The organism is Mycobacterium deserti (assembly GCF_025345615.1).
Classification (GTDB): Bacteria; Actinomycetota; Actinomycetes; order Mycobacteriales; family Mycobacteriaceae; genus Mycobacterium; species Mycobacterium deserti.
Genome location: NZ_JAODWD010000002.1, coordinates 114830 through 171963 on the forward strand (window position 1 = coordinate 114830; position 57134 = coordinate 171963).

The following is a 57134-nucleotide window of genomic DNA, read 5'->3' on the forward strand; positions in this document are numbered from 1 at the left end:
CCGCACTGGGACCGAAGAACGTCGAACTCACCGCCGAGATCGCCGAGGGCTGGCAGCCGGTGTTCTTCTATCCGGAGAAGGCCGACAATGCGTGGGGTGAGGCACTTCGGGCGGGCTTCGCGAAGCGGGACCCTGCCTTGGGCGAGCTGGACATCATGGTGAGCGCCCCCCTTGCCATCGGCGACGATGTCGACGACCGACTGTCCTGGGCAAAGCCACAATTGGCGCTCTACATCGGCGGTATGGGTGCGCGGGGCCGCAATTTCTACCACAACCTGGCCACTCGATACGGATTCGGCGAGGTGGCCGATCACATTCAGAACCTGTACCTCAGCGGCAAGAAGACCGAGGCCATCAACGCCGTGCCCGACGAATTGGTGCGCGCCGTATCACTGGTGGGCCCGCGCGGCTATGTGCAGGAACGTCTCGCGGCGTTCGCGGAGGCCGGAGCGACGACGCTGCTGCTGCAACCACTCTCCGGCGACCGTCACGAATCCGTTCGGTACGTCGAGGAACTACAGGGCCTGCTGCCGTAGCCGTTACGTCATTTCGCTGACGGACCTGTAGAGTGTGGTGCAGCGGCATCGTCTGTTCTGCCTCTTGCCGCTTCTCGATCGTCATACCGAGCGCCGCGGACCGATCCGCGCCGGGCAGGACGACCACTTCCAACTTTCGGAGCTCTAACCTTGTCTGTTCAAATCCCAAGTGGGACAACCATGCCCACTTTCGCCGACCTCGGCCTGCCTCAGGCTGTCGTCGGTGTCCTTGCCGGCAACGGCATCGACACACCTTTTCCCATCCAGGCGGCGACGCTTCCGGACTCCCTCGCAGGTCGAGATGTCCTGGGCCGCGGCCGGACCGGATCCGGTAAGACTTTCGCCTTCCTGCTGCCGATGGTGACGCGACTCACAGCCAGCAAGACCACCCGGTCACCGGGACGGCCGCGCGCCCTCATTCTTGCGCCGACCCGCGAGTTGGTCGCACAGATCGACGCGTCCCTCGCGCCCCTGGCGACCGCCACCGGCCTGCGTTCGGTCACCATCTTCGGCGGTGTCTCTCCTGCGCCGCAGATTCAGAAGCTCCGGCAGGGCGTTGACATCGTCATCGCGTGCCCGGGTCGCCTGGAAGACCACGTGAAGTCGCGCCATGCGGACCTGTCCGCCATCGAGATCACCGTGCTCGACGAGGCCGACCACATGGCCGACCTCGGCTTCCTGCCTCCGGTCAAGCGGCTGCTGGACAAGACGCCACGTGACGGTCAGCGGATGCTGTTCTCGGCGACGCTCGACGGCGGCGTCGACGTTCTCGTCAAGCGCTACCTGACCAACCCCGTTGTGCACAGCGTCGACTCCGAACAGTCGCCGGTGGCCGCAATGGAACATCACGTACTGCACGTCGACAAGGCGTCCCGCATTCACGTGCTGGCCGACCTCGCCGCATCACCCGGCCGGACGATCGTCTTCGCCCGCACCAAGCACGGTGCCAAGAACCTTGCCCGTCAGCTGAACTCGCGAGGCGTGCCGGCAGTCGAGTTGCACGGCAACCTCTCTCAGAATGCACGTACGCGCAATCTCACCGCCTTCTCCGACGGGACGGCCGCGGTGATGGTCGCGACCGACATCGCCGCGCGCGGGATCCACGTCGACGACGTGAGCCTGGTGGTACACGCGGATCCGCCGGTCGAACACAAGGCCTATCTGCACCGGTCCGGGCGCACGGCCCGCGCCGGAGCCGACGGCACCGTGGTGACGCTGATGATCGACGAGCAGGTCTCCGACGTGCGTCAGCTGACCCGTAAGGCGGGCGTGAAGCCGACGGTCACTCGATTCAGCGGATCGTCGCACCCGGTCCTTACCCAGATCGCACCGGGTGAACGCGAATTCGGCAAGCCGATCATCGCGAGCCGTCCCGAGCCGACAAAGCCACAGCAGCCCAGATCGCATCAGCCGCGTCGACGTCGTCCGGCTCGCGGTAGGCGCCCCGCGAACGTCTAGACGTTCGGGGGTTGTCGGCGGCTCCACGTATATTCGAACTTATGTTCGATATGGCGGAGCTTACGTCGGTTGATGCCGACGCCGACGAAGCTGCGCTGATCCAGCAGATCGCTTGGCTGGAGCGGGTCAAGTCGGCAGCCGCGGCGGGGCAGGCCCGCGCGGCGGTGCTGTTGGATCAACACCGCCGCGCCGCTGAGGCCGCAGCCGACGTACCCGCGGCCAAGCGGGGCAGGGGCGTGGCCAGTGAGGTGGCGTTGGCGCGGCGAGATTCGCCGTCGCGCGGAAGTCGACACTTGGGTTTCGCTAAAGCGTTGATGTATGAGATGCCGTGCACAATGTCGGCTTTGGAGCATGGCGCTCTGTCGGAATGGCGCGCCACACTGATCGTGCGTGAATCAGCGTGTCTATCCGTTGAAGACCGGCGCGTTCTGGACGCGGAACTGTGCGGTGATCCGTCGAATCTTGACGGGATGGGCGATGCCCGAGTGGCCGCGGCGGCCAAGCAGGTCGCGTGCCGATTGGATGCACAGGCGGTCGTGGACCGAGCCGCCAGAGCTGCCCAGGATCGCACCGTCACCATCCGGCCGGCACCCGACACCATGACGTATGTGACTGCGCTGCTGCCGGTCCAGCAAGGCGTCGGCCTGTACGCGGCGTTGAAGCGCGCCGCCGACACCACGTTCGACGACCGGTCGCGCGGCCAAATTATGGCCGACACCCTGGTCGAGCGCGTGACTGGCAGACCAGCCGAGATTCCCGAGCCAGTCGCGGTCAACCTGGTGATGTCGGATCAGACGTTGTTCGGCGATGACGACAGCTCCGCAATCGTCGACGGATACGGCCCGATTCCCGCATCGGTCGCCCGCCACCTGGTCAGAGTCGCGGCAGACGATACGCGGTCAAAAGCCTTGCTCCGGCGGTTGTACCGGCATCCGAGAAGTGGTGCGCTGGTAGCGATGGAGTCGCGGTCGCGGCGTTTCCCGAAAGGGCTGGCGACATTCATCCGGTTGCGTGATCAAACCTGCCGCACTCCGTATTGCGATGCGCCGATCCGCCATCACGACCATGCCGTGCCCCGAAACCGCGGAGGCCCTACCCATGCGGTGAACGGCCTCGGCCTCTGCGAGCGGTGCAATTACGACAAAGAAGCGCCGGGCTGGCGGGTGTATACCGACGAAGTCGAAGGCGTGCACACAGCAGAATTCGTCACGCCCACCGGGGCTTGTCACCGCTCGACCGCACCACCGCCACCGGGCAGACCGGTAATCGAGCTCAGCGAACTCGAAACGAGAATCGTTGTGGGGCTTACCGATTTGCATGCGGCATAGAGCGAGTCACGACTGGCTGCCGCTTCATGGCCGCATATTCGCCCAGCAGCGCGACCACCACACCGAAGGCGAAATACAGCGGGACCAGCCACGGCCCCACTCCAAATAATCCGTCGCAGTCGGCGTTGTAAGCGAACACGCCGACCTCGACGAGCACGATCTCGACGATCGGTCCGATGACGGCGGCGAGTGCGCCACATAAGGCACCGGGCCCGTCACCCAACACACACCAGATGATGATCGCCACGGCGGCGATGAGCGCACTGCTCGGAACGACCGGTGCGCTATGCACCAGTGCAGTGGTGACATAAGCGCCCATCACGACGGCGACTCCGGCGACTACCTGTCGTGCGGTCACGGTCGTGCGCGGATCGGGTAGGTGCAATCGCAATTCAGCAAGCGACGCCGTCGCGGCGCCGACCATGACGGGGAACCAGAGGGGGCTGCTCCATACGAACGGCACCGCGTCGGTGAAGTACTCAGTGGTGCCGGTGACGACGTGGCTGTGGTCGCCGATGAGAGCGACCGCGGCCCCCAGTAGGAACAGCGCGACGATCTCGGGAACACGCAGTTTCACCCGAGGGACGGTACCTCGCGAGTCTCGGACTTACTCCCCTACTTGTGGAAGTTCGTCGGCGGCAATCTCACACGGCGTCTCGGTGGCCATCGGGCTCGGGGGCGGGAGTTCCGCGGGGGGCAGCGGAGCGGGCGGGGGCGGCAGAGGCGCGACCGTGGCGGCGGGCTCCCCTTCCGGTGTCGGTGAATCGACCGGTGCCGGTGCGGGAGCCACCTCGGCCAGCGGTTCGGCAGGCGGCTCGCAGGTCGATTCCGGTTCGGCGGCCATGTCATCTACCGCTCCGGCCTCGGCGAGGTCTTCGTTCTCGTCCTTCTCGAGGCCGTCCTCCCCTAGCTCGTCCTCCTCGAGGGCCTCCTCGTCCTTGTCGTCCTTGTCGTCCTTGTCGTCCTTGTCGTCCTCCTCGGCTGGATCGTCCTCGCCGAGATCATCGATCTCGTCCGGCTTTTGCAGCTCCGAAGGTTCGTCGATGCCGGGCGGGTCCGACAGTGCATCGCCGGGCGAACCGAGGAGCCCGCTTAGCGCGTCGGCGAGTTGCTGACCAAGCCCGGAGATCCCGCCACCGATGTCGGGCATCCCTCCGCCCATGCCGCCCATGCTCCCCAGTGGCGCCGGCGGTGCTGAAGACGGCGGCGCAACCGCGGCGGGATCGACGGCCGGCGGTACGGCGGGTGACGCCGCCGGAGCAGTCATGGGCATCCCGGGCGGTGCGGTCATGGGCACGCCGGGCGCCACACTGGCCGCAGGCACTGTGGTCACCGCGGGCGCAGGAGAACTCGTGACCGGTGCCACCGAGACATCGTCGCGCGGCACCGCGTCCGGCGTCGGCGCCACCGCCGGCGGTGTCCACGAGGGTCCGAGGTCTCCAGGAACGTCGAATACTGCGTCGGACAACGACGACAACTCGGCCGTCGCGGAGTCGTAGGCATCCACGACTGCGGTCATGGCCGTGCGCATCGCCGTCACCCAGTCACCGCGAACGTCGCTTTCGACGAACGGCTTGACCTGCTGATCGATCAGCTCGCTGGCGACCGCCCGGTCGCCCGCACCTGTCATAACCGTCTGCGCGGCGGCCAGCCAATCGGCACGCTGTGCTGCGGTGCGGTCATCGATCGCTTGCACAGCAACTACTTTCGCGTCGATCGCCTGCCACAGCCTGTCGCGCAGGTCAGCGAGCGACTCAGCCGCGGTCCGGACGGCCGCGGCGGCGCGCACCGCCGCGTCGCCGTGGTCGCGCAGGAATATCCGGGCGGCCTCGGCACCTCCACCGTGCCACGCGAATGAGAGCACACCGAGCTGCTCGACGTGTCGCGTCAGCGCATCCTGGGTCGCGGCCGCCGCGGTGTTCAGCGCCACGCAATCGCCGTCGAGGGACCTCAGATCCAGCCCATCTTCGGTCGCATACCAGTCGCGTATCTGCCCGGGGTGCGTCGTCAGATCCGGATTCTCGTAACCCACTGCGCGGCAAGCCCACACATAGTCTTGAATGTTGCCGACCGACGGCAGGCCCTCGCTCAAACGCGATGCGGCATCGAGTTTCTCGTCCATGCCTCAGCCCAGCCGCTCGCCGCCGCGCATGTCGGCGTCGGCGTATCGCTCAGCCGACGCACGCAACGCAGCCGCAATCTCCGAAGATGCGCGTGACCACAGCCTGAGCTGCTCCGCGACGCGGTCGAGACACTCGCGCACCGCGTCGCCGTGCGCGGTGTAAGCCCGCCCTGCGGCGGCACCGTCGAAGGTCAACGAGTTCAGATGTGTCCGCACCGCTTGATCGACGATATCGGCGATCACTTGGTACTGGCGTGCGACGTCCAATAGCACCGGCACGTCGACCCGTGCGACGTCTGCTTGTCCCATGTTGGGTTTGGACGCCGCGAGCGGCCGGCTGGTTCCCTCTCAGCGCTGAGCGCTGACCGACTCCGCGACGCGCGCTGCAAGCTGGCGGGCGGTGTCTTCGTCAGCCGCCTCGACCATCACCCGCACGACCTGTTCAGTTCCCGACGGGCGCAACAGGATTCGGCCCGTGTCACCCAATTCCGCCTCGGCCTCGGCGACCGCACTACGCACAGACGGTGCGTCGGCGACCGTCGCCTTGTCGGCAACCGCGACGTTGATCAGAACCTGAGGCAGCGTCTGCATCGGTTGGGCGAGCGCGGCCAGCGATTTGCGCGTCTGCGCCATCCGCGACATCAGTCGCAAGCCCGTGACAATGCCGTCCCCCGTGGTGCCATGCGCCGGCATCACGATGTGACCGGACTGCTCGCCGCCCAGTGAGAACTCGCCCGCGCGCAACTCTTCGAGCACGTAGCGGTCGCCGACACCCGTCGTGCGCACCTCGATGGAAGCCGCCCGCATCGCCAAGTGCAGGCCGAGGTTGCTCATGACTGTCGCGACAAGGGTGTTGGACGCCAGCTCACCGGCTTCCTGCATCGCGAGGGCCAGGATCACCATGATCGCGTCACCGTCGATGGTTCGCCCCGAGGCGTCGACCGCCAGACAGCGGTCGGCGTCCCCGTCGTGCGCCAGCCCGAGGTCGGCGCCGTGGGACACCACCGCAGACCGCAGTGTGTCCATGTGAGTGGACCCGCAGCCCTCATTGATGTTCAGGCCGTTGGGCTCGGCGTTGATCGCGATGACGTTGGCACCCGCCGCGCGGTAGGCCCGCGGGGCCGCCGCCGACGCGGCACCGTGCGCGCAGTCGACGACCACGGTCAGCTCGTCGAGCCGGGTGGTGACTGCCTTGCCGGCGTGCCGCAGGTAGCGATCCAAGGCATCCTCGGCGTCGACGACCCGACCGATACCCGCACCGGTCGGCCGGCTGCCCGGCCCCTGATTGACGAGATCTTCAATGCGATCCTCGGTGGCGTCGTCGAGCTTGTGTCCGCCGGGGCCGAAGATCTTGATGCCGTTGTCGGGCATCGGGTTGTGCGATGCGCTGATCATCACGCCGAAGTCGGCGTCGTAGGCACTGGTCAGATAGGCCACCGCGGGGGTCGGGAGGATCCCGACTCGCAGTGCGTCGACGCCTTCACTGGTGATTCCTGCGATCACCGCGGCTTCCAGCATCTCGCCGCTGGCCCTCGGGTCGCGGCCGACGACCGCGACGCGCCGCCTCAGCGCCCCGATCGCGCCCAGCCGTCGCGCCGCCGCGGACCCGAGCGCCAACGCGAGTTCGGCAGTCAGATCCTGGTTGGCGACGCCGCGCACTCCATCGGTGCCGAAGAGCCGAGCCATGCGGACAAACTTCTCACAGGTACCGGCTCACCGCCTAAGCGACGAGGTCAACGGCCATCTCGCAGCCAACCCGGTACCGAAAAGTGATCACCGCCCGTACGCACGAGGCGCACGGGCGGTGTCTGGCTAGTTGTTAGCGAGCGGGACGATTCGCCGCCCCGGGAGCATTCTCGGCGTTGCCGGGCCCGTTCTGGGTGACGGTGATGGGGCCGAGTCCGTCGATGGTGCAGACGGTGTTCTCGTCACCGGTCTGGTCAACCGCGCCGAGCACGGCGGCCGTCACGTCGACGTCACAGACTTGGGCAACGACCTGCGCCACAACAGCCACATTCACGTCTTCGAGCACGGTCACGTCGCCGATGTTGAGATTCACCAGGCCGTCTTGAGCGATGATCGGCGGCTGGGCGCTTGCGAGGCCCATTCCGCCGGTGAACAGCAGTGCCCCACCCATTACGGCGCCGGCGGACAGTTTCTTGACGATGCTTTGCATTTGAATACTCCTTTTCAGTCGAGAAGCTCGGGTCCGGTCCCCCGACGAGGTGACTGACTTGCACTCGCCCACCGGTGGTGGATGTGGCCCACCCATACGCTTGGTATGCCTGCTTCCGACTACAGGACTTCCTTGATCACAGAGTGTTCAAACCAAAACCGAAGGAACTCAAGGGTTTTGAGGGCTAAAACAGCCCACGATCTAATTAACTGACGGGTAAATTGATGCGGTGTTGCCGCGCAGGTCAGCCCGCAATTTGCTGATTCGTTGTAGGCCCTCGCATGCGTTACTGCGCGGCGAAAACTTTTCTGGCATCCCTATCCCACAAACGAAACCGCCGGGCTCGCGATGTGCGAACCCGGCGGTGTCGTGGTGAAGATCAGCGCTTGCTGTACTGAGGCGCCTTGCGGGCCTTCTTGAGGCCGTACTTCTTGCGCTCGATGGCCCGCGGGTCGCGGGTCAGGAAGCCGGCCTTCTTCAGTGCGGGCCGGTCCTCGGGCTGCACGATGATCAGCGCACGCGCGATGGCCAGGCGCAGCGCACCGGCCTGGCCGGACGGGCCGCCTCCATCGAGGTGTGCGTAGATGTCGAAGCTGTCGACGCGGTCGACGGTCACCAGCGGGGCCTTGATGAGCTGCTGGTGCACCTTGTTCGGGAAGTACGCCTCCAGGGTGCGGCCGTCCAGGTTGAACTGGCCGGTGCCTGGCACCAGGCGCACCCGCACCACGGCCTCTTTGCGGCGACCCACGGTCTGGATGGGACGGTCGATGTAGACCGGCTCGCGCGGAGCCGCCTCGGTCTCGACCACGTTCTCGGTCGTCTCGGTCGTCTCGGTCACTGGGCCACCTGCTTGATCTCGTACGTCACGGGCTTCTGAGCAGCGTGCGGATGATCCGGTCCGGCGTACACCTTCAGCTTCTTCTGGATCTGACGGCCGAGCTTGGTGTGCGGGATCATCCCGAGGATCGCGTTCTCGACGACCCGAGTGGGATGCTTCTCCAGCAGCTCGCCGATCGACCGCTTACGCAGGCCGCCGGGGTAACCCGAGTGGCGGTAGGCGAATTTCTTCTGCAGCTTGTCGCCGCCGATGGCGATCTTCTCTGCGTTGATGACGATGACGAAATCGCCACCGTCGACATTGGGTGTGAATGTCGGCTTGTGCTTGCCTCGCAGCAGGGTTGCTGCCGCGACGGCGAGCCGGCCGAGCACCACGTCGGTGGCGTCGATGACGTACCACTCACGTGTGGTGTCACCCGCCTTCGGCGTGTATGTAGGCACAGCGCTACCTCTCCATATCGGGTGGATCCCGGTGACCCGGGTGTCGGTCAGGCGTTGAAGCGGCTAGGTTGACCTCGGCGACCGACGTTGACCCGAGGACCGTGCATACCGCACGCCAACGAGGCAGCTTACCTTCGAGCGTCGTCGCAGGTCAAAACGCCCCTCGCGCCCCGGGGATAGGCTCGGGTGCAGTTGCCCTCGTGGGCGCGGGTCACCGCGCCGAAATCACAGGGAATTTCCTCGCGCTCCCCTCCCGCCATACCTTTTCGGACGGCAGTCAATCGGGGCTTTGCCGCGAGCGCACCCACATATCGCGATCACAATGGAGTCAGGAAGATTCGTTCCTTTTCGCTGCTGCGCTGATTGCTGCTGCGGCTGCGAGTAAGTGAAACTGTGCGGTCCCGCCGGCCTTCGTCGGCTCTCCTCCGACGCCGGCCCCCCTCCAGGCGGGACCGCACAGGGTCCATGAGGGCTACGTGCCCCAGGCGCTCGCGGCGCGGCGATCGGTGGCGGCGACGTCGTCCGCGCCGTCGCGAACCGCATTGCCCAGTCCGAAGAGGATCTCGTTGAGCGCACCCGCCGCCTGTTGCCACCGGGCCTGCTCCACTCGGTAGGCGTCGGCCGCTTCGCGTGTCCAGATCTCCTGCAGAGGGGCGATCTGCGCGCGCAACTCGTCGAGCGCGTTGTTCAGTCGCGCGGACGTCGTGTGGATCTCCTGACGGACCGTGTGCTCGATCTCATCGAAGTTGTACGAAAGAACGTTATCCACGGCCCTCTCCTCAGATCTGGTTGGCGACCGCACCGATCTGGTGCGAATGGGTTTCGGCGGCCTCGCGCAGCGTTACGTGGTTCCGCCGGATGTTCTCGGCGATCCGCTCGAGTGCCGCATGCAGTTTCAGCGACTCGGCGTTCCACCGGTCGACGACGTCGCGGAACCGCGTGGCGGCGACGCCTCCCCACACCGAGGGCGGCACGCTACTCATCCGCCCGATGAACGCCTGCAGCATCGCGCGGATCTCCTCATTGCGGGCATCAGTCTTTGCGGCGATGGCCGTCATCAGGTCGAAGTCGGTGTTGAGCGAGGCACCTGCGGGTGTCGTCATGGGCGTCCTTCCAAGTCGTCGTTATCTTGATTCGACGCTGCGGCCGTCGATTCGGTTCCGCCGATCCGACCAAAGTCAGCGCAGCACACGCGAAGACCTGATCGCTTCGTCGCAGATCTCGCGCATCCGGCCCTCACGCCCCGGCGCGCTCTGACATCCGACGGCGATGCGCACCGTGTCCTCGGTCAACACCGTCCAGTCGACCTGACGGTCATTGCGGACTTCCCGGTACGTGACCGCGTCCCTGCCGGCTCGGCGATCCGACGGATTGAAGTCGACGAATACCCCCTCGGGCTCGTCGTCCAACGACGCGCGCAACGACTGTGCCGTCGTCGTGCCGTCGATCTGCGTCACGCCGTTCGCGTGCGTGATGTGCAGGGCGAGCTCGGGATCGTTCGGTGAAACCAGTTGTATGCGCGCTGATCCCGGTCCCGAGGTGATGCGTTCGACAGTCCACTCGGCAGGCACCATCACTCCGATCCGACCCTCGGCCAGAAGGGCCATCGGCGTGCCGAGTGAAGGTGCCTCACCGCTGCGAACGGCGAACCCGCCGCACAGCGCCGCCGCCGACACCAGTCCCGCGAGCACCGCGGTGTGGCGAGTCGTCCGTGAACGGCGGGCTGCGACCGCCCAGTCGCAGTGGTGATGTGTCCGTACTGTTTGCGCCGCCCTCTGTACCGAAGCCGTGTCGGCGAGTGTGACGTTGATACCGGCCGAGCGCAGTCGATCACCGACCGCAGCGCTCAACGCTTCGGCGGCAACGACGCAGTCCGGTGCGTCGAGCACCACTGCTCGTGCCGCACCCACGGCCGCCACCACCGCGTCGGGCCCTTCGGAATGTGCGATGAAGGACGACACCGAATACCTTGTCACGGCGGTGAACTCCGGTGCGATCTCGACGATTGCCGCCTGATGGGCCGCCAGGCCCATGCGAAGAACCTGCGCGCGCTTCAACACCACGACGCTCTGCGCCACCGCCCCGGCCGCAGCCTGTACACGCTCGGTCCGCGATGACGACCACCACGCCGGACACACGAGCACAAGCGTGTCGACACCGCCGCCCGCGACCGCGCCCAGAACCTTCTGCCACACCTCGTCGATAGCGACAGGCCGATCGTCCAGCAGCGCGAGGTCATCGTCGATGCAGGCGAGGGCGACCGAAACCATCACGGGGTCAGCTGAATCCGGTCCCGCGATGGTCCAAGGGCCCACCGTGACGACGGCCTCCGTCACGGTGGGTCACTCCACGCCACCTGTATCAGCTGGTCGGCCTCACCGCGAACGATCAGCGTTCCGCGACCGGGCGGCAGGGCCGAGGGACGCACAGATCCGAGAAGCACACCCTCGTCCGGACTCGCGCTCATCATCAGACCCATGCAGCCCAGCTCGCGCAGCCGAGTCAGTACCGGGTCGAACATCGCGCGGGCCGCGCCACCCGAGCGACGTGCGACGATCACGTGCAATCCGAGATCTCTGGCATACGGGAGGAAATCGGAAAGCGGTGTCAGAGGGCTGCCCGTCGCCGCGGCGACCAGGTCGTAGTCGTCGATCACGAGGTAGATCTCCGGACCTGACCACCACGACCGACTACGCAACTGCTGCTGTGTGACGTTCTCGTCGGGCATCCGGGACTGCAGCCGGTCGATCAGGGACCCGATCCGTGTCACCAGCGCCGCGGGCGAAACCGTATATCCGCTGAGGTGTTCGGATTCCACCACACCGAGCAGCGTCCGGCGAAAGTCGACTATTTCGACCCGTGCGGCGTCGGCATCATTGCCCTGGATGATCTCGCGGCACAGAAGCCTCAGCAGCGACGTCTTGCCGCAGGAACCCTCGCCGAGAACGAGAAGGTGCGGGTGATCTCCGAAATCGACGACCGTTGGCGTCAACTCGCGTTCGCCGAGTCCGAGCAAAAGTTGGGTCCCGGAGCGTGGTACGTCGCTTCGCTCGATCACGTGGCTGTGTGCAACCCGTTGCGGGAGCAGTTCGACGGGCGGGGTGCGTTGGTCACCCCACCGTCCGCGCAACCGGGCGGCGTGCGCCGCGGGCGCCTCGGCGACAGCGATGGCCAGCTGCCTGCCGTCGGCAGTCAGCCCGCGTCCTGGCGGGCACTGAGCCAACTGCCGCGCCCGTTTGCGGTCCATTTCCGACTCCGCCGGATCACCGAGGCGCAGCTCGATGCGGGTCGCGATCTGGTCCTTCAACGCCGGCCGCAACTCCGCCCATCGCGACGCCGTCACCACGACGTGAACCCCGAACGACAGACCCTGGGCTGCGATCGCCGTGATCGGGCCCTCGAGCGCGTCGTACTCGCCGCGAAGCGTTGCCCAGCCGTCGACCACGAGGAACACGTCGCCGTAAGATTCGCCGGATCGGGCCACTCCGGCTGCGGCCCGGCCTTCCCGGCCGCGCATCACCGACTCCACCACGGCCACGGTCCGACGGCACAGGTCCACGTCGTGTCGGCCGGCCACAGCGCCTACATGAGGTAGATCCCGCAACGACGACAGCGACCCGCCGCCGAAATCGAGACAATAGAACCCGACCTCGGCGGGACTGTGCGCTTCCGCCAGAGCCTGAATCAGGGTGCGCACAGCTGTCGACTTCCCCGACCGCGGTGCGCCGATGATCGCGACATTGCCTGCCGGACCGCATAATTCGGCGGTCATCACGTCGCGACGCTGCTGGTACGGATTGTCCACCAATCCGATGGGCACGGTCAGACCGGCGCGTCTGCGCCCTGACATCAGTGCATCGAGCGTCGGCGACGTGGTCAACGGTGGAAGCCACACGCGGTGGGCGAAAGATCCCCGGTCCGCTACCCGGTCGACGACCGCATCGAAAAGCGTGCGCACCGAGGCTTCCGTAAGGTCGGTCGGCTTGACGCGATCAATGATCGCGCCGACCGGCGCGGCGGTGAAGAGCAACGGCATCGACGTCTGCCGCGCCGTCGCCGGAGGGTCACCGGTGCGTCCGAGGTAGGGAGCAGACACGTACGCCGTCTGGAACCGCACGAGGTCGCCCGACGCCGTCTTCAGGTAAGCCGCTCCGGGCGTGCCGGGAAGGTGATGGGCATCAGTCGTTCCGAGAACGGCCCGGGATTCGCTGGCCGAGAACGTCTTCAGGCAGATCCGGTAGGACAGATGGGTTTCGAGACCTCTCAGCCGACCTTCGTCGAGCCGCTGGCTGGCCAACAGCAGGTGCACTCCCAAAGACCGGCCCAACCGGCCGATCGCCACGAACAGTTCCGCGAATTCGGGGTGCTGGCTCAGCAGTTCGGAGAACTCGTCGACGACGATGAACAATGCGGGTAACGACGTCAGCGGCGCTCCCTGCGCGCGGGCGCGCGCGTAGTCGGCGAGGTTCGCCGAGCCGGCGGCACGGAGCAGCTCCTGGCGGCGATTGATTTCCCCGGCCAGCGCGTCGCTCATCCGGGCGACCAGATGCGCCTCGTCGGCGAGGTTCGTGATCACGGCGGCCACATGCCGCGTCCGCTCCAGCCCCGCGAATGTCGCACCACCCTTGAAGTCGACCAGGATGAGGTTGAGCGCATCTGGTGGGTGAACGGCGATCATGCCAAGGGCCAGGGTGCGGAGGAACTCCGACTTTCCGGAGCCCGTCGCGCCCACGCACAGACCGTGCGGGCCCATGCCGTCGCGCGATGCCTCGTTGATGTCGAGCATCACAGGCGTCCCGTGCTCATCGACACCGATGGGCACCGGCAGGACACGGTCATGCGTCCTCCAGAGCCGAGCCGGGTCGATGTCGCCGGGGTCGTCGAAGCCCATCGACTGCAGCCAGCCGTTCGCAGCGGGTGACAGACGCGCAGCGCCCGTCGTTGCCGACGCCGGGCGGTACGGCGCCAACCGCCGGGCGCACGTGACCGCTTGCGCACGAGTCAACGAATCAGGCCGAGCCACAGCCACGTCTCGATCGGCGATCCGTAGCCGAAGCGGCGTGGTGCCGCTGGCCGGGTTACCGACCCGAAGCAATGTCACGCCCTCGTGAGGCAGATCCGAGTCGATCCCGTCGACGATCACGACCACGTGCCGCATGGATTCGTCGACCGAAGTCGCGAGGTTGCCGGACACGAGCCTCGATGAGCCGACGGCGTCGACCAATCGCGGGTGCTGGTGATGCGGAAGCCACTTGAGCCAGTCCCATTCGCCCCGAGCCGATTCGTCGGCCGCCGCGGCGATCGCGATGTCGTCGGGGCCGTGAAGCACCGCTAGTTGGCACACCATCGCGCGCAGCAGCCCCCGCACGGACTCGGAGTCACCCTCGATCGTCACCGAAGCGTTGGGCGTCAGCGCCACTGCGACCGGTGCACCGGCGACCAAAGATCGCTGGCGCACCCAACGCCGCATCGCCCCCACGGTGACCGGGTCGAGCTCGTCGGCGGAACTGAGTTCGGGCGCTTTCAATACCGTGGATAATCGTCGGTCGCCCAATCCCAGTCGGACAGAACCGAAGTCGTCGTCGACGGGTACACGTTCCCACATCCGCCGGGTGCCGATCAGTTCCCACAGGGTGTCGGGATCGGGATGGCTCCACTGCAGAGAGCGACGCTCCTGCGCCGTGGTCTCGACGATGGCCGAATCGACGGTGTCGAGGTAGCGCAGGTAGGTCTGTCGTCCCTGATTGACCTCGGCGGTCCGGTTTCCACCGCGGGCACTGTAGGCGACCGTCCCGAGGACCGACACCAGCATCATCACCGGGAAGAACATGAACATCGGGCTGCGCGCGGACCCAGCCCCCGAGGTGAAGTAGAACGCCATCATCCCGACGGCGGCGACGAGCATCGCCACGGGCAGTAGGCGGGCGATCGGGTTCACCGGCGGCGATTTCGGCAGGGCAGGCGGTGCCTCTACGGCGATTTCACCACGCGCCAACGGCGGTACGGACAGGCGTGATTCACGAACAAACTCCATCGGGGAGTTGGACGTAGTCATGCCCTTTCCGGTTCCCTCTCGACGAGCGAAATTGCCGCGCGTCCGGGCAGCTCGTTCGGGTTACCGTGAGACGGCCGATGCCAACCGGGGGGTGATGCGGGTGCCAGACGCTTCGTGTCGATTGACTGTTCAGCACTGTGTGGGCGACGACCTCACCGCGGTCGACCTCGCATTGCCGCGCGCGATGCAGGTCGGCCAACTGCTGCCGGCGATTGTGGACATCGTCAGCGGCGCAACCGTCTTGCCGCTGACACCTCACCGGTGGCGCCTGTCGCGGCTCGGCGGCCCGCGTCTCGACGAGACAAAGACGCTCGCCGAGAACGACATTCGTGACGGTGACCTGCTCCTGCTGACGGCCACCGACCCGCCCCCTCCGGTGTGGGTAGCGGCCGACCCGTGTCACACTGTCGCGAACATCGCCGACACCGGTACCGAACATGACTCGCGGATTGTTGCCATCATCGGGTGTCTGGTATCGAACTGTTGCGCAGCGGCGGCACTCGCGTGGTCCTCGGCCGCACCCGTCGCTCACCTCACCGGCGCAGCCTGCCTCGCTCTAGGTGCCGCGGCGGGCGCGGTGACGATGCGCCGTGCGCGCAACGACGAGTCGCTGGCGACGACGCTGAGTGTGGTCGCTGTCGTCTTCGCGGCAGTCACCGGCGCTCTGGCCGTGCCCGCCGGCCCGGCCGCCGCACACGCCCTTCTCGCCGCGTCCGCGGCGTTCTCGGTATCGACCCTGCTGGCCCGTTTGGCTCAGGCCGGCAGAACATGGTTGACAGCGACAGCGACCGTGGCGCTGGCATCCGCAGCGGTGGCCCTAGCCACCCTCAACTGGAATCTCTCCAGTGCCGCCACAGGCGCCGTGCTCGCGACGCTGGCGCTGGCTGTACTGAGCGTCGCGCCGAGATTCTCCATCGCGGTGACAGGAATCGGCCCTCCTCCGCCGAGCATCGACCCGACTGCGGACACGGCTCCTGAGGTCGATACCCATTCGGGAATCGCTGCTCACCGGATGCTGACCGGGCTGGTGATCGGCTCGTCACTGACGGCGACACTCGGCACGGTCCTCGTTGCGTCAGCGGGCCCGTTCTTCCCCGCTGCTACGTTCAGCGCGATCATCGGCTTCGTGTTGCTCCTGCGTGCGCGCTCACACATCGACGCGATGCGCCGCGTCGCACTGTCAATAGGCGGATTCCTCTGCGTCGCAGCCTGCTTAGCGGTCTGCGCGGTCGCATTCAGGGCTCAGGCGCACATCGTCGCGGTGGTGGCCGCCGCTGCGGGTGCTGCCGCTCTGGCTCCAGCATGCGGCGTGGCAATCACTCCCCTGATGCGTCGCGCCGCCGACGTGACCGAGTACTTCGTGCTGGCCGCAGTGGTGCCAACCGCGTGCTGGGTCGGTGGACTCTTTGCTTGGGTTCGCGGCCTGGGGTTGCTGTGACAGCCGCCGCACTGGGACGTCTCGTCGGTGTGGCGGCGCTGGCCGGGCTGCCGCTGCTCTCATCGCCTGCCGCGTCAGCAGCTCCGCCGCCCGCGGTCGACGGAGCACGGCTCCCGCCTCCGGCATCCCCCGCGCCGCCGCAACGCACCGAACGGCAAGAACCGTGCGTCACCTCGGACGTGGTCGCCGGTCGCAGCGAAGGGCAGATCAAAGACGCCGATTTACAACGTCTTTGGCAATTGACTCGCGGTGCAGGTCAAACCGTCGCAGTAATCGACACCGGGGTGACTCGACACCGGTTGCTCCCGCACCTCCTTTCCGGCGGCGACTACGTCTCGACGAGCGACGGCACCGAGGACTGCGACGGCCACGGCACGATCGTGGCAGGCATCATCGGTGCTGCGCCGGATGCTGACGACGCGTACGCATTCAGCGGCATCGCCCCGCACGCGACCCTCATCGCGATCCGCCAGTCCAGCACCAAATTTCGGGCGGTGGATGATCTTGGCGGCTCGGGATACGGTGACGTCGAGACGCTTGCTATGGCGGTGCGCACCGCGGCCGACATGGGAGCCACCGTCATCAATGTCTCGTCGGTGGCATGTGTGCCCGCGCGGGACGAACTCGACGACCGGCCGTTGGGTGCCGCGCTCGCGTATGCGGTGGACGTCAAGAACGTTGTCGTCGTGACCGCGGCGGGAAATGTCGGCACCGATGGGCAGTGCCCCGAACAGAATCCGGCTGCCGATCCCACGGAACCCGGCAGGCCGAACTGGACCGATGTCAACACGGTGGTGAGTCCTGCATGGTACGACGATTACGTCTTGACGGTCGGCTCCATCGGCTCGGACGGCAAGCCGTCGAAGTTCAGCTTGGGCGGCCCGTGGGTCGACGTCGCCGCACCGGGTGAGAATGTCGTCTCGCTGGACCCCGACGGGGAAGGTCTCGTCGACACCTTGCCCACCGCCGGCGGTGAAAAGGCCATCTCGGGCACGAGTTACGCCGCGCCCGTCGTGACGGGAGTTGTCGCCCTCGTGCGGGCGCGGTCCCCGGAGCTGACAGCGCGACAAGTCATGCAGCTCATCGAGGACACCGCGCGCCGACCTCCGGACAACTGGAACCCGTTTGTCGGCCACGGCGTCGTCGATGCGCTGGCCGCGGTGAGTGCCGGACGGCATACCCACAGTGCTGACGTCGAACCGATTCGCATGGCGTCGATTCCGGCGACCGCCGAGCCCGACGACCGATCCGGGCACATCGCGATTCGCGGCGCCGCGATCTGCCTTGCGATGACCGCCGCCGTGATCGCCGCCATGACATCGGCGCGGCTACGACGTCGCCCCGACGCGCACGACTGACGCGGCCTGCACACTCAGCGCGGGCCCGCGCGGAAGTCGGGCAAGGACGGGCCACGGCGCCGGCCGCGCAGTCTGGGTCAGGCCGAGGCGCTCGGCGGCGTCGTCATCGCTGATACCGAACGCGACACCGGTGTCGTCGACGAGGAACAACGTCCCCGAGTCGGCACCGTCACCAGTGACGCCCGTTGCTCGCACGAACGCGCTGTGTCCCCGCGGCACGACGACGATGTCGACGGCGGGGCCGGCGTCGTCGGCCTGCGCCAGCGTCACGCCCTCACTGTCGACGGGTAACGAAGCGCCCGTCAACACAGCGGTTTCCAGTACGCGGGTCGACATGTCCCAATGCCCGCAGAGCACCGGATCGTCGGAGACCCCGCCGCGGGAGGGATAGGAGCCGACGGGAAGGTCGTCATCGACAATCGGGACTGACCCGATGACGCCAGGGGCGACCGTGATGATGTCGCGGCTGCCGTGCTTGCGCGTGAACCGAATCAGGTCGGCTGCGACTTCCCCGATCCGCTGCACGCCGTCGGCGAGCGCGACGTAGTACTCGCTGGAGCCGGCACGAAGCACGCGCAGCACCGTACCGATCGGAAATCCGGGCACCGCCGATGTGCGTGGTGGCTCCGGAATGTGCGGCGCAGCAATGGGAGCCGTCTCCGGCAAGATGTCCAGTAGCGCACGTGAAACAGGTTGTGGTTCAACGCCGTCAAGTTTGAGCGCCCGGATGACGGCCGGATTGCGCAGGTCCACTCGCGCACGTCGACCGTCATAGAGAAAGTACGTCATGGCCGCACCCTCCTGCGGCACCGTGACCAGCGCGCCGCGCCCGGTGTCGAGTCGCTGCGGGATACCGCCGGCGATCACCGTCGTCTTCGACGTGGCGTCCTGGCAGACGGTCCACCGGGACTCCGCCAGCGGCGTGGCGATGACGTCAGGAGCGCCCGGGATGCCCAACAGGGGCCCGCGCCTGACTTTGTCGACGGCAGAGGCGCTGACCAGTTCCGGTTTGGCGGACGTGCCCGCGATGAGTCGCGCCGAGGCCAGGTTGAGGACCGGATGCAGCGTGTCACCGTTGCGCACGTACAACGCGCCGGAATCTCGCACCATGACGATCGCGGCGTCGCCGATGGTCCCCTTGGGCGCCAGAAACGCCAGCATTGCGCATGCTCCGACAGCGATGACAGCCAACACACACCCGGCAAGGAGTGAAAGTGACTGCGCGCGCATCGGATCGTCGAGCATGCGGACGTCACCGCGCACCAGCGCATGCTCCATCCGACGCAGGACGAAGCGATGCCCGCTGATCTGCTTGGTCGCCGATTCCCCCGCCATGTTTCCCCCGAGAGGATCTTAAGGGCTCGGCGGCTGGGGCGACGTCACCGATTTCGGGCTACCGCCACCGCGCCCAGACGTAGGGCACCAGGGCACGAAGGAAGTCGAGGTCTGGACCCGATTGAGCGTCCGCGAAGGCCTCCTCGAAGTAGTCCTCCGCGACGAGAAGAATTCCTTCGGCGTACTCACCGGCGAAGGTGATGCTGCCGTATTCGTCCATGAGTGCCCGAATCCCGGCGACGAGTTCGGGTGACCGCTCGGCGCGGGTGCGCCCCAGATAGTCACGGACCGTGGCGATGTCGGTGCCTCTGGCGTTTTCCAGCAGATGCATGAGCGGCAACGTCCGCTTGCCCTCATAGAGATCGCCGAGGATCTCCTTGCCGTACACACGTTCGTTGCCGACGAGATTGAGCAGGTCGTCGCGGATCTGGAATGCCGCTCCGAAGTGAAAACCGAAGCGCACAAGCGGTCCCAGCGCGATGACGCCGCCGGACCCAACGATAGCGCCGACTCGCAGTGGATGAATCGTGGTGTACCAGCAGGTCTTGTGCATGATGAGTTCGAGGTAATCCTGCGGCCCGAGGTCCGCGACATTGTCGATCTGCCAACCGACTTCGGTCGCCTGCCCCTCCAGCGTGCGCAGTGCCATCGTGTCGAACTCGGACCACACCAAGTCAGCGAGGTCCCGGTCTAGGCGACGCGTGGCCCGTCGCAGCACCTGGCCCGCGACCACCGCAATGCCGTCACCGGCGTTCAGCGCGGCAGCTAACCCGTGGGTCGCTGCCAGTGTCGGCCGACCTCTGCGCATCTCGCTGCCGTCTGCCACATCGTCATGAACGAGAAATGCGTTGTGTAGCAACTCGATGGCGACCGCGATCCCCAGCATGTCGTCGGAACTGGCCCCGAAAGCCCTGCCCGCCGATAGACACAGCGCGGGGCGCAACGCCTTTCCCGGCCGCGACGGATACTCTCGCATCGGCGCGTACAGCCATGCACTCGGCTCACCGTCGGGCATCGCGTCCAGCATCGAACGTCGGATGGTCTTCCCGACTTCGCGCAGTCGGTCTTCGACTGCCGACACCAGATCCGTGCGGTTGGCTGTGCTCGTCATGAGGCGGGCATGGTGACGACAAGCGTCACGGGCAACCACAGGTTCGGATGCCCCTCCACCAGCAGGGTGCCTCGGTACAACCCCGGCCGGACATATTCCGCCACACGCGCATTCAGCTCCACTCCGCGGCTCGAGCGCGCCGGCATCGGAACCGCGGTGGGCTCGAGCATCACCGACTCGGCCTGGAAGATGTTGCCGTCAGCGGAAAGTAGATCGCTACACCGAAGGGACACGTTGCCGAAATCGTCGGCGCCGCGATTGTGCAGCCATACTTCAGCAGCTGCCGAACCGCCGACCTGCGCTTCAAGGTTGACCTGTCCGGCAGACTCGGCGTTCTGGAGGTCGAGCGCGGTGTCACCGTCGCCGGCCAGGCCCGTCGCCTTGGGCGCTGACTGCAACAGCATGCGGCCGACCATCGACCACCACGACCGGGTGAGAGTCTCGAGGTCCGACGCCACATTGGTGGGCGGGGCGCCGTCGGCGGGCGGATGAGAAGGCGCCGGGCCGCTGTCGGACCCGTCGGGAGCGACGATGCGGATGAACCGATCGACGATCTGGCTGGCCGCCCGAAAGCCCTCGGCTTGAATCGCACTCAATGCACGCGCGTTGGCGGCCGGGTCGAAGACCGACGCCCAGGGCAGATCGTCGATGCTGCCCCGTTCGCTGTTTCCCCCGCTGTCTGGCAAATCACGCCTCCCCGCCGATTGATGCTCGCATTCGCCGATAGCTACTTATGCTAAGGCGGGAGGTTCGCGCCATGGGGAAGCTTCACGCACAGCTGGCGCTTTTCGGCTCAATCGACGACGAGGTCGTCCGCCGCAACGATCCGCGCACAACCGCGATAGTTGAACGATTTCTTCCCGGCACCACCGGTTACGGCCAGCGTGGATGGTTCACAGAGCTTCGCGGCTTCGTCGACCGCCTGTCCCCGAAGGGGAACGTCAACTTCCCCACCCGCGACGAGGCCATTCTCGAACTTGCGAAACCCGAACACCGAATTCGGCCTGCCATCGGCCCCCAGGATCTGGCCGGCGACATCCTGGTACTCGGGGGTGACAACCCGCTGACGATCACTGCGCAGGATTACGCAAACGTCCATGAAGCAGGCTTGGCACACAAACCTCCCCCCGTTCCCCCACCACAGGAACGGCTGATCACGTCCACCCTGGCCAGAGCCGTTTATGCCGGTGCAGTGATAGCCAAGATCGACACGCCCGCAGCCGTCAAACCGCCATCGACGACAACGACGACATTGGCGTGGCCCGGGCAGGCCATCATCGACTTCGAACGGGCAGGCGATCCACTTCCCGACGACCCCCTGAGCACGCTCCTGGAGCTGGCCACCTACCGCCGACCACGAAAATTCAGGAACATCCTCCCGTCCGCCGGTCCGCTCATGCGCAGGCTCATGGCCGAAGACCAGCTGCTCGAACTCGGCAAACGCGGTTGGCGCCCGTTCGTTGCCCGAAACTTCTTGCTCGATCCGAGAGTCGCTGGCTATCCACCGCCGTGCACGGGCATGTTGCGCAGCGTCAAAGGAGAACTTTGTGCCGTTCTCACCACGGAAATGGTCGACGCCGAACACACCCTCGAGCAAGTGAAGGCAGTTCTCGAACCCCAGAACTGGGATCAGACCTTGCCGACCTTCTTTTGCGCGATGAAGCCCGAAGGGCAGGACGATTCGAATTGGAGTCGGGTGTTGGAGTGCGTCAGCACGGAATGCGGCGAATACGAGCTGCAGACGCCGCTCAAATATTGGAAAGGCCGCGACCAGGAGGGCAACACCGCCGGGATCTACCTCAATTACGACCTTGACTCGAGTCGCCGCCGCGCCAACACCCTGGTTGAAGTCGACAGCGGCTACATCTGGGTAACGGAAATACCCTCCGGCGGAATACGAATCAGGACAAGCAAGGCGCTCAAGATCAAGGGTCTGAGCCCCACTGCGACCGCGGCGCTGGCGTGCTTCTCCGGATGGGCGCAGGTCGGTATCGACATGGTGGCCAATGCAGCCGATGATCCTGTCGACGGCACTGTCGACTTTTTTCCGTCCACTCCGCCCGACGTCGGGTCGACCGGATCTACGGTCGTATTGACGTCGCAGAGCCGCCCGGTCGAGCCGTCGGAGAGCGGCGAAACGCATGCGCGGCTGCCAGATCTGCCGCGAGGCTTTCGACAGGATCTGATCGAGGACACCGCCGAGCAAGCGGAGCGCTACGTCGAGGTGACAAGTCAGCTCGCGAAGGCCGTCGTTGCACGATGGAAGGACGGCCTGACACGAGACGATGTCCAAGAACTCGGTGAGCTTCTTGGTACGTCGATGACGAATTTGTCTGTCGGAGCATTTGATTCGGTCATGGCGAACTTTCAGCCGAAGCGCGCCGACGTCCAAGGGGACAGCGTAGAGATCAGTACCACCGCACCGACGAGTGAGCGCGACGTGATCGACAGGCTCGCTGACCTCGCTCGCCAGATGATCACCGACACCAAGACGCTCGCCGTGACGGCAGCGGAACGCCTCGACGACGACACGTACACCGCGGATGCGATGGCAACGGTGGCGAGCAGGCTGGCCGGACTCGTCGCCAAGAGCTGGATCGACCTCGCCGATATCGCCGCCAATCGTGCGGTAAGGCCGGCCGCCCCGAAAGAAGCCATCACCGTACCCCGGTCTGGGCACACGACTGTCGAACCAGTCCGGATCGCCGGGAACGGTCTCGGGAGGGCCATCCAAAGTTTTAGCGAGCTCGCCAACCTTGCATTTCAACGAAACTTCGACATCGTCAACACTGTTGTGAGCCAACAGCTCCCCGAATACGCGACGGTCGTAGCCAATCACACGACCACGCTGGCCCGCAGGGCCGCTGACCAGGCGAGGACAGTGGTCGATGATGCTGCAAAGAAACTCGATGCAGAGGGTCTCAGTTCGGACGACCTGGCGAAGACGCTGACCAGATTGAGCGATGTCGCGCTTATCAACGGCATCGAATTGATCGGGACTGGCCTCGTAGGTCCTGGCCGTTACGAAACGGAGCCAATCACATCTGATTACTTCGCCATCCCGCATGCCGACCCCGAACGGCGGCATCGATTGGAGCTGGCGTCGCCGCTCACGCTCGCCGGGGGCGGCCACGAGGTACCTCAGGACTGCGTCGAATTCGACCCCCCCAATTGTCTACTTCCCGCAGGGAGGGACACGTTCCGAATACGAGTCAAGACGACCGGCCTGCCCTCAGGCATCTACGTCGGTGCCGCATTCGCGATTCCGCTCGATCCGGGAGGCGCTCCGGTAGCCGGCGAATCGGTGGGCAACGAGGTCTTACCGATAATCATCGGCATGTAGGGCCCGCATGACGATGTATTCGGGCACGTCAATCAACCCCTCCCCGCGGCATGCCGAGCGGTATGCTTCTCCAAGCAAATCCGGGCGGGGGAGGCGCACATGAGTCACGTTCACTCGTTGTTGGCAATCTATAGCGCTCTCGATCAGCTGGTCCTGGAGACAGGTGATCCACGGATCGAGAGGGTGGTCGACAGATTCTTGCCGGGAACGGCCGGAAACGCGGGCTGGTCTCGAGAGATCATGCGTTTCCTCAGCGATCCGGACAATCCCCTGCCTGAATTTCCGTCGGTGACCGAAGCGGTCAACGACATCGTCGATGCGGAGCGCACCTCCGAGGAATCCGAGCCGGGCACCAAACCGAACCCGCCGACGGCGTCCGAGCTGTCACGGCTGACTTACGTGCTCGGAGTGCTGGGGCGCCTTGAGGGCGGCGAAACCGAGATCGACAACGACGCGCTGCTGACGGGACTGTCGTTGGTGGTGCCCCGCGGCGAGCGTGAAGACGAAACCGCTTACCACCTGCTTCAACATTTTCGAACCCACTTCGGGGAGCGCGACGACTGGCCGGCCGTCATGCGGCAGGCCGAGGCGCAAGGGTGGATCCAGCCACTCATCGCGCGAATACCGGTATGCCACACCAGGTTGAAGAACGCCCACGGTCACCTGTGTGTGGTTCTCAGAACCGAGTTCAAGAGCGAGGACGTATCGCTCGACGAGCTGAGAAATGTTGTCGATCCACTGAATTGGGATGAGTGCCTGCCGTTCTTCTGCGAGATGCAGGAGATTCCCAAGCCCCAACGCGCGGACGGCTGGCGCCGGGTGTTAGAGGTTTGCAACACCACCTGCCCTACTCCTCCCGATATGAGGACACCGCTGAAGTATTGGTTGGGTCCGTCCACGTCAGAGGCGATGCAGTTCGACACACCGATGGCGTGGGTGAACTACGAACTCGATGACACGCCGGGTGCCGCGGCGCTCGGAGACGGTCGGGTCCTAGTCGATGAGGGCTACATCAAGATGTACTCCACCGTAGGAAACGCCACCGCTGACGGGGTTCGCGTCGTCACCAAGAAAGTGGTGTGCTTCCGGGATCTCTCGGAGGTCGCCATCGCGATGCTGGCGTGCGTATCCGGCTACGGCAACCAAGGCATGGACATGCTGCTCGACGGAGTCGCGGAGCAACAGAAGAATCCGGGACGCTTCAAACCGTGGACGCCTTCTGCACTTCCGGGCGCAACCGGCGGCACCTCATCGGGCGCGCCGACCTCCCCGACCGACATCTCTGTGCCATCTGACCCTGGTCGTCCGAGCCGGCGCGCCATCACGCTTGCCGTGGAGATGGCGAATGAATGCATCGAAGACTTCTCGAAGAGGAGCACCTCGGTCGCCGCCAAGATGGCCACCGGGACCATGCCCATCTCCGAGATGGTCGCGCTCAACACCGAGTTCGCCGTTCGACTGGCGACTGATCCGTGGCGCTACTGGGACCGACTGCGGCAAGAGCTGGGCACGGGCGGTGCGAAATGACCGCACCTGGAGCGAAGATGAACCAGATCATCGGCTTCTCGCGTCAGCTGATAGACCACGCCGGTGCGATCGCGGTCGAGACGAACGATCAGATCGACGCCGGCACATTCGATTACGCCAAGTGGGCACAGGCAATGCTGAAACTGTGGGACTTCGGTCTCGCGGGCAGCGTGGATCTGGCGTCCGACGTGCTGGCACCCTGCTTCACATGCCCTCCCGGTGCGGATGAGCCGGAATACTCGGACTATCTCAGCGCCCCCGACAGTGGCGTGGCGCGCAAAGTGTCGGTTGTGCCCGGTTCGTTCTTCCATGTCGGCGCACCCTCATTCGTAATCGAGGACTACCGGATTTCCATCGACCCACCGGTGCTCAAGCCGCATGTGACGCATTTCCGCGTCGGAGTCCTGTGGACCGGGCTTCGAAGCGGCACCTACCGCGGAACAGTGCGGCTGCAACCCGAGCCCGCATCGGACGTCGTGATCGACGACATCCTCGAGGTGATCGTCGACCTGTGAGCAGGCCGCATGACTGAACCCACGGTCGACGAATTGCTCGACCACGCAGTCCAAGCACTCAACCGGGGCGACCGGGCTAGGGCCAAACAGCTCGCCAAGAAGGTGCTCGCCGTCGACCGGGGCAACCCGGAGGCCGAAGACCTTCTGGCCGCACCGGCCGGGCGGAACGAACTTCGCAGGCTCACAATGATGTTCGCCGACATCGTCGACTCGACGGCGCTGTCCACGCGGATCGAACCCGAGGTCTACCGCACCGTCATCGGCCGGTATCGGGATCAGGTCAGAGAAATCGTCGACCGCTACGAGGGCCACATCTTCTCGACCAAGGGTGACGGATTGCTCGTCGTATTCGGCCACCCACGCGCGCACGAGAACGACGTCCTTCGCGCAGTGCAGGCGGGACTCGACATCACCCGCGAGGTGGCCAGGCTGAGCGAACGGGTGAAGAAACGCTTCGGCTTCGAGATCTCCGTCCGTGTCGGAATCCACCGCGGCACCGTATATCTCGACACCGGTCAAGACGACGTCTACGGACTCGGCGCCAATCTCGCGTCTCGGGTCTCCGGACTGGCGCCGCCAGGAACGGTCGTCATCTCCAAGGCGATCGAAGCCTTGGTTCGCGACAGTTTCGACCTAGCGGATCGGCCCGCTCAACCCGTCAAGGGAATTGAAGGCGACATCGAGCACTACCAAGTGCTCGGCGAACGCATCAGCCCGTCCAGGGTTCCCATCGGGCCCCTCGTCGGCCGCGATGAAGAACTTGCGTACCTGACGACCAGTTGGGAGCAGGCCCAGGTCGGAGGACTCACCACTACGGGTGTCGCGTTCTGCGGCGAGGCGGGCATGGGAAAGAGCCGGCTCGCGACCGCCGCAGCGCTGCTCGCCACGCAATCCGGCGCACCGGTCGTGGCGCTGCACGGATCGGTCTTTCACGCCGATGCCGGTCTGCACCCGGTGCGTCGTCTGCTCGAGAATCGCTGCGGGATCGACCGCACCACCGAACAGTCGCAGCGCTTGCGTCTGCTGGAGGCAGAGGTGCGCGACGTCGGCCTCGACCCCGAAACCGCCCTATCGCTTCTGGCGCCGGTGCTCGGCATTGCCGCCGAGCACGGTTACACACCCATAGCTGCGCAGGGCGCAAAACTGTACGAGCAGATCTCCGCGGCCATCGCCGAGTACCTGCTGGCATGCTTTCGGGACAGCGCCGGGGTACTGCTCATCGAGGATTTGCATTGGTTCGACGCATCGACGATCGACGTCGTGAACGCCTTGGTGGACCTTCGATCGCCACGGTTGCTCATCGTGATGACCAGTCGGGAGGCGGCCTCGATACCCCGCGCGACGAGCGTCAAATGGTTTGACCTGTCGCCACTGACCGCCCAGCAGACCGAGACCCTTGTCGGCGCGTTGGACGCCGATCTGTCGATCATCGAGCGCGCCACCATCGCCCGCCGATGCGACGGCGTGCCGCTGTACATCGAAGAAGTCGTCACCAAGATCCGCGAACAACCTACGGACACCGCGCGCTGGGAGAGTGTTCCCGACACCCTCTACGAGGCGCTGTTCGCCCGGCTTCGTACGAGCGACAACGCAATCCCCGTTGTGCAGGCGGCCGCGACCATCGGGCGCGACTTCGACCGCAACCTGCTGTCGCTGATCGTCGACATCACCGACGAGGACTTCGACGCCGCCATTCGCGAACTCGAGGATGCGATGGTATTCGAGAAGTCGGGGCCGAATCAGTGGCGCTTCCGGCACGAGTTGCTGCGCGAAGTGGCCTATGAATTGCCTCCGCCGAGCGTACGACGCAGTCTGCACGCAGGCGTCGCTGACGCACTGGTGGGAACCTCCGGCGAGGATGCGTCCGACTGGCGGCTCGTCGCGTTTCACTACGACAAGGCCGACAGGGTCGAGGATGCGGCGATGGCCTACCAGCTGGCCGCAGCCGACGCTCGCCGCCGCGGCGCCCTCGAGGAGTCCCGGCGGAACCTGACGAACGCCCTTGCCCAGATCGACCGCCAGGCTCCCGGCCTGGCGCGCGACCGCAAAGAGGTGCGGCTGCGTCTTCGCCGCGGGTTCCTCGCTTCGGCGGCCGAGGGCACGGCGAGCCCTCAGGCGGCTGCCGACTTCGAACGGTGCGTGGAGCTGACCAAGTCCGAACTGCGGCCCGAGGATCTGTTCGCAGCGCTCACCGCCTTGTGGGCCTACTACCTCCCCCGCGGTGACATTCACCGCGCGCTGGAGATGTCGCAGAACGTCGGAGGGGTGATCGCTGACGTCGGTGACTGGTTCGTGCCGCACGGCCAGGCCGGCTTCGGAATGGTGCTGTGGTACCGCGGAGACTTCGGCACTGCAAGGGGACTGCTGGAGGATTCGGTCGCCGCGCTGTCCGACTTGGACGTCGACATTCTCGACGCCGTCTGGTTCGTCCCCAACGAGCCGGTGGCCTCGACCCACACCCACCTCGCGCTGGCCCGGGCTGTGCAAGGCGACCTCGCAGGAGCCGATGTTGAGTTCGCCGAGGCGCGTCGACGCGCCGAAACGCTCAGCTTTCCGCAAGGCCCGTTCAGCCTCGCCTACTCCCAGTGCTACGAGGTGTGGGCGCGGCTGGAGGCGGGCCAATTCGACCACGTCGCAACCATCATCGGCGAGATGGCCGCGAACGCGGAGCAGCACGGTTTCGACTCCTTCGGGTTCATCGCCACCACCGAGGGCGCCGCGGCCGCGGCGTTGTCGGCTGTCGCGCACGACACCGTCGAAGCAACCGAACTGCAAGGCCACATCGCCACTATGACCATGCTCGTCGATGCCTGGCGGGCAGCGGAGTCGAAACTCTTCGTCACGTTTTACGACGGCGTGCTCGCGCAACTGCTGATCGCAGCGGACCACATGGACCAGGCCCGCGAGCGAATCGCGATCGCGCTGAAACTCGCCGAGGAAACCGATGCCAAGTTCTATCACGCGGAGCTTCTGCGGCTACGCGCCAAGACCGCCAACGACGACGAGTCCCGTGCCAGTGATCTCGTCGAGGCGATCACAGTGGCCCGCAAACAGCGCGCACTTATCTTCGAATTGCGCGCCGCAATCGATGATTTCGAGCTCCGTGGGGACGACGCCCGCCGGGTGCTGGTCGATGCTGTGGACCGATTCGCGGATGGCAGCGCATGGCCTGAGTTGGCCCGGGCCCGGACGCTGCTCGGGTGAAGCGGCCAGGCGGCAAAGTCGTCATCCTCGGTGGCGGCATGGCGGGGTTGGCCGCCGCCTGGCGTCTGAGTGAGCCCGGCTGGCACGACCGTTTCGACTCGATCACCGTCTACCAACGCGGCTGGCGGCTCGGAGGCAAGGGTGCATCCAGCCGGGGCGAGAACGGGCGGATCGAAGAACACGGGCTGCACATCTGGCTGGGGTCGTATGAGAACGCGTTCGGGCTGCTTCGCGAGTGCTACGCCGAACTCGACAGGGCGAGAACGGACCCGGCCGCCCCGATCAAGAAGTGGGACGAGGCGCTCATCCCCGGGGACAATCTGGGGCTGGCCGACGAATTGGGCAGCGATTGGTTGATGTGGCTGGGGACCTTCACCCGCAACAACGGCCTGCCGGGCGAGCCCGACAGCACCGGACGAGAACAGACCGTCATCGAGTTCATCACGCGCGCAATCCGACTCGTTCGTGACTTCGCCGAATCACTTCGCGGCGCGCCGCCTGCCGGCCTGACCCTGTCCACCTCCCCCGACCCGCCACCGCCGAAGGGCCGCGCGATTGACGCCATCGGCTATGCGGTATTGACCGCAATGTCATCGCTTGCCGACTCACAACTCTCAGCACGCGCGGTATCTGACGCGCTCGAGCACGCACTCGACGCCGTGCGGGATGTTCTCGATTACGAGAACCGACCGGACCACAAGCGCTCCTGGCTGTTGCTGTCGCTGATGACAGCGGTGATTCGCGGGATTCTCGCTGACAACCTCGTGACCGACCCCCGCGGCTTTCGAGCCATCAACGACGAGGACTTCAACGACTGGATCGCACGACACGGCGCGCATCCCGACGTGCACGAGTTCGCCTTGGTCCGCGGTCTTTACGACTTGGTGTTCGGTTATCTCGACGCCGACCCCGAGCGGCCGTCCTTCGGTGCCGGCCTTGCCGTGTTCCTGACCGGCCTCGTGCTTTTCCAGTACAAGGGCGCCATCTTCTGGAAAATGACCGCGGGAATGGGCGACGTGATCATCGCCCCGGTCTACCAAGCGCTGCGACGACGCGGCGTCCGGTTCGAATTCTTTCACCGCCTCGACGCTCTGCATCTCGACGAGAACCGTCTCGCCGTGGACGCAATATCCTTTACCCGTCAGGTCGGTCTCGCTGACGGCGCCGACCACTATGAGCCGCTGACCACCGTGCGCGGTCTACCGGTGTTTCCCAGCGAGCCGCTCGTGGACCAATTGGCGACGCCGGTGATGACGCCCGCGGGCGGATGGCACTGCCTGGAGTCACATTGGGCGGAGCGCAGCGACGACGAAGAGCCTCGGCGCTTGCAGCGCGGCGTCGATTTCGACCATGTCGTGCTCGCCGTTTCTGTCGGAATGCTGCCGATCGTCGCGAACGAACTGATCGAGGATCGCCCCGAATGGCGTGAGATGACGACGCATATCCGCACGGTCGCGACGCAGGCGTTCCAGATCTGGATGCGACCCGACGAGCCGACTCTGGGCTGGCACGAGCCTGGTGTGACGATCAGCGCCTACCTGCGGCCGTTCGAGACGTGGGCGTCGATGCCACAGACGCTGTGGGCCGAGGACTGGCCCGACGACGACAGGCCGGGCACAGTCGCCTATTTCTGCGGCACGCTGAGCGCACCCTGGCCAACGACGGAAGCCGGTAGCGGCTATGCGCAGCGACACCAGCACGTGGTCCGGCGGGCGGCTGTCGACTACATCGATCGCAACCTCGGGCCGTACTTCCCCGGCGCAGTCACTGCAGACGGCTTCGCGTGGCACCTGCTGAGCGGTGTCAACGGCGAACGTGGCGAGCCGGCGTTGGCGACTCAGCATGTGAGCGTCAACGTCGATCCTTCCGACCGGTACGTGCAGTCGGTGCCGGGGACCGAGCGCTATCGACTGCGGCCCGACGAAAGCGGCTACGACAACTTGATTCTGGCCGGCGACTGGACAGACTGCGGGATGAACGCCGGCTGTATCGAGGCGGCGACAATGTCGGGGCTCGAAGCGGCGAATGCAATCCTCGGCCGCAACCGGTATCACCGGATTCGCGGCTACTACATGCCATGACGGCTGCTCACTCGGCGCGTGACCGCCGTTCGCGATAGGCCGCGACATGCTGGCGATTGCCGCAATTTCCGGTGTCGCAGAACTTCCCCGACCGGTTGCGCGACAAATCGATGAGCACCGCCTCGCAGTCCGGCGCGGCGCAGATTTTGAGTCGTCGCAGCTCGCCGCTGCGAATCAAGTCGGCCAGCGCCATCGCCATCTCCGCGCCCATCCGCTGCCAGAGCGGGTCGTGCACGGATGCCAGGTGCAGATGCCACTCGGGCATCTCGGGATGACGGGTCAGCCATGGCGCCGCCTTGGTGTCGCTGAGTAGCGCATTCACCTGACCGACCGCGCGTTCCTCGTCGTGCGCGGCCGCCCAGATCGCGCCCAGCCGCTCGCGCAGCCGATGCACCGCGTGCAGCTCCGCGCCATCGCGGTCGCGGCGGCCGGTCCAGCCGAACCCGTCCAGATACTCGTCGAGTGCAGGCAGGTCGGCCAGTTGCTCGCCGTCCACCCGGTCGCTGTTGATCAGCACACACGCCGCCCGCAACGTGAGTTCGGTGTCATGAGTGAAAAGCATTTGACTCATGATCCCCCTTCCGGCTAGCGTCACGACCAAAGCACATTTTACTCATGACGTCCCGGAGGTGCAGCATGGCGGCCACTGAGCTCACGCGGCGCGTGAAGGCCGACCACTTTCGCGTCGGCCTCATGTTCGCCATCGGATCCGCTTTCGCGTTCGGTTCCTCGGGGCCGTTCGCCAAGTCGCTGATGGGCGCCGGCTGGAGCCCGACCGCCGCGGTCACCGCCCGGTTGGCACTCGGTGCACTGGTGCTGGCCATCTTCGCCTCGATTGTGCGGCCCGGGTGGCACCGCGAGGCGCTGCGCCACGCGAAAGCCGTCATCGCCTACGGGGCCATCCCGATCGCGGGAGCCCAGCTGTTCTATTACAACGCCGTCGCGCACTTGTCCGTTGGCGTCGCACTGCTGCTCGAGTACACCGCACCCATCATCGTCGTCGCCTGGGTGTGGGCCACCACGCGGCGTCGCCCCAGCGCGCTGACGCTTACCGGGGTGGTCATCGCCATCGCCGGGATCATGTTTGTGCTCGACGTCTTCAGCGGGGCTCACATCAACGTCGCAGGCGTGGCATGGGGCTTGGCCGCCGCGGTCTGCGCGGCGTGCTACTTCGTCATGTCGGACCGGGTCGGATCCGACGGCGAGGGGCTCAACCCCGTCACCCTGGCCGCGGGCGGTCTCATCGTCGGCGCCGCGGCCGTCGCACTGTTCGGCGCGAGCGGGGCGATGCCGCTGACCTTCACAGCGAACGACGCCGTCGTCGCGGGCTGGACGACATCGTGGGTCGTGCCCGTCATCGCGCTCGGAGTGGTCGCGACGGCGGTCGCGTACACCACCGGCATCGCCGGCATCTCCCGGCTACGGCCCCGGTTCGCTTCGCTGGTCGGCCTGTCCGAGGTCATGTTCGCGGTGGTCGCGGCGTGGATATTGGTGGGTGAAGCAATCACCGTGATGCAGGCGCTGGGCGGGATCATCGTGCTCCTCGGATTGGCACTGGCCCGCCAGGGCGACCGCTCAGAGATGCTGGCCGACAGCACGTGGCCGGATGGCCCGCTGCAGGAACGACCCCCGTTACGGGCAAACAGTTAGGTCAGTCAAGCCGCGATATGTGACCATATCCGCGTGACTTTGCTGCGCATACCGGTCCGACTTGTGGCGGCTGCGGTTGCCATCGCCGCACTCATCGGCGGTTCCACACCGCTGGCAGTGGCTCAGCCCGGTCCCCCGCCAGGACCGGCGCCCGGTCCGGGCTTCGGCAGCGGTCCCGGCCCCGCCCCCGGACCCGCATACGTGCCGCGGCCCACGTATGTGCCGGGGGTCGGCGCCGCACCCGCAGTCTCACCGAAGTCAACGTGCGCCGACATCGAAGTGATCTTCGCCCGCGGCACCGACGACACACCGGGCCTCGGGACGCCCGGCACAGCGTTCGTCAACGCGCTACGCAACCTGGTCGACGGGCGCAGCATCACCACGTACGCGGTGGACTATCCCGCGTCGTACGACTTCCTGGCAGCCGCCGACGGCGCTGCGGACGCCACCGACCGCATCGGCAGCATGGCGCAGCTGTGCCCGACGACGCGCATCGTGCTCGGCGGCTATTCGCAGGGTGCCGCCGTGATGGACATGCTGGCCGGGATCCCGCCGCTCGGCAACAAAATCGGCAGCATCGGTTCAGCGCCGCCGCTGCCGGCGAATCTTCTGCCCAACATCGCCGCGGTCGCGGTGTTCGGCAATCCCGCAACGAAATTCAGCAATCCAATCACCAGTTCGGTCTTCGCGGGCAAGGCCATCGATCTGTGCAAGGACGGCGACCCGATCTGCTCGGACGGCCGCAACCCGTTCGCGCACAACGACTACGTGAGCACGGGCCTGGTGCAGCAGGCCGCAAGCTTCGTGGCCGGCCTGGTCTGAGGACGCCAGCCGATATCATCTGACCTCGTGACAAGAGATCGACTCCGCCGCGGGCTGGTCGCCGCCGCGATCACCACGTTGACGGCATCCGCAGCGGTCGTCGCACCCGCTTCGGCCCAGGGCTGTTCGGACGTCACGGTCGTCTTCGCCCGTGGCACCGGCGAACCGCCCGGCATAGGGCGAGTCGGTCAGGCCTTCGTCGACGCGCTTCGCCCCCAGATCGGCGGCCGAAGCCTTTCGTCCTACGGAGTGAATTATCCGGCGAGTTACGACTTCGCCTTGGCATCCGAAGGCGCAAGCGACGCGTCGACCTACGTCGCCAACCTCGCGCAGTCGTGCCCGTCGACGCGGATCGTGCTCGGCGGATTCTCCCAGGGGGCCGCGGTTGTCGACATGCTTGCCGGCATCCCCCCGCTGGGCAACCGCCTCGGCGCGATCGGGCCCATGCTGCCCGCGGGCGTCGATTCCAACGTCGCCGCGGTCGCGGTGTTCGGGAATCCGGCCACGAAATTCGGCAACCCGATCACCTCGTCGATGTTCGGCGGACGCGCGATCGATATGTGCAACGACGGCGACCCCATCTGCTCGAGAGGTCGCAATCCCTTCGCGCACAGGGACTACACCGGCGCAGCCGTTGCGGCCGCGAACTTTGTCGCTCGCGTGGTCTGACAGCTTCCACCGGTATGATCTTGAACTTGTGCCACATACTCGTCTCGGCCGTCGGCTGACCGCTTCTGCTGCAGTGACCGCGTCGGTCGCCGCCCTGGTGCCCTTCGGCATGCTGCCCGCGGCGGCGGCGCAAAGCTGCCCCGACATCGAAGTGGTGTTCGCGCGCGGCACCAACGAAGACGTCGGGCTCGGCGTCGTCGGCGGCGCCTTCGTCGACGCGCTACGCAGCAGGACCGGCGGGCGGGAAGTCGGGGCTTACGCCGTGCAATACCCGGCGACCTTTGACTTTCTGCAGGCGGCCGCCGGCGCGAACGATGCCAGCTCACACATCCAACACATGGTCACCACGTGCCCGAACACCAGGCTGGTTTTGGGTGGCTACTCGCAGGGCGCCGCGGTCATCGACGTGATCAGCTCAGTCCCGGTGCCCGGTATCGGATTCGACAGTCCGCTGCCGCCGAACGCGTCGGACCATATCGCTGCCATCGCAGTGTTCGGCAACCCGTCAGCCAAGCTTGGCCTGCCGCTGACGGCCAGCCCGACATGGGGCGGTCGGGCCATTGACCTGTGCAACGCAGGCGACCCGATCTGTCAGACCGACGGCGAAAGCGTGGCGGCCCACCGAGCGTATGCCGGCGGGCCGACCAGCCAGGCCGCCGATTTCGTCGCGGCCCGGCTGTGACCAGGAGTTCACGCTCTTACCGGCGAACGCGTCAATCCTCTCCGCTAGCATCGACCCGGTGATCCGCCGTCATTTCATCGCCGCGGTACTTTCTGCACTCGCCATGGGCGCCCTGATGGTCGTCCCCGAAAGTGCCCGACATACGACACCGAGCGCGCATGCACAGGCGTGTCCGCAAGCCGAGGTCATCTTCGCCCGCGGGCGCATCGAGTCGAGCGGCCCCGGACAGATCGGTCGTGCGTTCTACAACGCCCTGCGTTCGAAGACCGGTAAGGACATCGACCTCTACTCCGTCAACTACCCCGCCGACACCGAGATCGACGTCGGCGCCAACGACATGAGTTCGCGCATCCAGGACATGGCGGCACGGTGCCCCGACACCCGGCTCGTGTTGGGCGGCTACTCGCTGGGCGCTGCGGTCACAGATGTCGTGCTGGCCGCGCCGATCGCGGCGTTCGGGTTCGACAAGCCGCTTCCGCCGGGCATGGACCGCCACATCGCGGCAATCGCGTTGTTCGGCAACGGCGCCGCGTGGGTGGGGCCGATCACCAACTTCAGTCCCCTCTACCGCGAACGCACCATCGAGTTGTGCCACGGCGCCGACCCCATTTGCAATCCGGCCGACCCCAACACGTGGGAGAACAACTGGTCCGACCACCTTGCCGATGCGTATCTGTCGGCAGGCATGGTGAATCAGGCCGTGGACTTCGTGGCGCCGCGCGTCTAGTCGACGACGCGGACGTCTCGGGTCACCTTGGTGCGCGCCTCCAGCTGGTCATCCGGCGGATAGTCCACGCCGACGAGCGTCAGTCCCTGCGGCGGCGCTGCGGCGAAGTCGCTGGACCGCTGCGACGCCCCCAGAAGCGTGGCGCACCAGCTGGGTTCGCGGCGGTGCTCGCCGACCGCCAGCAGAGCGCCGACCAGTGAGCGCACCATCGACCAGCAGAACGCGTCGGCGGTCACATACGCGGTGATGCGATCGCCTTCTTTCGCCCACTCGAGCCGTTGCAGATCGCGGATCGTGGTCGCGCCTTCGCGCCGACGACAGAAGGCTGCGAAATCGTGCAGTCCCACAAGCTCTCGCGACGCGGCGGCCATTGCCTCGACGTTCAACGCACGAGGCCAGGCCGTCACATAGCGCGCCTCCTGCGGCGCCACTCCGTACGGCGCAGTCGAGAGCCGGTATTCGTAGTGTCGCCTCAGCGCAGAGAACCGTGCGTCGAATCCTGGTGCGGCGCGGGTGATGTCAAGGACGCGAACATCGGAGGGCAACAACCGTCCGAGCCGACGCACCAGCGGCAGGAATTCGTCGTCATCAGGCCGCGTCGAACGCGGATACGCGTGCCTCAGCGAACCGGCGGGCACGGCGAGGTGTGCGACCTGACCTGTCGCATGCACACCGGCGTCGGTGCGGCCCGCGGCGCGCAGCTGCACCGGGGTGCGGAATACGGTCGTCAGCGCATCGTTGACCACCCCCGCGACCGTGCGCTGACCGGTTTGTGCCGCCCAGCCGGCGAAGTCCGTTCCGTCATAGGCGATCTCGAAGCGAAGACGAACAAACCCGCCACCGGTGTCGATGGCGGGTTCGTTCATGTCGTCGCTAGGACTTGTCGGCATCCTCGTCGGAATCGTCGACCGGCTTGGCGCGCGGCGCCTCGACCGCGACGGTGTCCTCGGCCTCGGGCAGCTCGTCGGCCGAATCGGCCGTGGCCTCGTCGGCGGTCGGACCCTCGGCGGCCTCTGGCTCGACGGCTGCCTGCGGCGCGGCCGCTGCCGCCACCTTCTGCTCCTCGGCCGAGGCCTCGTCAGTAGCCTGGTCTGCCTTCTTCGCGCCTGCCGTGCGGCGCGCGCGGTTGGCCTCCGAGGTCACCGTCTTCTCCCGCACCAACTCGATGACGGCCATCGGGGCGTTGTCGCCCTTTCGTGCCTCCACCTTGATGATGCGGGTGTAGCCGCCGTTGCGGTCGGAGTAGAACGGACCGATCTCGGCGAACAGCGTGTGCACCACGTCCTTGTCGCGGATCTTCTTCATGACCTCACGCCGGTTGTGCAGCGTGCCCTTCTTGGCGTGGGTGATGAGCTTCTCCGCATAGGGCCGCAACGCCCGCGCCTTGGGTTCGGTCGTCTTGATCCGGCCGTGCTCGAACAACGACGTGGCCAGGTTGGCCAGCAGCGCCTTCTGGTGCGAGGACGACCCGCCGAGGCGAGGGCCCTTGGTGGGCTTGGGCATTGCGACTATCTCCTCATTGAGGCCGGTCCCCGTATCAGGTAGGACCGGGACGGATCGGGCGGGTAGAGCTGGGTGGGAAGGTGCCCTTGTTAGAGCTGTTCGGTTTCGGCGTAGTCCTGGTTGTCGTCCAGGTCGTAGCCGGCATCGCTGTTCCAGGTGCCGGTGGCGACGTCATAGCCGGCAACCTCGGACGGATCAAACGTGGCCGGGCTGTCCTTGAGCGACAGTCCCAGTTGGTGCAGCTTGATCTTCACCTCGTCGATGGACTTCTGGCCGAAGTTGCGGATGTCCAGCAGATCGGACTCCGTGCGGGCGACCAGTTCGCCCACGGTGTGCACACCCTCACGCTTGAGGCAGTTGTACGAGCGCACCGTGAGGTCCAGGTCGTCGATCGGCAGAGCGAAGGACGCGATGTGATCGGCCTCGGCAGGCGAGGGTCCGATCTCGATGCCCTCGGCCTCGACATTGAGTTCCCGTGCCAGACCGAACAGTTCGACCAGCGTCTTGCCGGCCGACGCCAGTGCGTCGCGCGGCGTGATCGAGTTCTTGGTCTCGACGTCGAGGATCAGCTTGTCGAAGTCGGTGCGCTGCTCGACGCGGGTAGCCTCCACCTTGTACGTCACCTTGAGCACCGGCGAGTAGATGGAATCGACCGGGATACGGCCGATTTCGGCACCCGAGGCCTTGTTCTGCACGGCGGGCACGTAACCACGGCCGCGCTCGACGACGAGCTCGACCTCGAGCTTGCCCTTGTCGTTCAGCGTCGCGATGTGCATGTCGGGGTTGTGCACCGTCACGCCGGCGGGCGGAACGATGTCGCCCGCGGTGACCTCACCGGGGCCCTGCTTGCGCAGGTACATGGTGACCGGCTCGTCCTCCTCGGACGACACGACCAGGCCCTTGAGGTTCAGGATGATGTCGGTGACGTCTTCCTTCACACCCGGGACGGTCGTGAACTCGTGCAGCACGCCGTCGATGCGAATGCTGGTGACCGCTGCGCCGGGAATGGACGACAGCAGCGTGCGCCGAAGGGAATTGCCAAGGGTGTAACCGAATCCCGGCTCCAGTGGTTCGATGACGAACTGGGAGCGGTTGTCGGCCTTGACTTCTTCGGACAGGGTTGGGCGCTGAGAGATCAGCATGTTTTTCTTTCCTCCTCGCGGCATCCGCTATTTGATGCCGTAGTTCCCAGCCGCCATCGGTGACGGCGGGAAGTCTTACTTCGAGTACAACTCGACGATCAGCTGCTCGGTGAGCGGCACATCGATCTGCGCACGTTCCGGCAACTGATGCACCAGGATGCGCTGACGTTCGCCGACGACCTGCAGCCAGGCGGGGATCGGACGGTCGCCGGCGGTCTCCCGGGCGATCACGAACGGATCCGTGTTCAGCGACTTCTCCTTGACGTCGATGATGTCGTACTGCGACACCCGGTAGCTCGGGATGTCGACCTTGACACCGTTGACGGTGAAGTGGCCGTGGCTGACCAGCTGGCGGGCCATCCGGCGGGTGCGGGCCAGGCCCGCGCGGTAGACGACGTTGTCCAGCCGGCTCTCGAGGATGCGCAGCAGGTTGTCACCGGTCTTGCCCGGCAGACGGTTGGCTTCCTCGTAGTAGCGACGGAACTGCTTTTCCATCACGCCGTAGCTGAAGCGGGCTTTCTGCTTCTCCTGCAGCTGCTGGCGGTACTCGCTCTCCTTGATGCGCGCGCGGCCGTGCTGACCGGGCGGGTAGGGGCGCTTCTCGAATGACTGATCGCCGCCGACGAGGTCGACGCCGAGGCGGCGCGACTTGCGGGTCGCGGGTCCGGTGTAACGAGCCATGAGTTCTGTTCCTCCCTAGACCCGGCGCCGCTTGGGCGGACGGCAGCCGTTGTGCGGCTGCGGGGTGACATCGGAAATGGCGCCGACCTCGAGGCCGGCGGCCTGCAGCGACCGGATCGCGGTCTCGCGGCCCGAACCCGGGCCCTTGACGAACACGTCGACCTTTTTCACGCCGTGCTCCTGGGCCTTGCGGGCGGCGTTCTCGGCGGCCAGCTGAGCGGCGAACGGCGTCGACTTACGTGAGCCCTTGAAGCCGACGTGACCCGACGACGCCCAGGCAATGACGTTGCCCTGCGGGTCGGTGATCGACACGATCGTGTTGTTGAAGGTGCTCTTGATGTGCGCGGCGCCGTGCGGGACGTTCTTCTTTTCCCTGCGGCGGGTCTTCTGCCCCTTCTTCGGGGCAGCGGCACCCTTCTTTGCTGGTGGCATCTGCTTACCTGGCCTTCTTCTTGCCGGCGATGGTGCGCTTGGGGCCCTTGCGGGTACGCGCATTGGTCTTGGTCCGCTGGCCACGCACCGGCAGGCCACGGCGGTGCCGCAGACCCTGGTAGCAGCCGATTTCGATCTTGCGGCGGATATCGGCCTGCACCTCGCGGCGCAGATCGCCTTCCACCTTGAGGTTGCCCTCGATGTAGTCGCGCAACTGGGTCACCTGATCGTCGGTCAGGTCCTTGGTGCGCAGATCCTTGTCGATACCGGTCGCGGCCAGGATCTCCTGGGACCGGGTACGGCCGATGCCGAAAATGTAGGTAAGGGCGATCTCCATGCGCTTGTCGCGCGGGAGGTCAACGCCCACTAGCCGTGCCATCAGGCAGTGTTCCTTCTTCTATGCGGAGGTCTGGTCCCAGCCCGTTCCCTCATCTTGATGGGGTCCGGCCTCCGTGCCGGACGTGACGAGCGGCGTATCCGCTCAGTGGTACTGGGATTTCGTCATTGAGTTGTCGGCAGCAGCGGCTTACTAGCCCTGACGCTGCTTGTGGCGGGGATCGGAGCAGATCACCATGACCCGCCCATGCCGGCGGATCACCCTGCACTTATCGCAGATGGGCTTGACGCTCGGGTTCACCTTCACGGCTCGTTCGATCCTGTTCTCGTCTGGTTACTTGTATCGATAAACAATGCGGCCCCGGGACAGGTCGTAGGGAGAAAGCTCCACTACGACGCGGTCCTCGGGCAGGATGCGGATGTAGTGCTGCCGCATCTTGCCGCTGATGTGGGCAAGGACCTTGTGTCCGTTCTCCAGCTCAATGCGAAACATCGCATTGGGCAGAGGCTCGACCACTCGACCCTCGACCTCGATGGCACCGTCTTTCTTGGCCATTGTGTTTCGGAGATCCTCCGTGTCCTGATCGTTGGCGCCTGCTGGCGCGGCTAGGCTCCGACTACAAAACGTGAGCCAGTAGCCAGAAATTCCAGAACAGGGCACGCAAGAGCCGGCGCGATCGCCGCACCGTTGATCCATATTACCCGCTGGAGCGCTCGCCCCAAAATCGTCGAACGGCCACCTCACAGCGGTCGGCATGACCACCATATCGGCTGGACAGCGGGCGCATACTTGATCACGATGACCGGCCCCATCCCCCAACCTCGCAAGCCCGTGATCCTGACCGTCGACGACGATCCCGCCGTGTCGCGCGCCGTGGCTCGCGACCTGCGCCGCCACTACGGCGAGGCCTTTCGCATCGTGCGCGCAGAGAACGGCCCCGACGCGCTCGAGACGCTCAACGAACTGAAGCTGCGCGGCGAGACCGTCGCGGTGTTCGTCGCCGACTACCGGATGCCGCAGATGAGTGGCATCGAGTTCCTCGAAGAGGCGATGGACATCTACCCGATGGCTCGCCGGGTGCTGCTCACCGCCTATGCCGACACTCATGCCGCGATCGACGCGATCAACGTCGTGGACCTCGACCACTATCTGCTCAAGCCCTGGGATCCGCCGGAGGAGAAGCTCTACCCGGTGATCGACGCGCTGATCGAGGCGTGGCGGCAGACCGGTGAGCGTGCGATCCCGCACACCAAGATCATCGGACACCCGTGGAATATCCGGTCGTCCGAGGTCCGCGAGTTCCTGGCCCGAAACAGGCTGTACTACACCTGGTTTCGTGCTGACGAACCCAAGGGAAAGCAGCTGCTCGACGCCGCCGGGCTCGACGAGCTGACCCTGCCGGTGGTGATCACCGAGCAGGGCGAGACGCTCGTCGCGCCGACGGACGCCGAACTCGGCGCAACGCTGGGGTTGTCCACCACGCCCGCCGACGACTTCTACGACCTCGTCGTCATCGGCGGCGGACCGGCGGGCCTGGCCGCGGCGGTGTACGGCGCCTCAGAAGGTCTCAAGACCGTGCTCATCGAGCGCACCGCCACCGGCGGGCAAGCAGGCCAGAGTTCGCGCATCGAGAACTACCTCGGCTTCCCCGACGGACTGTCGGGCGCACAACTGGCCGAGCGGGCCCGTCGGCAGGCCGAGAAGTTCGAGGCAGAGCTGATCACCGCGGCCGAGGTGACGGCACTGGAGATCGACGGCAGCGCCCGCACCATCCACCTGTCCGACGGCCGGGCCATCGGCACCCGCGCGGTCATCCTCGCGATGGGCGTCGAATACCGGGAGCTGCCCGCCGAAGGCTGCGCCACTCTTACCGGGGCAGGCGTCTATTACGGCGCCACCACCTCAGTGGCCTCCGAATGCGAGGACGACGAGGTGTTCGTGATCGGCGGCGCGAACTCCGCGGGCCAGGCCGCGATGTACTTGTCGCGTACGGCCAAGAAGGTGAACATCGTCTGCCGCCGCACTCTCGAGGACTCGATGTCGTACTACCTGATCCAGCAGATCAGGTCTAAAGACAACATCCGGGAGATGCCGCACACCGTCGTTCATGCTGTCAAGGGCGCCGACCATCTGGAGCGCATCTGTCTGGAGAACGTTCAGACCGGTGAGCGCGAGGAACACAACTGCGGCCGGATGTTCATCTTCATCGGCGCCGAACCACGGACCGATTGGGTCGAGCAGGCCGGCATCGCCCGCGACGACCACGGCTTCATCCTCGCGGGCCCGGACCTTCGTAACGTGGCCGGCTGGACTTTGGAACGGCCGCCGCACCACCTGGAAACAAGTGTGCCCGGTGTGTTTGTTGCAGGAGACGTGCGTTCGGAATCAGCCAAACGGGTGGCGGCGGCTGTCGGCGAAGGGTCGATGGCCGTGATGCTGGTGCACCGGTATCTGGCGGAAGCTTAGGAGAGCGGATCATGGGCGAATCAGAGAACAGATGCATGCCCGACGAACTGCGCTCGCTGTTCCTGTTCGAGAAGCTGAGTGACAGGCAACTGCAGATCCTGTGCGAGAACGGCCACATCGGCACCTTCGAACCGGGCCCGGTCTGCACCGAGGGCGAGCCGGCGACGTGCTTCTATGTGCTGCTCGACGGTGAGCTCGTCATGTCGAAACGGTCGGGGGGTGTCGACGTCGTCACCAATCGCACCTCTCAGCGTGGCGTTTATTGCGGTGCCTGGTCGGCTTATGTCCCGAACGAGGAGCACATATACGAGGCCTCGGTTCGGGTGACTCGCCCGTCCCGGTTCTTCGTCCTCGACGCTGACGCCTTCGCCAGGTTCATGAAGTCTGAATTCCCGATGGCCGTTCACCTGTTGGAGGGCCACAAGGTCGGCGGCCGGCGCCAAAGCCAGGCGCTCGGCCAACGAGAAAAGCTGCTGGCGCTCGGCACCATCACGGCCGGGCTCACCCACCAGCTGAACAACCCGGCCGCGGCGGCCGCGCGGGCCGTCGCCGACCTGCGCGACGGCGTGGGCAAGATGCGACACAAGCTCGCCATGCTGGCCGACGGCAAGTTCACCCCCGAAGCGCTGCGGGTGTTGGTGAGCATCCAGGACGAGGTCGCCGAACAGGTCGCCAAGTCGAAGGCCCAAGAACTGACTGCACTCGAATCGTCCGATCGAGAAGAACAGATCGGTGACTGGCTCGAGGGCCACGGCATCGTCGGCGCCTGGGATTACGCACCGACGTTCGTCGAGGCCGGTCTGGACATCGACTGGCTGGAGAAGGTCCAGGCGTCGATCGACGACGTCGACTGCTCCGCCACCATGCAGAGCGCCATCGGGTGGCTGAAGTACACCATCGACACCGAGTTGCGGATGAACGAGATCGCCGATGCCAGCGCTCGCATCTCGGGTCTGCTCGCCGGCGCCAAGAAGTATTCACAGATGGACCGGGCCGAGTACCAGATGGTCAATGTGCATGAGCTGCTGTGGAACACCCTGAAGACGCTGTTCGGCGACAAGGTCGGCCCGGACAAGCCCGTCAAACTCGTCAAGGAGTGGGACAAGTCGATCCCTGAAATCTCTTGCTACCCGGGCGGTTTGAACGAGGTATGGGACGTCATCATCAACAACGCGATCCAGGCAATGGGTGGCCACGGCACACTGACGATCAAAACCGCGCGTGAGGGCGACGACATGGTGCGCGTAGAGATCGGCGACGATGGGCCGGGCATTCCCGAGGACATCATCAATCGCATCTTCACCGCGTTCTTCACCACCAAGCCGTTCGGGGAGGGTGACGGACTGGGTCTCGACCTGGCGAGGCGCATCGTGGTCGAGAAGCACCAGGGCGACATCCGGGTCCAGTCGAAGCCGGGCGACACCCGCTTCATCATCCTGCTGCCGCTGGTGGCGCCCGCTCCCGAGGCGCCGACCCCCATCGAACTTCCTGTGCACGCTGAGTAAAACGGAATAGCGGGCCGACACAGCCGGGTTGCAGCCACCATGACCAAACCCAATCTCGGCACGTTCGGCGCGTTCGGGCACTACTCGCAATGGCAGCGGTTGTCTGCGCAGCAACTTCGAGACATCGAGAACCTCGGATACGCAGCTATTTGGGCCGGCGGCTCGCCGCCCGCCGAACTCGACTGGATCGATCCCATCCTCGCCGCGACCGAGTCAATGCAGCTGGCCACCGGCATCGTCAACATCTGGACGGCTGACGCGGGCCCGGTCAGCGAGTCCTTTCGCCGCATCGACCAGGCCTACCCCGGCCGTTTCCTTCTGGGCATCGGTGTCGGCCACCCCGAAGCGCATCAGGAGTACCGCAAGCCGATCGACGCCTTGCGCGAATACCTCGACAGACTCGACGAATACGGCGTCCCCAAGGACCGCCGCGTCGTCGCGGCGCTGGGGCCCAAGGTGCTGCAGCTGTCCGCGGACCGCAGCGCCGGCGCCCATCCCTACCTGACCACACCGGAACACACCGCTCGCGCGCGTGAGCTTCTCGGGCCGGACGCATTCATCGCCCCCGAGCACAAGGTGGTGCTGACCACCGACGCCGAAAAAGCCCGTGCCACGGGCCGCAAGGCGCTCGAGATCTACCTCAACCTGCAGAACTACCTGAACAACTGGAGGCGACTCGGGTTCACCGAGGACGACTTTGCGGACGCGAGGGGCGATGGGAATCCGGCCGAGCCGGGCAGCAACCGCCTGGTCGACGCTGTTGTCGCCTACGGCACCACCGAGGCCATCGCAACGCGACTACGGCAGCACCGCGACGCCGGCGCCGACCATGTGCCTGTTCAGGTGCTGACCGGACCTGACAAGCTGGTGGATGCGCTGGCCGAACTGGCCGGGCCGCTGGGTTTGCAGTGAACGTTTCGACGGAAGGGGTTGTGACGATGGCTGAACTCAAGCCGAACCTGGGTCGCTACGGCGTATGGACGTTCGGAGCGGTCAAGCCCGAACAGGCCGTCGAGATCGAGAAACTCGGCTACGGCGCCGTGTGGATCGGCGGATCACCGTCCGGTGATCTGAAGTACGTCGACCCGATCCTGGCCGAGACCGACACGCTGCAGGTTGCGACCGGCATCATCAACGTGTGGACGGCGCCTGCAGACGAGGTCGCTGAGGCCTATCACCGCATCGAGGACGCTTACCCCGGCCGGTTCCTGCTCGGAATCGGCATCGGTCATCCCGAGCACACCGACGAGTACCGCAAACCGTACGACGTGCTGGTCGAGTACCTCGACGCGCTCGACGCCGCGAAGGTGCCGACGAGCAGGCGAGTCGTCGCCGCGCTCGGGCCGAAGGTGCTCAAGCTCGCGGCGCGACGCAGCGCGGGGGCGCACCCGTACCTGACCACCCCGGTGCATACGGGAGAGGCGCGAAATCTCATCGGCCCCACCGTCTTTCTGGCGCCGGAGCATAAAGTGGTGCTGGCCCGCGACGCCGAGGCGTCGCGCAAGATCGGTCGCGAGACCGTCGACTTCTACCTGAACCTGTCGAATTACCTCAACAACTGGAAGCGGCTCGGGTTCACCGACGACGACGTCGCCAAGCCGGGCAGCGACCGGTTGATCGACGCGGTCGTCGCCCACGGCACCCCAGAAGACATCGCCAAACGGCTGAACGAGCATCTCGAAGCCGGCGCTGACCACGTCACGATTCAGGTGCTCGGTGGCTGGGACGCGCTGCTGCCCACGCTCACTGAACTGGCGGAGCCGCTCGGGCTCAAGAGCTGACCGAAAACGTCCAAGATCGGCTTTGCCTGTCTAGGCTGACCGCCGTGGCCGGCTTCGTGCGCAGGTTGTTTCGGATCGGCAAGCTGCCCGGCGAGATGCGGGCGCAGGCCGAGACCGAGGGAATCATCCACCTCGAGGAGTGCATCGCGGCCGTGGTGCGCTTCACCGGTCGCATTCCCGGCCGCAAATCCGTTGGCCTGATACGCGGATACGGAGGCGCGCTGGTCCTGACCAACGAACGCGTGCTCGGCACACTCTCGGCCATCCCGGGAAAGGCCGGCCGCGCCGTTGACCAACCGTGGCAAGGGCCGCAGGCCGGTGCGGTGGCAGGCACGCTGTCGGAATCGGGTCTCGTTCTCGCGATCGCCGACCTGGCGGCGGTGGATCCACAGTTCGACGGGACGTTCTCGCTGACATACAAGAGCAGCATTCCGTCTGACGTGTTGGCGCGCCTGCCAACTCACTCCATCGCGTTCAACGTGCCGCCCAAGTTCGTCTACAGCGCGCTTGGGATTCCCCGCGGCTGACGCTACAACCGCACGCGGGCGTACGCGATCATCGCCGCACGTAGATAATCAGCGAGCCCAGCATCGAGCGCGTCCATATGGGCGCGCCATTCCGAGGGCTGACTCAGCGACTCCGCCAGCTCGACGTAGCCCGCTTGGTCGGCTCCCACACCTTCCGCTGGAGGGCGAGGTCGTCGTCGAGCACCGCAAAGGTCGAGGAATCGTCGTGGGCGACCCCGGCCCGCATCAGCTCGAGCAGCCGGCTCTCCAGTTGAGCGCCCTCGTCGTTGAAGGTGTGAAAGTCCTGCTCGGACCACTCGGCCGTTCTGGCCTTCACTTTGCGCAATTCCGGATGGTCGTTGCGGTCCAATTCGCGATCGATGTAGTCGCGCCCGAACTCGAAGCCCTCGAACAGGTTTTCAGCCGACATCTCGGTTCCTTTCTCCAGGTGTTCGATCGTGGCCGCGACGGTCTCGGCGAGCCGATCAAGACGGCCGCGCTCTTCGAGCAGTCGGTGATGGTGGCGCCGCAACGCCTCGACGGGATCACGTTCGGCGTCGACGACCGCCCGAATCGTCGTCAGATCCAGGCCCAGCTCACGCAGGAGCAGAATCCGCTGCAGCCGAAGAATCTGCTCGCGCTCGTAGTAGCGGTAGCCGTTGGCACCCAGACGGTCCGGACGCAGCAGCCCGATCTCGTCGTAATAGCGCAAGGTGCGCGCTGTCACCCCGGACGTTTTGGCCAGGTGCTGAATCGACCACGTCATCGTCGCCGCCGCTCCTTTCCTCACCGACTACCGCAGACGGTAGAAGTTGACGCAACGGCAAGGTCAAGCCGCGGGGCTACTGCGGCGCCCCGCCGCCGGCCAACCGCTGCAGTCCCCGCAGAAGCGCTCGGCGTTCGTCGGCCGGCAACGCATTCAGCCACTGCTCCTCGCCGCGCTGAATTTCCTCCTGCGCTGCATCTTTGACCGCGCGTCCGGCGTCGGTGATCGCAAGCAGGCGCACGCGCCGATCATCGGGGTCCGGTTGCCGCTCGATGTATCCCTGCGACTGCAACTCGTCGAGGATCGGGATGATCCGCGTCTTGTCGGCGCCGATTGCGCCTGCAAGCGCGGCCTGCGTGCGCACGGGCGCCTCATCGAGTGCCACCAGCACGCTGTAGCCCCACATCGAGAGCCCGTGCTCGTCGAGGATCGGCCGCTCGGCGGCCGCGAGGTCACGCAGCAGCGGCGCAAGCATCGCCGCCAGGTCGGGACGCCTTGACCGCCGGGGCATGGCCGCGATACTAGACGTTGACCAATTATATACGTTCGCCTATGATCTACGTATGCATATTGATTGCTCGATACTTCCCCTCCATCGAACCGCCGTCCAGAAGTCCGTCGACATCGTCAACGCTGTCTCCCGCGACGACCTGGGGAGGCCCACACCCTGCGCCGGTTGGACTCTCGGCGATCTCCTCACTCACATGACCGTGCAGCACCACGGATTCGCCGCGGCAGCACGCGGGAACGGCGCCGACTCGAGGGTGTGGGACGCGGCAACGGTCGCAGATGCGGTTGCGGCCAATCCCGCAGCGGCCTATGCGGATTCGGCAGCCGATGTGCTCGAGGCGTTTTCCGCCGACGGCATTCTTGACGCCCCGTTTGCGATACCCGAGTTCCAGCCGGGCGTGGACTTCCCCGGTTCCATGGCGATCGCCGCGCATTTCGTCGACTACGTCGTGCACGGCTGGGATGTCGCTCGTACGCTCGGCGCTCCGTTCGAGCTGCCGAACGAAGTGACCGCTGCGGCACTTCCCATCGCCTTCGCGGTGCCCGACGGCGAGACACGTACCTCTGACGACGCACCGTTCGGCCCCGCGGTCGCGAGCAATGGGGCAACGAGCGATCTCGACCGTATGCTGGCCCACCTCGGACGCTCGCCAGCCTGGAGCGCGCCGGCATAACGCTCGACTACTGTCATTGAGCATGCGGTTGCTGGTCACCGGTGGCGCGGGCTTCATCGGCGCTAACTTCGTGCACGCCACAGTGCGCGATCATCCCGAGGATCGTGTGACCGTCCTCGACGCACTGACCTACGCGGGCAGCCGCGAGTCGCTGGCACCCGTCGAGAACGACATCCGGCTGGTGCACGGCGATATCACCGATCGTGACCTGGTGGTCCAACTTGTCGGCGAGTCCGATGCCGTCGTGCACTTCGCCGCGGAGACCCACGTCGACAACGCGCTGGCGCAGCCCGAGCCGTTCCTGCGCACCAATGTCATCGGCACCTTCACCGTTCTGGAAGCCGTACGCAGCCACGGCGTCCGGCTGCACCACGTGTCGACCGACGAGGTGTATGGCGAGTTGGCACTAGACAGCCCGCGCCGATTCACCGAATCCACTCCCTACAACCCGTCGAGCCCCTACGCCTCGACCAAGGCCGCCGCGGACATGCTGGTTCGGGCATGGGTGCGGTCTTACGGTGTGCGAGCGACTATTTCGAATTGCTCCAACAACTACGGCCCCTATCAGCACGTCGAGAAGTTCATCCCGCGCCAGATCACCAACGTGCTCACCGGGCGGCGCCCGAAGCTGTACGGCAGCGGCGCCAACGTGCGCGATTGGATCCACGTCGACGATCACAACAACGCGGTGCGCCGCATCCTCACCGACGGGCAGATCGGTCGGACGTACCTGATCGGCGCCGAGGGCGAACGCGACAATCTGTCGGTGTTGCGCACGATCCTTCGGCTGATGGGCCGTGACACCGATGACTTCGACCACGTCACCGACCGCGCGGGCCACGATCTACGGTATGCGATCGACCCGTCGCCGCTTTACGACGAACTGCTCTGGGCACCAAAACACACCGACCTCAACGAGGGCTTGCGCGAGACCATCGACTGGTACCGGGCCAACGAATCATGGTGGGCCCCAATGAAAGACGTCGTCGAGGCGGGCTACGCGGAGCGCGGCCAGTGAGAACCCGTGAGCTATCGGTTCCCGGCGCGTGGGAGATCACTCCGCAGGTCCACACCGACGCCCGCGGCGCGTTCTTCGAGTGGTTCACCGACGCGGAGTTCACCGCGATGACCGGGCATCGCCTCGACCTGCGCCAGGCCAACTGCTCGTCGTCGTCGGCAGGTGTCCTGCGGGGCGTACATTTCGCGCAACTGCCCCCGAGTCAGGCCAAGTACGTGACGTGTTTGCGCGGCGCGGTGCTCGACGTGGCCGTCGACATCCGCGTGGGCTCTCCGACGTTCGGCCTCTGGGACGCGGTCCGGCTCGACGATCGGGACCGCCGCTCTATCTACCTCTCCGAAGGCCTCGGCCACGCTTTCCTCGCACTCGAAGACGACTCGACGGTGATGTACCTGTGCTCGGCGGCTTATGACCCCAAGCGCGAGCACACCATCGACCCGCTCGACCCGGTGCTCGGCATCGACTGGCCGGCCGTCGAAACGCTGAGGCTGTCGGACCGCGACCGCGAAGCCCCGTCGCTCGCTGACACCCAGGCCGCTGGCCTCCTGCCGACCTGGGACGACGCCCGGGCCTTCGTGGACGAGCTGCGCCGCCGATCCTGACTGGGCACCCCCTTGCGGACGCTCCCGCGCCATTACTAGGATATCCAAGTATCTGGTAGCGAGGAGCAGGCTCATGACCACACAGATTCCGCATTTCATCGACGGGCAGCGCACGAACGGACAGTCCGACCGCACCGCCGACGTCTTCAATCCCAGCACCGGCGAGGTGCAGGCGCAGGTGGTTCTGGCCTCGGCCGCCGACGTCGACGCCGCCGTCGCGGGAGCCGCGCAGGCGCAGAAGCAGTGGGCGGCATGGAACCCACAGCGTCGATCCCGGGTGATGATGAAATTCGTCGACCTGGTGAACCAGAATGCCGACGAGCTCGCCGAGCTGCTGTCGCTCGAGCACGGCAAGACCCATGCCGACTCTCTCGGAGACATTCAGCGCGGCATCGAGGTCATCGAATTCGCGATCGGCATCCCGCACTTACTCAAGGGCGAGTACACCGAGGGTGCGGGCACGGGCATCGACGTGTACTCGCTGCGCCAGCCGCTCGGCGTGGTTGCGGGCATCACCCCGTTCAACTTCCCGGCGATGATTCCGCTGTGGAAGGCAGGTCCGGCGCTGGCTTGCGGCAACGCGTTCATCCTCAAGCCGTCCGAGCGCGATCCGTCCGTTCCGGTGCGACTGGCCGAACTGTTTGTAGAAGCGGGACTTCCCCCGGGCGTCTTCCAGGTCGTGCAGGGTGACAAGGAAGCGGTCGACGCTATCCTCGAGCACCCGGTGGTTCAGGCGGTCGGGTTCGTCGGCAGTTCCGACATCGCGCAGTACATCTACTCGACCGCCGCGGCCAACGGGAAGCGTGCGCAGTGCTTCGGCGGCGCCAAGAACCACATGGTCGTGATGCCCGACGCCGACATGGATCAGGTCGTCGACGCGCTGATCGGCGCAGGCTACGGCAGCGCCGGTGAGCGGTGCATGGCGATCAGCGTCGCGGTGCCCGTCGGTGAGGAGACCGCGAACCGGCTTCGCGCCCGGCTCGCCGAGCGGGTGAGCGAACTGCGGGTCGGTCACAGCCTGGACCCTAAGGCCATCTACGGCCCGCTGGTCACCGAGGCGGCGCTGAACCGAGTTCGGAGTTACATCGACGCGGGCGTGGAAGCCGGTGCCGACATCGTGGTCGACGGCCGCGAGCGCGCGAGCGACGACATGCAATTCGGCGACGCAAGCCTGGAGAACGGCTACTTCATCGGCCCCACGCTGTTCGATCACGTCACCACCGACATGTCGATCTACACCGACGAGATCTTCGGTCCGGTGCTCTGCATCGTTCGCGCCAAGGATTACGACGAGGCACTGCAGTTGCCGTCCGAACACGAGTACGGAAACGGTGTGGCGATCTTCACGCGCGACGGCGACGCCGCCCGCGACTTCGTCTCACGCGTGCAGGTCGGCATGGTCGGCGTCAACGTCCCGATCCCCGTGCCGGTGGCCTACCACACATTCGGCGGTTGGAAGCGGTCCGGCTTCGGTGACCTCAACCAGCACGGCCCGCATTCGATCTTGTTCTACACCAAGACGAAAACCGTCACCCAGCGGTGGCCGTCCGGTGTCAAGGATGGCGCCGAGTTCGTCATCCCGACCATGAAGTAACGGTGGACTACTTCGGCTTGGACGACGACGAGCGCGTGATCGCCGAGACGGCGGCCGCGTTCGCCGACAAGCGGCTCGCGCCATACGCATTGGAGTGGGACGCCGCGAAGCACTTCCCCACCGACGTGTTGCGCGAAGCCGCCGAACTCGGTATGGCCGCGATCTACTGCCGCGACGATGTCGGCGGTAGCGAGCTGCGTCGGCTCGACGCCGTGCGGATCTTCGAGGAACTCGCGACCGCCGATCCCACCGTCGCGGCGTTTCTGTCCATCCACAACATGTGCGCCTGGATGGTCGACACGTACGGAACCGACGAGCAACGTAAGAGCTTGGTGCCTCGACTGGCCTCGATGGAGCTGATCGCCAGCTACTGTCTCACCGAGCCGGGCGCCGGGTCCGACGCAAGCGCCTTGCGCACCAGGGCCGTTCGAGACGGTGGATCTCCTGCATCCGACTGGGTGATCGACGGGGTCAAGCAGTTCATCTCCGGAGCGGGCTCGTCCGACGTGTATGTGGTGATGGCTCGCACCGGCGGTGACGGCCCGCGCGGCATCTCGACCTTCGTCGTCGAAAAGGACACGCCTGGACTGAGTTTCGGTACCAACGAGGCGAAGATGGGCTGGAACGCCCAGCCGACCGCTCAAGTGATCTTCGAGGACGTGCGGGTGCCTGCCGACGCGATGCTGGGCGGCGCCGACGGCGAGGGCACCGGCTTCGGGATCGCGATGAACGGCCTCAACGGCGGCCGCATCAACATCGCTGCCTGCTCACTGGGCGGCGCGCAGGCCGCCTACACGAAAGCCGCGGCCTACGTCCGCGACCGCGACGCCTTCGGCGGCTCGCTGCTCGACGAGCCCACCATCCGCTTCAGCCTCGCCGACATGGCCACCGCGCTCGAGACGTCGCGCAATCTGTTGTGGAAGGCGGCGCGCGCGCTGGATGAGAACCACCCGGACAAGGTCGAATTGTGCGCGATGGCCAAGCGTTACGTCACCGACTCCTGCTTCGCGGTGGCCGACCAGGCGCTGCAGCTGCACGGCGGCTACGGGTACCTCAACGAGTACGGGGTCGAAAAGATCGTCCGAGACCTGCGGGTGCATCGGATCCTCGAAGGGACCAACGAAATCATGCGCGTGGTCATCGGGCGGTCACAGGCCGCCAAGGTGCGCGCGTCCGGTTAGGTGTCAGGAAACGCGCAGAGAAGGGCTTGAGCCGATGGCGACGATCGCATTCTTGGGACTGGGAAACATGGGCGGCCCGATGGCGGCGAACCTCGCCGCGGCGGACCATGCCGTACACGGATTCGACCCCATTGCCGATCTCAAATCGGCTGCTGCCGACAAGGGTGTGCAGACATTCGACACCGGTGCTGCGGCGGTGGCCGAGGCCGACGTCGTCATCACGTCGCTGCCGAACGGCGCCGTCGTCAAGTCGTGCTATGCCGAGGTGCTGCCCGCAGCGCGCGACGGCGCGTTGTTCATCGACACCTCGACGATCTCCGTGGACGATGCGCGCACCATCAACGGGCAGGCCGCCGAACGCGGTTTCGCGCAACTGGACGCTCCGGTCTCCGGCGGCGTCAAGGGGGCGACGGCGGGCACCCTGGCGTTCATGGTCGGTGGTGACGAGGCCGCCGTCGAGCGGGCCCGGCCGGTGCTGGAGCCGATGGCCGGCAAAATCATTCACTGCGGCGCGTCCGGTACCGGACAGGCCGCGAAGCTGTGCAACAACATGGTGCTGGCCGTGCAGCAGATCGCCGTCGGCGAGGCATTCGTGCTCGCCGAGAAGCTGGGGCTGTCCGCGCAGTCGCTGTTCGACGTGATCACCGGCGCGACGGGCAACTGCTGGTCGGTGCATACCAACTGCCCTGTGCCAGGGCCGGTTCCGACGTCACCGGCCAACAACGACTTCAAACCCGGCTTCGCGACTGCGTTGATGAACAAAGACCTGGGACTGGCGATGGACGCGGTCAAGTCGACGGGCTCCAACGCACCGTTGGGCACCCATGCCGCCGAGATCTACGCCGAGTTCGCGGCCGACCACGCCGGCAAGGACTTCAGCGCGGTCATCGAGCTGCTACGCAGCTGACGGGTTGCGAGCCTTCCACCAGTTGCTGTGCAGGCGTTGACAATCGGTTATGCGCAACGGCTCGTCACCCGCGAAGTCCGGCCGCACCGTCAATGCGGTCGGGATGGCGGGAGTGCCCTGACCGGTGACGACAACGGTCGCCATCCCTGCGCCGTTGGCTGCCCGCAAGCCGGACGCCGAACCACTTACGGCGACGGCGTTCTCGGCGGAAACGCCGAGTTCGCACAGTGCGAGGCGATACCCCTCGGGATCCGGCATCGTCTTGCAGACGTCTTCAGCCGTCACCACCGTCTCGACAAGTCCCTCGCCGACCAGCTGGCGCACCAGCGGTTCCGCCCAGCTGCGCTGTCCGTTGGTCACCACGCCCACCTGCACGCCGGCGGCGAACGCATCCATGACGAAATCGACGAGGCCCGGCCTCGGCGTCAGGTCGCGCTCGAGGATCAGCTCGTCGAACAGCATGGTCTTGGTCGTGTAGATCTCGTCGGCCAACAGCGCGGTCAGCACGTCGGCCTCGCTGGCCACGCACCGCTTGCGCAGTTCGGCCGCGACGCGTTGCCGCTCGTCGGTGAGCGCCAGCAGCTGGCGATACCGCGCAACCGTCCATTGGAAGTCGAGGTCGTGGGCCGCAAAGGCCGCGTTGTACGCCACCCGGTGGCCGTCGCATTCGATGTCGGTCAGGGCATCGAGGTCGAAGATCACCGCGCGCAGCGAACACGCGGGGGTGCGAATCGGCGAAACGGAATCCCACCAGAAGCGGCCCGCGCGCCAGGTCGTCTCTTGCGTTGTCGGCATGCCCATGAGGGTGTCTCACATCACAGCGGTCGCGCCTCCCCCGCTAGGGGGATTCGCCAGGCCAAGTTGCGCCATCAGGAGAAACGCCGGCCCTAAGGTTGACGCCATGACGTCCAGCCCCCCGGTACGTCTTGTCCTGGTCGACGACCACGAGATGGTCATCGAGGGCCTCAAGGCCATGCTTGCGGCGTTCTCCGAGCGCGTCGAGGTGATCGGGCAGGCCGTCGGCGCCGAGCGAGCCCTGCGCGTCATCGACGATCTCAACCCGGACATCGTGCTGTGCGATGTCCGGATGCAGGGCGCCAGCGGCCTCGACCTGTGCCGGGAGCTGCGCGAGCGCGAGCCCGACCGCAAGGTGGTGATGCTCTCGGTCTACGACGACGAGCAGTATCTGTTCCAGGCGTTGCGGGTCGGCGCCTCGGGTTACCTGCTCAAGAGCATCAACAGCGACGAGTTGGTACGTCAACTCGAGTTCGTCCAGCGCGGCGAGACCGCGATCGACCCGGGCATGGCGGCGCGGGCGGTCGACACCGCGGCGCGGATCCAGCGCGACGAGTTCTGGCCAGGCGCCCGGCACGGCCTGACGCAGCGGGAGAGCGAGATCCTGTCGTTTGTGGTCAACGGGCTGTCGAACCGGGCGATCGCCACCAAACTGGTGATCGGCGACGAGACGGTGAAAAGCCACCTCAGCTCCATCTATCGCAAGCTCGGCGTCAGCGACCGCACAGGCGCGGTCGCAACGGCGCTGCGCGAAGGGATCTACCAGTGAGCGACACATGAGTCCAGGCGGGCGACCTCCGAACGCGGTCCGTGAACTGAGTCAGTACGCCCTTGCCGCCGACCGCGAGTTGGCACTGCTGCGTGAGTTGATCCAGGCCGCGTCGAGTGGGCCTGGCGTCGAACCGCTGGCCGCCGCTGCGGCCCGGATGATCACCGCCGCCACCGCCAGCGATGTCTGTTTCGTGCATGTCCTCGATGACTCCGACCGGTCGCTGACACTTGCGGGGGCCACCCCGCCGTTCGACGCCGAGGTCGGCAAGATCCGGTTGCCGCTCGGCACGGGGATCTCCGGCTGGGTCGCCAGCCACCGCGAGCCCGTGGTGATCACCGAGGACAAGGAATCCGACCCGCGGTACATGCCGTTTCAGTCGCTGCGCGGCTCGGATTTCACCTCGATGGTGTCGGTGCCGATGGAGACCGACCCGGGCGGACTCGTCGGCGTGCTCAACGTGCACACCGTGCAGCGACGCAAGTTCACCGAGCGCGATGTCGAATTGCTCTTGGTGATCGGTCGATTGATCGCGGGCGCCATGCACCAGGCGCGGCTGCACCGCCAGCTGGTGGCCCGCGAGCGCGCCCACGAGAATTTCGTCGAGCAGGTGATCGAGGCCCAGGAGATCGAGCGACGGCGACTGGCCGGAGACATCCACGACGGCATCTCACAACGGCTGGTCACCCTGTCCTACCGGCTCGACGCGGCGTCGCAGGCCGTCGAGGACCCGGCCATGCTCGCCGAGCAGCTGGGCAAGGCCCGCGAACTGGTCGACCTGACGCTGCAGGAGGCCCGCGCCGCGATCAGCGGGTTGCGGCCCCCGGTGCTCGACGACCTCGGGCTGGCAGGCGGACTGGCCAGCCTGGCGCGCTCCATCCCGCAGATCGGTATCGACGTCGACCTGGCCGAGACCCGACTGCCTGATCACATCGAACTCGCGCTGTACCGCATCGCCCAGGAGTGCCTGCAGAACGTCGTCAAGCACGCCAACGCCGACACGGCGCGGCTGACGTTCTCGGTTTACGGCGACACCGCCCGACTCGAAATCGTCGATGACGGAGTTGGTTTCGACACCTTCGAGAATCCGCTGGGCAGCGACGAGATGGGTGGCTACGGGCTGCTGTCGATGGCGGAACGTGCCGAGATCGTCGGCGGCCGACTCAACATCCGCTCGCGGCCGGGTGCTGGCACCGCGGTCACGGCGACGATTCCGCTCCCGTCGGTGTCGCAGTGACACCCAGGAATGCGCGAATGGCATCGTCGCTGCGCGGCGCGTGCCCGCAGTCGGGAATCAACTCGACCGCGGCCTCGGGTCGCGCGCGGACGATTCGGCGTACGGTGTCGCGCGAATCCAGCATCCGATCGTTTGCGCCCGCGACGATCAACATCGGCATAGTGAGTGCTCGCAACTGTGCGTCAGTGAATCTGGGAAGCGCGTCGCGCCGGGGGCGGTAGTGCTTCTGGATGAGAAGCATGTATTCGGCGAACGGACCCGTTACCGGTTGAGGTCCCAGCGCGATTCGCAGCGCCGACCGTCGCCCGCGATCGCCGAACGGCATCAACAACAGCGACGCGATCACCGCCCCGTACTTCTGGCGGCCGATGCCTCCCGGTGCCTGTAGCGCCAGTCGCTCGACGCGGGCCGGATGATGACTCGCCAGATTCACGGCGAGCCAGCCGCCCAGGGACGCGCCCACGAACGCCGCGCGAGTGATGGCGAGACTGTCCAACACGTCACACAGCCACCTTGCGTAAGCGTCCGACCGCAGGGCTGGTCGCGACGGCGCGCTGAGCCCCGGTTCGCCGATGACATCGACGAGATGGAGGCGACGCGACTGCGACCACGCCACAGCATCGTCCATCCACATCGCACTGTTCGTGCCAGCGCCGTGTAGCAATACGGTCGGCGGCGCGTCCTCGGGTCCGCAGGAAAGGACGAAGGTTTCCCCCTGAGCAGTGTCCACTGTGCGCTGCAGCGCCGGGACAGGCCAACGGTCCAAGATGTCGCGGTAGTTCGTCTCCACGGCCCGCTGTCCAGCCGCACTGCGGTAGATGGGCTTCACCGACGGTCCGCCGCCGCCAACGCGCTGCTCAACGTGATCGCGCGCGCGGCATCGTCGGGGTCGCCGACCACGATGATTCTGAGGGTCTGGCGGGCTTGGTCGTACACGGTGTGAACATCGAGGTGGCCTGCCCCCGTACGACTGCTCACAGCGGCCATCAAGTGGGTGGTGATTCGAGACATCGCCTGCGGCGCAACACCTTCGACGGCGACGATCGCCGAGACCTCTACACGTGGAGCGTCGTCGACTGCCGCTTCGAGGGTGCGTCCGCCTGCAAACTGTTCGAAGTCTGCACGCGCGATGCGGTACTGCTTGCCGATCCGCACGGCAGGCAGGCTTCCGTCGCGGACGTACCCGCGCACGGTCCGGACATGTAGTCCCAGCGCCTCGGCGACCTCTTCGGTCGAATACATCGTGGCGGTCATACCGCAATGTTACCTATACATACGCATAAAACGACCGAATAAGGATGTTTAAGTTAGAA

Annotated in this window: 57 protein-coding genes and 1 pseudogene (2 of these 58 running past the window's edge); 28 read left to right on the forward strand and 30 right to left on the reverse strand. The window is 66.0% G+C overall.

What is annotated here, in order from left to right:
• The 3 genes from N4S67_RS06680 to N4S67_RS06690 all read left to right on the forward strand — a co-directional run.
• Nucleotides 1-536, forward strand: partial view of an LLM class F420-dependent oxidoreductase gene (locus N4S67_RS06680; protein ID WP_260992186.1) — the 3' portion only. 505 nt of this gene lie to the left of the window's left edge; 536 of the gene's 1041 nt are visible here — the last part of the coding sequence; its start codon lies beyond the left edge, outside the window; its stop codon occupies nucleotides 534-536.
• Between the two features lie 180 nt (nucleotides 537-716).
• Nucleotides 717-1994, forward strand: a complete 1278-nt coding sequence (locus N4S67_RS06685) for a DEAD/DEAH box helicase (protein WP_260992187.1) — start codon at nucleotides 717-719, stop codon at nucleotides 1992-1994.
• A 41-nt stretch (nucleotides 1995-2035) separates the two neighbouring features.
• Nucleotides 2036-3322, forward strand: a complete 1287-nt coding sequence (locus N4S67_RS06690; RefSeq protein WP_260992188.1) for an HNH endonuclease — start codon at nucleotides 2036-2038, stop codon at nucleotides 3320-3322.
• Here the strand turns inward: N4S67_RS06690 and N4S67_RS06695 are convergent.
• The 11 genes from N4S67_RS06695 to eccCa form a co-directional block, all read right to left on the reverse strand.
• The gene (locus tag N4S67_RS06695) at nucleotides 3300-3899 is read right to left on the reverse strand and encodes a diacylglycerol-binding protein (RefSeq protein ID WP_260992189.1); all 600 of its coding nucleotides are present in this window, start codon (nucleotides 3897-3899) and stop codon (nucleotides 3300-3302) included. The genes N4S67_RS06690 and N4S67_RS06695 overlap by 23 nt on opposite strands.
• A 30-nt stretch (nucleotides 3900-3929) precedes the next feature.
• Entirely contained in the window at nucleotides 3930-5444 is a 1515-nt protein-coding gene (locus N4S67_RS06700; RefSeq protein ID WP_260992190.1) for a hypothetical protein, read from the reverse strand.
• A gap of 3 nt (nucleotides 5445-5447) precedes the next feature.
• A complete protein-coding gene (locus N4S67_RS06705) occupies nucleotides 5448-5753 on the reverse strand; it encodes an ESX-1 secretion-associated protein (RefSeq protein ID WP_260992191.1) in 306 nt (101 codons plus the stop codon).
• Nucleotides 5754-5792: 39 nt separating this feature from the next.
• The gene (glmM, locus tag N4S67_RS06710) at nucleotides 5793-7130 is read right to left on the reverse strand and encodes a phosphoglucosamine mutase (protein ID WP_260992192.1); all 1338 of its coding nucleotides are present in this window, start codon (nucleotides 7128-7130) and stop codon (nucleotides 5793-5795) included.
• A 133-nt stretch (nucleotides 7131-7263) separates the two neighbouring features.
• Nucleotides 7264-7620, reverse strand: coding sequence for a hypothetical protein (locus tag N4S67_RS06715; RefSeq protein WP_260992193.1), 357 nt, complete (start codon nucleotides 7618-7620; stop codon nucleotides 7264-7266).
• A gap of 379 nt (nucleotides 7621-7999) precedes the next feature.
• Entirely contained in the window at nucleotides 8000-8458 is a 459-nt protein-coding gene (rpsI, locus tag N4S67_RS06720; protein WP_390893266.1) for a 30S ribosomal protein S9, read from the reverse strand.
• Nucleotides 8455-8898 (reverse strand): 50S ribosomal protein L13, encoded by a 444-nt coding sequence (rplM, locus tag N4S67_RS06725; RefSeq protein ID WP_260992194.1) that lies wholly within the window; start codon nucleotides 8896-8898, stop codon nucleotides 8455-8457. Before rplM ends, rpsI begins: the two co-directional genes overlap by 4 nt.
• A gap of 472 nt (nucleotides 8899-9370) precedes the next feature.
• Complete coding sequence (locus N4S67_RS06730; protein WP_260992195.1) at nucleotides 9371-9667, reverse strand: WXG100 family type VII secretion target; 297 nt, start codon at nucleotides 9665-9667, stop codon at nucleotides 9371-9373.
• A 10-nt stretch (nucleotides 9668-9677) separates the two neighbouring features.
• Nucleotides 9678-10001, reverse strand: coding sequence for a WXG100 family type VII secretion target (locus tag N4S67_RS06735; protein WP_260992196.1), 324 nt, complete (start codon nucleotides 9999-10001; stop codon nucleotides 9678-9680).
• A gap of 75 nt (nucleotides 10002-10076) precedes the next feature.
• Nucleotides 10077-11234, reverse strand: a complete 1158-nt coding sequence (locus N4S67_RS06740; RefSeq protein ID WP_260992197.1) for a type VII secretion-associated protein — start codon at nucleotides 11232-11234, stop codon at nucleotides 10077-10079.
• Nucleotides 11231-14932 (reverse strand): type VII secretion protein EccCa, encoded by a 3702-nt coding sequence (eccCa, locus tag N4S67_RS06745; protein WP_260993032.1) that lies wholly within the window; start codon nucleotides 14930-14932, stop codon nucleotides 11231-11233. Before eccCa ends, N4S67_RS06740 begins: the two co-directional genes overlap by 4 nt.
• 115 nt (nucleotides 14933-15047) lie before the next feature.
• Here eccCa and eccD point away from each other — a divergent pair, with 115 nt between their 5' ends.
• Both eccD and mycP read left to right on the forward strand, forming a co-directional pair.
• Nucleotides 15048-16391 carry a type VII secretion integral membrane protein EccD gene (gene eccD, locus N4S67_RS06750; RefSeq protein ID WP_260992198.1) on the forward strand — a complete coding sequence of 448 codons (1344 nt, stop codon included), beginning with the start codon at nucleotides 15048-15050 and terminating at the stop codon, nucleotides 16389-16391.
• Complete coding sequence (gene mycP / locus N4S67_RS06755; protein ID WP_260992199.1) at nucleotides 16388-17749, forward strand: type VII secretion-associated serine protease mycosin; 1362 nt, start codon at nucleotides 16388-16390, stop codon at nucleotides 17747-17749. The genes eccD and mycP overlap by 4 nt, the downstream gene beginning before the upstream one ends.
• Here mycP and eccB read toward each other — a convergent pair.
• From eccB to N4S67_RS06775, 4 genes are all read right to left on the reverse strand, one after another.
• Nucleotides 17720-19084: a type VII secretion protein EccB gene (eccB, locus tag N4S67_RS06760; RefSeq protein WP_260992200.1), complete on the reverse strand. Its 1365-nt coding sequence runs from the start codon at nucleotides 19082-19084 to the stop codon at nucleotides 17720-17722. The two genes, mycP and eccB, sit on opposite strands and share 30 nt — an antisense overlap.
• A 58-nt stretch (nucleotides 19085-19142) precedes the next feature.
• A complete protein-coding gene (locus N4S67_RS06765) occupies nucleotides 19143-20195 on the reverse strand; it encodes a polyprenyl synthetase family protein (protein WP_260992201.1) in 1053 nt (350 codons plus the stop codon).
• Nucleotides 20192-20881, reverse strand: a complete 690-nt coding sequence (locus N4S67_RS06770) for a hypothetical protein (RefSeq protein WP_260992202.1) — start codon at nucleotides 20879-20881, stop codon at nucleotides 20192-20194. The genes N4S67_RS06765 and N4S67_RS06770 overlap by 4 nt, the downstream gene beginning before the upstream one ends.
• Before the next feature lie 107 nt (nucleotides 20882-20988).
• Entirely contained in the window at nucleotides 20989-21780 is a 792-nt protein-coding gene (locus N4S67_RS06775; protein ID WP_260992203.1) for a hypothetical protein, read from the reverse strand.
• Here N4S67_RS06775 and N4S67_RS06780 point away from each other — a divergent pair.
• The 5 genes from N4S67_RS06780 (at nucleotide 21763) to N4S67_RS06800 (ending at nucleotide 30865) form a co-directional block, all read left to right on the forward strand.
• Entirely contained in the window at nucleotides 21763-23538 is a 1776-nt protein-coding gene (locus N4S67_RS06780; protein ID WP_260992204.1) for a hypothetical protein, read from the forward strand. The two genes, N4S67_RS06775 and N4S67_RS06780, sit on opposite strands and share 18 nt — an antisense overlap.
• Before the next feature lie 99 nt (nucleotides 23539-23637).
• Complete coding sequence (locus N4S67_RS06785; RefSeq protein WP_260992205.1) at nucleotides 23638-25065, forward strand: hypothetical protein; 1428 nt, start codon at nucleotides 23638-23640, stop codon at nucleotides 25063-25065.
• The gene (locus N4S67_RS06790; protein WP_260992206.1) at nucleotides 25062-25580 is read left to right on the forward strand and encodes a hypothetical protein; all 519 of its coding nucleotides are present in this window, start codon (nucleotides 25062-25064) and stop codon (nucleotides 25578-25580) included. Before N4S67_RS06785 ends, N4S67_RS06790 begins: the two co-directional genes overlap by 4 nt.
• A 9-nt stretch (nucleotides 25581-25589) precedes the next feature.
• Nucleotides 25590-28784 (forward strand): ATP-binding protein, encoded by a 3195-nt coding sequence (locus N4S67_RS06795; protein ID WP_260992207.1) that lies wholly within the window; start codon nucleotides 25590-25592, stop codon nucleotides 28782-28784.
• A complete protein-coding gene (locus N4S67_RS06800) occupies nucleotides 28781-30865 on the forward strand; it encodes an FAD-dependent oxidoreductase (protein WP_260992208.1) in 2085 nt (694 codons plus the stop codon). The genes N4S67_RS06795 and N4S67_RS06800 overlap by 4 nt, the downstream gene beginning before the upstream one ends.
• A 7-nt stretch (nucleotides 30866-30872) precedes the next feature.
• On the opposite strand, the gene N4S67_RS06805 is transcribed toward N4S67_RS06800, so the two are convergent.
• Complete coding sequence (locus tag N4S67_RS06805; RefSeq protein ID WP_260993033.1) at nucleotides 30873-31427, reverse strand: CGNR zinc finger domain-containing protein; 555 nt, start codon at nucleotides 31425-31427, stop codon at nucleotides 30873-30875.
• A 74-nt stretch (nucleotides 31428-31501) separates the two neighbouring features.
• Here N4S67_RS06805 and N4S67_RS06810 point away from each other — a divergent pair, with 74 nt between their 5' ends.
• The 5 genes from N4S67_RS06810 to N4S67_RS06830 all read left to right on the forward strand — a co-directional run bounded on the left by N4S67_RS06810 (nucleotide 31502) and on the right by N4S67_RS06830 (nucleotide 35415).
• A complete protein-coding gene (locus N4S67_RS06810) occupies nucleotides 31502-32515 on the forward strand; it encodes an EamA family transporter (protein ID WP_260992209.1) in 1014 nt (337 codons plus the stop codon).
• A 33-nt stretch (nucleotides 32516-32548) separates the two neighbouring features.
• Complete coding sequence (locus tag N4S67_RS06815) at nucleotides 32549-33337, forward strand: cutinase family protein (protein ID WP_390893268.1); 789 nt, start codon at nucleotides 32549-32551, stop codon at nucleotides 33335-33337.
• 27 nt (nucleotides 33338-33364) lie between these two features.
• The gene (locus N4S67_RS06820) at nucleotides 33365-34006 is read left to right on the forward strand and encodes a cutinase family protein (RefSeq protein WP_260992210.1); all 642 of its coding nucleotides are present in this window, start codon (nucleotides 33365-33367) and stop codon (nucleotides 34004-34006) included.
• Between the two features lie 109 nt (nucleotides 34007-34115).
• Nucleotides 34116-34688, forward strand: a complete 573-nt coding sequence (locus N4S67_RS06825) for a cutinase family protein (RefSeq protein WP_260993035.1) — start codon at nucleotides 34116-34118, stop codon at nucleotides 34686-34688.
• Between the two features lie 103 nt (nucleotides 34689-34791).
• Entirely contained in the window at nucleotides 34792-35415 is a 624-nt protein-coding gene (locus N4S67_RS06830) for a cutinase family protein (protein WP_390893320.1), read from the forward strand.
• Here the strand turns inward: N4S67_RS06830 and truA are convergent.
• The 8 genes and pseudogenes from truA to infA form a co-directional block, all read right to left on the reverse strand.
• Nucleotides 35412-36281 carry a tRNA pseudouridine(38-40) synthase TruA gene (gene truA, locus N4S67_RS06835; RefSeq protein WP_260992211.1) on the reverse strand — a complete coding sequence of 290 codons (870 nt, stop codon included), beginning with the start codon at nucleotides 36279-36281 and terminating at the stop codon, nucleotides 35412-35414. The genes N4S67_RS06830 and truA overlap by 4 nt on opposite strands.
• 130 nt (nucleotides 36282-36411) lie before the next feature.
• Nucleotides 36412-36918 (reverse strand): annotated as a pseudogene (rplQ, locus tag N4S67_RS06840) (50S ribosomal protein L17); the annotation flags it as partial.
• Nucleotides 36919-37007: 89 nt separating this feature from the next.
• Nucleotides 37008-38060, reverse strand: coding sequence for a DNA-directed RNA polymerase subunit alpha (locus N4S67_RS06845; RefSeq protein WP_260992213.1), 1053 nt, complete (start codon nucleotides 38058-38060; stop codon nucleotides 37008-37010).
• 75 nt (nucleotides 38061-38135) lie between these two features.
• Entirely contained in the window at nucleotides 38136-38741 is a 606-nt protein-coding gene (rpsD, locus tag N4S67_RS06850) for a 30S ribosomal protein S4 (protein ID WP_260992214.1), read from the reverse strand.
• A 15-nt stretch (nucleotides 38742-38756) separates the two neighbouring features.
• Nucleotides 38757-39173: a 30S ribosomal protein S11 gene (gene rpsK, locus N4S67_RS06855; protein WP_015305086.1), complete on the reverse strand. Its 417-nt coding sequence runs from the start codon at nucleotides 39171-39173 to the stop codon at nucleotides 38757-38759.
• A 4-nt stretch (nucleotides 39174-39177) separates the two neighbouring features.
• Nucleotides 39178-39552 carry a 30S ribosomal protein S13 gene (gene rpsM, locus N4S67_RS06860; RefSeq protein ID WP_260992215.1) on the reverse strand — a complete coding sequence of 125 codons (375 nt, stop codon included), beginning with the start codon at nucleotides 39550-39552 and terminating at the stop codon, nucleotides 39178-39180.
• A gap of 150 nt (nucleotides 39553-39702) precedes the next feature.
• The gene (gene rpmJ / locus N4S67_RS06865; RefSeq protein ID WP_003879483.1) at nucleotides 39703-39816 is read right to left on the reverse strand and encodes a 50S ribosomal protein L36; all 114 of its coding nucleotides are present in this window, start codon (nucleotides 39814-39816) and stop codon (nucleotides 39703-39705) included.
• Between the two features lie 27 nt (nucleotides 39817-39843).
• The gene (gene infA / locus N4S67_RS06870; protein WP_003418601.1) at nucleotides 39844-40065 is read right to left on the reverse strand and encodes a translation initiation factor IF-1; all 222 of its coding nucleotides are present in this window, start codon (nucleotides 40063-40065) and stop codon (nucleotides 39844-39846) included.
• 243 nt (nucleotides 40066-40308) lie between these two features.
• Here infA and N4S67_RS06875 point away from each other — a divergent pair, with 243 nt between their 5' ends.
• The 5 genes from N4S67_RS06875 to N4S67_RS06895 are packed head-to-tail and all read left to right on the forward strand — an operon-like array spanning nucleotide 40309 to nucleotide 45789.
• Complete coding sequence (locus tag N4S67_RS06875) at nucleotides 40309-41976, forward strand: FAD-dependent oxidoreductase (protein ID WP_260992216.1); 1668 nt, start codon at nucleotides 40309-40311, stop codon at nucleotides 41974-41976.
• A gap of 11 nt (nucleotides 41977-41987) precedes the next feature.
• On the forward strand, nucleotides 41988-43481 hold the full coding sequence (locus N4S67_RS06880) for an ATP-binding protein (RefSeq protein WP_260992217.1): 1494 nt from the start codon (nucleotides 41988-41990) through the stop codon (nucleotides 43479-43481).
• A gap of 39 nt (nucleotides 43482-43520) precedes the next feature.
• The gene (locus N4S67_RS06885; RefSeq protein WP_260992218.1) at nucleotides 43521-44393 is read left to right on the forward strand and encodes an LLM class F420-dependent oxidoreductase; all 873 of its coding nucleotides are present in this window, start codon (nucleotides 43521-43523) and stop codon (nucleotides 44391-44393) included.
• Nucleotides 44394-44419: 26 nt separating this feature from the next.
• A complete protein-coding gene (locus tag N4S67_RS06890; protein WP_260992219.1) occupies nucleotides 44420-45262 on the forward strand; it encodes an LLM class F420-dependent oxidoreductase in 843 nt (280 codons plus the stop codon).
• Between the two features lie 44 nt (nucleotides 45263-45306).
• Nucleotides 45307-45789: a hypothetical protein gene (locus N4S67_RS06895; protein ID WP_260992220.1), complete on the forward strand. Its 483-nt coding sequence runs from the start codon at nucleotides 45307-45309 to the stop codon at nucleotides 45787-45789.
• Between the two features lie 103 nt (nucleotides 45790-45892).
• Here N4S67_RS06895 and N4S67_RS06900 read toward each other — a convergent pair whose 3' ends face one another.
• Together N4S67_RS06900 and N4S67_RS06905 are read right to left on the reverse strand one after the other, a co-directional pair.
• Nucleotides 45893-46534: a MerR family transcriptional regulator gene (locus N4S67_RS06900; protein ID WP_260992221.1), complete on the reverse strand. Its 642-nt coding sequence runs from the start codon at nucleotides 46532-46534 to the stop codon at nucleotides 45893-45895.
• Between the two features lie 76 nt (nucleotides 46535-46610).
• On the reverse strand, nucleotides 46611-47045 hold the full coding sequence (locus tag N4S67_RS06905; RefSeq protein WP_260992222.1) for a MarR family winged helix-turn-helix transcriptional regulator: 435 nt from the start codon (nucleotides 47043-47045) through the stop codon (nucleotides 46611-46613).
• 52 nt (nucleotides 47046-47097) lie between these two features.
• On the opposite strand from N4S67_RS06905, the gene N4S67_RS06910 reads away from it, so the two are divergent.
• From N4S67_RS06910 to mmsB, 6 genes are all read left to right on the forward strand, one after another.
• Entirely contained in the window at nucleotides 47098-47718 is a 621-nt protein-coding gene (locus N4S67_RS06910; RefSeq protein WP_260992223.1) for a TIGR03086 family metal-binding protein, read from the forward strand.
• 22 nt (nucleotides 47719-47740) lie between these two features.
• A complete protein-coding gene (gene rfbB, locus N4S67_RS06915; RefSeq protein ID WP_260992224.1) occupies nucleotides 47741-48736 on the forward strand; it encodes a dTDP-glucose 4,6-dehydratase in 996 nt (331 codons plus the stop codon).
• Nucleotides 48733-49338, forward strand: coding sequence for a dTDP-4-dehydrorhamnose 3,5-epimerase (rfbC, locus tag N4S67_RS06920; protein WP_260992225.1), 606 nt, complete (start codon nucleotides 48733-48735; stop codon nucleotides 49336-49338). Before rfbB ends, rfbC begins: the two co-directional genes overlap by 4 nt.
• Nucleotides 49339-49411: 73 nt before the next feature.
• On the forward strand, nucleotides 49412-50932 hold the full coding sequence (locus tag N4S67_RS06925) for a CoA-acylating methylmalonate-semialdehyde dehydrogenase (RefSeq protein WP_260992226.1): 1521 nt from the start codon (nucleotides 49412-49414) through the stop codon (nucleotides 50930-50932).
• A gap of 2 nt (nucleotides 50933-50934) precedes the next feature.
• Nucleotides 50935-52113, forward strand: coding sequence for an acyl-CoA dehydrogenase family protein (locus N4S67_RS06930; RefSeq protein ID WP_260992227.1), 1179 nt, complete (start codon nucleotides 50935-50937; stop codon nucleotides 52111-52113).
• A gap of 34 nt (nucleotides 52114-52147) precedes the next feature.
• A complete protein-coding gene (gene mmsB / locus N4S67_RS06935) occupies nucleotides 52148-53020 on the forward strand; it encodes a 3-hydroxyisobutyrate dehydrogenase (protein ID WP_260992228.1) in 873 nt (290 codons plus the stop codon).
• Here the strand turns inward: mmsB and N4S67_RS06940 are convergent.
• The gene (locus N4S67_RS06940) at nucleotides 53009-53815 is read right to left on the reverse strand and encodes an HAD-IA family hydrolase (protein WP_260992229.1); all 807 of its coding nucleotides are present in this window, start codon (nucleotides 53813-53815) and stop codon (nucleotides 53009-53011) included. The two genes, mmsB and N4S67_RS06940, sit on opposite strands and share 12 nt — an antisense overlap.
• A gap of 106 nt (nucleotides 53816-53921) precedes the next feature.
• On the opposite strand from N4S67_RS06940, the gene N4S67_RS06945 reads away from it, so the two are divergent.
• Both N4S67_RS06945 and N4S67_RS06950 read left to right on the forward strand, forming a co-directional pair.
• Nucleotides 53922-54584 (forward strand): response regulator, encoded by a 663-nt coding sequence (locus tag N4S67_RS06945; RefSeq protein ID WP_260992230.1) that lies wholly within the window; start codon nucleotides 53922-53924, stop codon nucleotides 54582-54584.
• A gap of 7 nt (nucleotides 54585-54591) precedes the next feature.
• The gene (locus N4S67_RS06950) at nucleotides 54592-55821 is read left to right on the forward strand and encodes a GAF domain-containing sensor histidine kinase (RefSeq protein ID WP_260992231.1); all 1230 of its coding nucleotides are present in this window, start codon (nucleotides 54592-54594) and stop codon (nucleotides 55819-55821) included.
• Here the strand turns inward: N4S67_RS06950 and N4S67_RS06955 are convergent.
• The 3 genes in view from N4S67_RS06955 to N4S67_RS06965 are tightly spaced (at most 53 nt apart) and all read right to left on the reverse strand, a layout consistent with a single transcriptional unit that may run on beyond the window.
• Complete coding sequence (locus N4S67_RS06955; RefSeq protein ID WP_260992232.1) at nucleotides 55784-56650, reverse strand: alpha/beta fold hydrolase; 867 nt, start codon at nucleotides 56648-56650, stop codon at nucleotides 55784-55786. The genes N4S67_RS06950 and N4S67_RS06955 overlap by 38 nt on opposite strands.
• The gene (locus N4S67_RS06960) at nucleotides 56647-57075 is read right to left on the reverse strand and encodes a helix-turn-helix domain-containing protein (protein ID WP_260992233.1); all 429 of its coding nucleotides are present in this window, start codon (nucleotides 57073-57075) and stop codon (nucleotides 56647-56649) included. Before N4S67_RS06960 ends, N4S67_RS06955 begins: the two co-directional genes overlap by 4 nt.
• 53 nt (nucleotides 57076-57128) lie before the next feature.
• A protein-coding gene (locus N4S67_RS06965) for a MarR family winged helix-turn-helix transcriptional regulator (protein ID WP_260992234.1) crosses the window boundary here: on the reverse strand, nucleotides 57129-57134 show its 3' end. The gene runs 507 nt beyond the window's last position; only the last 6 of its 513 coding nucleotides appear in the window; the start codon falls outside the window, past its right edge — the gene reads right to left on this strand; the stop codon is at nucleotides 57129-57131.

Bases quoted from the DNA above. Each gene is read 5' to 3' on its own strand.
- mmsB (WP_260992228.1), top strand. From the start codon at position 52,148: ATGGCGACGATCGCATTCTTGGGACTGGGAAACATGGGCGGCCCGATG.
- N4S67_RS06805 (WP_260993033.1), bottom strand. From the start codon at position 31,427: ATGCTTTTCACTCATGACACCGAACTCACGTTGCGGGCGGCGTGTGTG.
- N4S67_RS06830 (WP_390893320.1), top strand. From the start codon at position 34,792: ATGGGCGCCCTGATGGTCGTCCCCGAAAGTGCCCGACATACGACACCG.
- N4S67_RS06795 (WP_260992207.1), top strand. From the start codon at position 25,590: ATGACTGAACCCACGGTCGACGAATTGCTCGACCACGCAGTCCAAGCA.
- N4S67_RS06885 (WP_260992218.1), top strand. From the start codon at position 43,521: ATGACCAAACCCAATCTCGGCACGTTCGGCGCGTTCGGGCACTACTCG.
- N4S67_RS06790 (WP_260992206.1), top strand. From the start codon at position 25,062: ATGACCGCACCTGGAGCGAAGATGAACCAGATCATCGGCTTCTCGCGT.
- eccD (WP_260992198.1), top strand. From the start codon at position 15,048: ATGCGGGTGCCAGACGCTTCGTGTCGATTGACTGTTCAGCACTGTGTG.
- glmM (WP_260992192.1), bottom strand. From the start codon at position 7,130: ATGGCTCGGCTCTTCGGCACCGATGGAGTGCGCGGCGTCGCCAACCAG.
- N4S67_RS06890 (WP_260992219.1), top strand. From the start codon at position 44,420: ATGGCTGAACTCAAGCCGAACCTGGGTCGCTACGGCGTATGGACGTTC.
- N4S67_RS06690 (WP_260992188.1), top strand. From the start codon at position 2,036: ATGTTCGATATGGCGGAGCTTACGTCGGTTGATGCCGACGCCGACGAA.
- eccB (WP_260992200.1), bottom strand. From the start codon at position 19,084: ATGGCGGGGGAATCGGCGACCAAGCAGATCAGCGGGCATCGCTTCGTC.
- N4S67_RS06960 (WP_260992233.1), bottom strand. From the start codon at position 57,075: ATGACCGCCACGATGTATTCGACCGAAGAGGTCGCCGAGGCGCTGGGA.
- N4S67_RS06905 (WP_260992222.1), bottom strand. From the start codon at position 47,045: ATGCCCCGGCGGTCAAGGCGTCCCGACCTGGCGGCGATGCTTGCGCCG.
- rpsM (WP_260992215.1), bottom strand. From the start codon at position 39,552: ATGGCACGGCTAGTGGGCGTTGACCTCCCGCGCGACAAGCGCATGGAG.
- N4S67_RS06785 (WP_260992205.1), top strand. From the start codon at position 23,638: ATGAGTCACGTTCACTCGTTGTTGGCAATCTATAGCGCTCTCGATCAG.
- N4S67_RS06685 (WP_260992187.1), top strand. From the start codon at position 717: ATGCCCACTTTCGCCGACCTCGGCCTGCCTCAGGCTGTCGTCGGTGTC.
- N4S67_RS06940 (WP_260992229.1), bottom strand. From the start codon at position 53,815: ATGCCGACAACGCAAGAGACGACCTGGCGCGCGGGCCGCTTCTGGTGG.
- N4S67_RS06700 (WP_260992190.1), bottom strand. From the start codon at position 5,444: ATGGACGAGAAACTCGATGCCGCATCGCGTTTGAGCGAGGGCCTGCCG.
- N4S67_RS06705 (WP_260992191.1), bottom strand. From the start codon at position 5,753: ATGGGACAAGCAGACGTCGCACGGGTCGACGTGCCGGTGCTATTGGAC.
- rpsD (WP_260992214.1), bottom strand. From the start codon at position 38,741: ATGGCTCGTTACACCGGACCCGCGACCCGCAAGTCGCGCCGCCTCGGC.
- N4S67_RS06765 (WP_260992201.1), bottom strand. From the start codon at position 20,195: ATGACGAGCACAGCCAACCGCACGGATCTGGTGTCGGCAGTCGAAGAC.
- rpsK (WP_015305086.1), bottom strand. From the start codon at position 39,173: ATGCCACCAGCAAAGAAGGGTGCCGCTGCCCCGAAGAAGGGGCAGAAG.
- N4S67_RS06945 (WP_260992230.1), top strand. From the start codon at position 53,922: ATGACGTCCAGCCCCCCGGTACGTCTTGTCCTGGTCGACGACCACGAG.
- N4S67_RS06875 (WP_260992216.1), top strand. From the start codon at position 40,309: ATGACCGGCCCCATCCCCCAACCTCGCAAGCCCGTGATCCTGACCGTC.
- N4S67_RS06780 (WP_260992204.1), top strand. From the start codon at position 21,763: ATGGTCGACGCCGAACACACCCTCGAGCAAGTGAAGGCAGTTCTCGAA.
- rfbB (WP_260992224.1), top strand. From the start codon at position 47,741: ATGCGGTTGCTGGTCACCGGTGGCGCGGGCTTCATCGGCGCTAACTTC.
- N4S67_RS06810 (WP_260992209.1), top strand. From the start codon at position 31,502: ATGGCGGCCACTGAGCTCACGCGGCGCGTGAAGGCCGACCACTTTCGC.
- N4S67_RS06925 (WP_260992226.1), top strand. From the start codon at position 49,412: ATGACCACACAGATTCCGCATTTCATCGACGGGCAGCGCACGAACGGA.
- infA (WP_003418601.1), bottom strand. From the start codon at position 40,065: ATGGCCAAGAAAGACGGTGCCATCGAGGTCGAGGGTCGAGTGGTCGAG.
- N4S67_RS06735 (WP_260992196.1), bottom strand. From the start codon at position 10,001: ATGACGACACCCGCAGGTGCCTCGCTCAACACCGACTTCGACCTGATG.
- N4S67_RS06880 (WP_260992217.1), top strand. From the start codon at position 41,988: ATGGGCGAATCAGAGAACAGATGCATGCCCGACGAACTGCGCTCGCTG.
- N4S67_RS06900 (WP_260992221.1), bottom strand. From the start codon at position 46,534: ATGACGTGGTCGATTCAGCACCTGGCCAAAACGTCCGGGGTGACAGCG.
- N4S67_RS06950 (WP_260992231.1), top strand. From the start codon at position 54,592: ATGAGTCCAGGCGGGCGACCTCCGAACGCGGTCCGTGAACTGAGTCAG.
- N4S67_RS06910 (WP_260992223.1), top strand. From the start codon at position 47,098: ATGCATATTGATTGCTCGATACTTCCCCTCCATCGAACCGCCGTCCAG.
- N4S67_RS06825 (WP_260993035.1), top strand. From the start codon at position 34,116: ATGCTGCCCGCGGCGGCGGCGCAAAGCTGCCCCGACATCGAAGTGGTG.
- N4S67_RS06715 (WP_260992193.1), bottom strand. From the start codon at position 7,620: ATGCAAAGCATCGTCAAGAAACTGTCCGCCGGCGCCGTAATGGGTGGG.
- N4S67_RS06845 (WP_260992213.1), bottom strand. From the start codon at position 38,060: ATGCTGATCTCTCAGCGCCCAACCCTGTCCGAAGAAGTCAAGGCCGAC.
- eccCa (WP_260993032.1), bottom strand. From the start codon at position 14,932: ATGGAGTTTGTTCGTGAATCACGCCTGTCCGTACCGCCGTTGGCGCGT.
- truA (WP_260992211.1), bottom strand. From the start codon at position 36,281: ATGAACGAACCCGCCATCGACACCGGTGGCGGGTTTGTTCGTCTTCGC.